We start from the raw sequence: 57,671 nt of genomic DNA, 5'->3' as shown, positions 1-57,671 counted from the left end.
TTGTCGCGCAATTACCTTAATGTTTTTGGCTGGGATAGTATATAGCATTATAATGCATGGTTATTTTCTGGAGAAAAAAAAATTCGCACTGGAGTATATTACCTATGGTGAAGAGCATATCCAAAAGAGATACAAAAGTTATAAAGCCGCCCATGAAGAAACTGACAAAGACTCCGTGTTCTATCAGCCTTTGGAAAGCTATGAAGAGTTTCGCAAGGGCTGGCTGAATACGCACGGAGGTTTGTGGAATAAATTTGATGTTCTCTTTGAACATTTTATGTTTGAAATAGTATTGTTGATTACTATCTTAATATATCTACTCAAGGTGAAACCCGTTCCGTTCCGCGTCGATAGAGCCAATAATATGCTCTATACTTGGCGTCGGGGGCAGTTGTATGCCGCGAATCTGCATTTGCTTTTTGCACGAACGCCAGCTCGCGCCAACCCCTACAGCGCCTTGCAACAGATTATCGATGGCCCTTACGAATTAGAGCTTAAAAACCGTCACGGTGAGGAAAAAACTTTCCGCATCGGCTCTTATCCCGCACAAAGACACCTGCAAAACGTCTGTATCAAGCAAATGATCGAGGCCTATGCCGCTGGTCAGTTTGACTTCCCCGAGGACTTTAAACCGACTCAGCACATTCTGGAAAAGTTCAGCCTGCGCCAGTCGGAGTTCCCCGATGATGACACGCTGAATAAAGCCATCGAAGACTGGAAGCAGAAACAGGGAAAGAACAAAGCAGATTATTGCGCTTAATCAGGTTTTTGCGCTAACTTTATCGCTTTTTTCTGACTCTCTTCGATAACGGGCGGGATAGGGCAGTCCAGGCATTCTGCGATGGCCCGTAACAGTTCAACTTCCTGATACCGGACTACACCGTCCTGCTTGATAGCTTCTTCCAGTCCGTTCAGCAATGGCTTTTTCAGCATGGGCGATAAGCGGCGCAGTTTGTTCAATGCCTGGTGAAACTTTTCTGCCTCAAACTCTTCATCCAGTAAGCCCAGCTGGTTTGCGCTAAGGCCATCGAATATCTGGCGGAAAACCTTTTCTTTAACTTCTGCCTTTTGACCGCTGGCATGGATTATCGTCGATAGCAGTATTTGCAGCTCACTTTCGACGTTCTTAAATCGCGTAATGGACTTTTGGCTCTGCTGGTCTCTGCCAATTAAGTTTTTATGAATTAAGCAGTACAATACATACTCGAAAGGACTGACGTGGCTGTCCTGGTGAATGAGCTTTCTCAGTAGTCCAAAGAATTGCTGGCGCTCGGCTTTCGATAGGCGGCGCAGGCTGGGCATTGCCAAATCGAGAATGGCCAGGCGTAATTGCCGTTGCTCTTTCGAAATATGGCTCGCAAGCTCAAGAACTCTGTCGCTGCTTTGTTTGCCATAAATTTGTTCAATTAATTGGAGTAATTCTTCCTCGACTTGGCCATGGTCGCTGAGTAACAAAGCAAATACCAGATGCATAGCGTGACTGCTGGAGTGGTGCCCATGGGCGGCGGTTTTGATGACCTCAGGTAGTGCGAGTAATAGTGCTCCCGCGGCATGCATATGCATGGTGGTGGGGTTGCCGACTGTATCAGCTAGCCCACCGATATCGAACTCACCGGCGGCTTTTTTTGCAGCATGCTGTTCCATGTCGTCAGTTGCCTGTTCCTGCTGACGTTGTTGTTCCTGTAGGAACTGGGTTTCCAAGTGCTCCCAGGCGGGCATGATCGCTTTGAGCCGATTCTCGATCGGCGGGTGTGTCGCTAGACTGCTGAACCGCAATTGGATTGGCTCAGAGATACACATATGACTGGTTTCTTCGGCATGTGAGTTGTTCAGCAAAGAACCCTGATGCTTGATTTTTATGAAAGCCCCAGCCAGACCTTCTTTGTCTCTGGAGTATTGGACTGCCGAGGCGTCTGCTAAATACTCGCGCTGACGAGAAATGGCGGCTTTGATCAGGCGGCCAAAGAAGAGACCAATGGAACCGATGGCGTAAATAGAGACGCCAATCAGGACAATGGCGATAACGACACCGCCGTTTTCTTTGCTGCTTCGAGTGTGGCCACTGTAACGGAAGGCTCGCATAATAAAGTAACCAGCTTGACCTAGAATTAATATGCCAGCCAGGATGCTGATCAGTCGGACATTAATCCGCATGTCGGCGTTAAATATATGGCTGAACTCGTGTGCGACAACGCCTTGCAACTCCTGTCTCGAGAGGTGTTCTAAAGCACCGCGAGTCACTACCATCACAGTATCGGCACTTTCAATCCCGGCAACAAAGGCATTGATACCGTCCTCCTGATCCATGACGTAAACGGTGGGTACGGTCGTCCCTGACGCAATGGACATTTCTTCCACCACGTTCAGTAAGCGTCGCTCCTGTATATCGTTGGTGTCAGGCAGGATTTCACGTCCATTAACCATGTTTGCGACAGCGGTTCCGCCTGCACTTAATGATATCCAGCGATAAAGGCTGCCGAGAATGATCAGGCCAATCGAACCGAAGGTGATATAGTAGAACCAGCTTTCACTGAACCATTGGGAAAGAGGGATGCCGCGATTTTCTGCATTGGCGGTAAAGCCACTCAGGTTAAAGAGAGCCCATAGCGCCAGATTTAACGCCACGACGATTAAAACAACGGCACACAGGAAATAAAAAACGAGCAGCTTGGTTTTACGCCGAGCTGCTTCTTGATGCTCAAAAAAATCCATATCTCAGAAAAGGTTGTACAGTGTCTATTCGAAAGAGACCTTCACCGCTTCGCGTACCTGCTCATCTTCCACTTCAAATAACTCAGCTTCTTTAAAGCCAAATGGGTTGGCAATAAAGTTATTCGGCACCTGTTCGCGATAGGTATTGTAAGCCATAACCGCATCGTTATAAGCCTGACGAGCAAAGGCAATTTTATTTTCTGTGGTACTCAGCTCTTCCATTAGCTGTTCCATGGTTTGGTTTGCTTTAAGATCAGGGTAAGATTCAGATAAAGCGAATAAACGTCCCAGGGCTCCGGTTAACTGACCTTCAGCCTGATTGAGATGTTTGATGGCGTCTGGATCATCTGGATGGGCCGCTGCTGTTTGATTTGCTGAGACCGCACTGTTTCGGGCGTTGATCACGGCTTCAAGGGTTTCTTTCTCATGTTTCATGTAACCCTTGGCAGTTTCAACCAGATTAGGAATCAGGTCATAACGACGGTTTAGCTGAACGTCGATTTGCGCGAATGCATTTTTAAAACGATTGCGAAGTGTGACTAATTTATTGTAGATGCCAATAAAAAACAGCGCTAAAGCTGCGATGACCACTAAAGTGATGATTGTACCCATAACAACTGACTCCTTAAAATTTCTCTGTCCAATCCTAGCAGTGCACAGTAATTTAAACTAGTTTTTGTTTGTAAACAACAGTAATTATCTGATTTTCAACAAGTTACGCTGTATGAGAAATATTGATCTATGAACGCTATCGACGTATTGTCATAATACCGTCTCGCAAAACATTGAGCCATTGTAGGTGCCATGAAAGATAAGGTCACAATACCATCTGATTTAGACTCGCTGGCAGATAAGCGTTGGGCTGAATGGAGTCAGGTGGTTTCAAGTGAAGAAAGTTACGACGAACAACAGGTGCTCTGGTTGTTAGTAGCGAGCGATTATATATATAACTGGGCTCTTAAGCGTCCACAATGGTTGCTTAATGCTGTGAATGAGGTCTCTATCGAGCAGGGGTTGAGTCAGTTACCTGATAAGTTTGAGCCGACCATGACAGAGTTTGATATGAAGCAGCGGCTGCGATTGGAGCGGCATTACTGGTCGGTGATTATTGCCGTACAGGACCTGCTGCGTCGAGAGAACATTAAATCGATCACTTTTTATCAATCCACTCTGGCCGATATCTTGATCCAGGCAGCTTATGACTGGGCGTCATGCCAGTTACAGCAGCAGTATGGTATACCCTGCGGTGAAGATGGCAAGGCGCAGGAACTGCTGATCTTGGCGATGGGTAAGCTGGGTGGTCGGGAGCTGAACTTTTCCTCGGATATTGATTTAATTTTCACTTTCCCTGAAAGCGGGGAGACTGATCGGGAGAGTAAGCCACTTGAGAACCAAAAGTTTTTCTCTCGGTTAGGACAAAAAATCATCAGCTTACTGTCGGATATAACTTATGATGGCTTTGTATATCGCGTGGATATGCGCTTGCGTCCTTATGGTCAAAGCGGTGCTCTGGTGGCTAACTTTAACGCCTTGCAGGATTATTATGTTGAACAGGGGCGTGAGTGGGAACGGTTCGCCATGATTAAAGCGCGTGTCCTTAATGGCTCTGCTGAGAACCGTACAGAGCTTGAAAACATTATTCGTCCCTTCAGCTATCGACGTTATATCGACTTCAGTGTGTTGGAATCAATCCGCCAGTTGAAGCAAAAAATCGCCAGTGAACTGTTACGTAAAGACGCAGAAGGGAATATTAAACTGGGTGAAGGCGGAATTCGTGAGCTCGAGTTTATTGTTCAATCGCTGCAACTCATCAGCGGCGGGCGTTACCCGGTTCTACAGACAAAAAATTGGTGGCATAGTCTGGACGTATTGCAGGTTAAGGGGCTACTTCCAGCGGAAGATGGCCGGTATTTGCAAAAGGCTTATGAATTCTTAAGAGTGCTGGAGAACGTACTGCAAATCCACAGCGAAAAGCAAACCCAGGATCTGCCTGCGGATGAACAAATACGGTATCAGGTCACAATGATGATGGGCTTTTCGAGGTGGCATGATTTACTGGAAGAGTTAACACAGCATCAAAGCAGGGTAGCAAAATTTTTTAAAGGCTTATTTCATGATCCACATGAAGAAAGCGCTGATGCTGAACATGAAAAGTTGAGTGGCTGGATTGTCTCTAGCTTACCCGATAAGGATAAGGAGCAGCTTCAGCAGCAGTTTGCAATATCCGAAGATATGGTTGAAGCACTTAAAACCTTTCGCTCCGAGTTTTCTGAACGGAAAATTGGCAGCCGCGGTTTAACCCGACTCGATCAGTTATTACCCCATTTATTGATAGAAACAGCGGCCCAGCCCGATGCTGAGATGACGTTACAACGCTGTATTGAGTTATTGCGAGGTATCGGGCGGCGTACGGCTTATTTTGAGATGCTGGCAGAAAATTTGCCAGTGCTGGAGTACTTGGTACAACTGGTTTCCCGCTCGCGATGGCTGGCACAGCAGATGTCGATTTACCCGTCTCTGTTGGATGAGCTTCTGTTCCCAAGCAACTTGGGGAAACAACTGAGTAAAGATGATCTGGCGAACCAGTTAAGACAGGCACTTATTCGAATTGAATTGGATCAAATTGAAGATCAGTTAGTAGCACTTGGCGGCTTTAAACAATCCAGTCAGTTTAAAATTGCTGCCGGAGATTTAACGGGGCGTTTTGATATCAGTGCAGTGTCACAACAGCTGACCGATTTAGCCGAGGTCATTGTTGAGTACCTATTGCAGTTCGCCTGGCGTGAAACCGTGGCAAAATACGGTGTACCGCCGGACTGTGAAGAGGGGATAGCATCGGGCTTTCTGGTGCTGGGTTACGGCAAACTGGGGGGTGATGAGCTAGGCTACGGTTCTGATCTGGATTTAGTTTTTTTGTATCAGGGGGAGCCGCAATCACAAACCTCCGGCAGGGACCACTCCGGTGAAAAAGCACTGGAGTTGCATCAGTTCTATACCCGTCTGGCGCAGCGTCTGGTGCACTACCTAGGAACTCGCACGCAGCAGGGTATCATGTATGAAGTCGATACGCGGTTACGGCCATCGGGTCGCTCAGGAATGCTGGTCAGTCATATTGATGCGTTTAAAAAATATCAGCACAACGAAGCCTGGACCTGGGAGCATCAGGCGCTGGTTCGAGCCAGACCAGTTGCAGGGGATGAGTCGCTTTGGCAGGAATACATGAACTTACGTGGCGATATTCTCGCCAAACCTGAATCGCCGCAAACGGAGCATGACGATCTGGCGGCCGATGTGGTCAATATGCGCAATAAAATGCGGCAGAACCTGGACAAGACTGACAGCAAACTGTGGGACATTAAGCAAGGGGAAGGCGGCTTGGTCGACATCGAGTTTTTAGTGCAATTTTGGGCACTAAAGCATTCGAAACAATTGATAGAGCACCATGTTACCGGTCAGCGCCTGCCGTTTAACAATGTCGACTGGTTACAATTATTGGCAAAGCATGACATTGTTTCTTCTGAAATTCGTGATCAACTGATTGGCTGCTACCGTGTCTTGCGTGAGATTAGCAACCATAACGCTCTGCAAAGTCAGCCCTCTTTAATGGCAGTATCTGAGCTTGAGCGTGAAAAGGGGCTGGTTTTGGATGTGTGGAATTCGACTTTTTCATCGGTCAATGTACAATGAAACCAAGATCATAACAGGGAGCTGATAGTGACTGACGAAACGGCTAAACAGCAAGCTGGCACTCAAGTAGACGATAACCACTCATCTCAGCCAGTAATTAAGGTGACCGCAGAGGATTTGCCGTTAAGCTGTCCCATGCCCGGAGTAACCTTATGGAGTCAGCATCCCAGAGTTTTCATCCCGATAAAAAATGGTGAGGGCCACTGTCCCTACTGTGGTAATCACTTTGTATTAAAATCATCCTAGTTGAAATAAGTAATCAGCATGTCGAATAATAATGAACGCCCGGCCTGGGTGGTGTTGAAATTTGGAGGCTCCAGTGTCTCCAGCCTCAATGACTGGAACAATATCTGTAATATCGTCGACGGTTATCTGCAGCAAAATTTTAAAGTTGCTTTAGTCCACTCCGCCTTTAAGAATGTTACCAACCAGCTGGAGTTATTAGCCCAGCAAGCAGTTGATGGGAAGCATCAAACGATACTGGATGAACTTGTCGCTTATCACGATGGTATGGCACAGCAGCTCGGCGTTAATTCGGAATTATTAGCGCCCTGGTTTGAATCGTTACAAGATTGTGTCGGTGACATTCAGCAGAACGGTGTGCTGACTTCTCGCTTGCGAGCAGAGATAGTCGCTCATGGTGAGTTACTGTCTTCAACGTTAGGCGCTGCATTTTTAAGTAAGCACTTCGACGGTGGACAGCGTTCAGAATGGATTGATGCGCGTCTGCTGTTTGTGGCAGAAGATGAAGCGAGCAGCAATGTAAATGACCAGTATCTGAATGCAGTCTGTCATCCACGTCCTGACGAGCAGCTGGCGAAAAGCTGGGCTGCCGAATACGATGTGATACTGACTCAGGGCTTTATTGCCAGTAACAAAGACGGCGAAACAATTTTACTGGGACGAGAAGGCTCAGACACCTCGGCGTCTTATTTAGCTGCTTTATTAGAGGCGGATAAGCTCGAAATCTGGACCGATGTAGCAGGAATGTTTACCACCGATCCGAATAAGCTGGCTGAAGCCAAAAAGATCCAGCAAATCAGTTACGATCAAGCATTTGAAATGGCGGAAGCCGGAGCGAAAGTGTTACACCCGCGCTGCCTAAGCACTGTCATGCCTTATAATATTCCTATCGAAATCAAAAGTACCCATAAGCCACAGGAGTCTGGCACGTTAATTAACCATGACGATGCTGACTCGAAATGGGTTAAAGCGATCGCGGTGAAGCAACAGGTGCCGGTAATGACCTTACTGTTGGGGCGTCGCGGGCAGCAGCCTGAAACTTTGCAGAAAGTCTTTGCTATCGTGCATGAGTTTGCCCTGGGATGCGAGTTATTAGCTTCGACCAAAGAGTCTCTGGTGATAGCGGTTGAAACCAGTAATAGCATTCACAGCGATGATATTTTAAATGAGTTATCAGTAAAATTAGCGGAAATTTGTCGAAGCGTTTTTGTCTCACACAGCGCGATCATTACCTTGGTTGGCTGCCAATCAAGCCAGGCTTTGTGGCACATGATGCAAATTGATGCCAAACTGCCCGAGCAATGGTTATTACTCAGTCATACATCCAGCGATAACCATTTATCCTTTTTGGTTGGGGATGATGATGCGCTCGATATTTTAAAGCTTTTACATAAACATTTAATACAATAAAAAAAGGGGCAAGGATGCTTGCTGCAAAACTAAGACAGGCAACGAAAGAAGATGCTCAAGAACTCCATGAGTTTGCCTCAGACTCTATAAAAAATATTCACACCGACTATTATGAACAGAAAATACTTTTAGAGGAGTTTTCTAAAGAGAGTATCACTAAGTGGTTTGAAGCAGAGGATACAAAAGTATTTGTTGCTACCTATATGGGTTTTATTATTGGTTGCTGTGTTTGGAGTAATAAATTCTTAACTAATGTTTTAGTATCAGAGGATTACCAGCATCAAGGGGTAGCATCGTCCTTATGGGGATTTGCTAGAGATAACGCATTAGTTTCTGGTGAAACCTCTGAATTTAGAGGGGAAGTTCTGCACCGGTATGCACAGGAGCTTATTAAAAAGGCCTCTATTTCTGAAAATGACTCGTATCAACTTTATAAGGTTTTAGAGCAACAGCCCGCTACTAGTGAAGAAGTAAAAGATGCAAAAGTGTCACTAAGAAAATGGGGGAAAAGATCAAAGTATTATTACTATGCTCATCTTTTAAACTTTTTTCTGTTATGGCTTTTTCTTAGTGGAGCTTATCGATATATTACTAACCCAAATGAAGCTCTGTTAAGACTTACATATGAAATAACCTCTGACACAAAGGTTGATTGGGGAAATGCCGCTGAACGTGAAAACTACCCTGAGTGGAAAGTTCAGTTTTTATTATGGAGAGGAGCGAAGCCTAATTACACGTTTGGTGATGATGAGTGTCATGGAGCTGCTTCTGTAGCCATGTTGTGGCTTCAGCCGAAGTTACTTAAAGATTTGACTCAGAATTTATCTCGACAAGATAAACAAGAGCTGATGGTGAAGTGCTCAGGTTTATTTCCTGATGGCCGGTATACAGAAAGAGTGCTTCAAATTAAAAAAGTGTTAGATATTCAATAAAAAAGGCGCCTAAAGCGCCTTTTTTGATAAGGATATAACTAATTTTAGTAATACGGATTCTCACCGGCAGCGTGCTCAGTAACATCCTGAACACCGTTAACTTCTGGCACGCGCTCTTTCAAGGTTTTCTCAATACCTTCTTTCAAAGTAACGTCAACCATACCGCAACCCTGGCAGCCGCCACCAAATTGTAATACTGCGATCCCGTCGTCTGTAAACTCCATCAGAGCAACCTGGCCGCCGTGGTTGGCAAGCTCTGGATTAATTTCTGATTCAAGGTAGTAACGAATACGGTCAACTGCTGGAGCATCGTCATCAACTTTACGTGCTTTGGCATTTGGCGCCTTCAAAGTAAGTTGACCACCCGTTTGTTCTTTCTGGTAGTCGATCTCGGCTTCTTCCAGATAGGGGGCGCTGTCTTCGTCAATAAATGCTGAGAAGCCGTCGAATTCGAGCTCGGTATCGTTATCTTCAACTGCATCTGGTGGGCAGTATGAAACGCCACACTCGGCATGGGCCGTTCCCGGATTGACTACAAACACGCGAATACCTGTGTCGGCATCTTCCTGTCCTGCCAACAGGCGGCGGAAGTGTTCTTGTGCTGCGTCTGAAATATTAATCATAAAAATAAACCGTTTCTGTTCAATTACTTCTATTATAACTGATGTTAGGGCTTGCAGCGAAGTTTACAAGCCTTAGAATGGAGAAAACGATGAAAAAATTTGACTTTGACAGCCGTGAATAAAAAACTACTTTCCCTAATATTATTAATTACTTGCGTAACAGTTTTCCAAACATCTGTGGCTCAAGAGCCAACATTGGATTATTATTTTAATCAGTCGATTAACTTTTCCAATGACGTAACGACGCCAGAAGAGGTCTTAGGTCATCAGGTTGGGAGCTGGCATGTGCGCCCCGATCAGTCTTTAGGCTATTTTAAAGCTCTGGCTGAGAGTTCGGATAAAGTGGCGTTAAAAGAGATTGGTCGCACTCACGAAAATCGCCCCTTAATCACCGCCTACATTTCTACTCCGGAAAATATCGAGCGTTTAGAGCAGATTAAGGCTTCTCGTCACAACATTGACAGCTATCAGGGCCCGAACCTGGTTTGGCTGGGGTATTCGGTACACGGCAATGAAGCGAGCGGCGCTAATGCTGCTTTGTTGGTCGCTTATCGCCTCGCAGCCTCGAATGAGCCATGGGTGAAGAAGCTGTTGGAAAATACTGTGGTGATGATTGATCCGATGCTAAACCCGGACGGGCTGGATCGCTTTGCAAACTGGGTTAACCGTTATAAAGGGCAGCAGCTGGTCAGTGATAGCAACTCAATTGAACATAATGAAGCATGGCCCAGCGGCCGTACCAATCACTATTGGTTTGATCTGAATCGTGACTGGCTGTTGTTGCAGCACCCTGAGAGTCAGGCTCGAATCGAGCACTTCTATCAGTGGCGTCCGCATATTGTCGGTGATTTTCACGAGATGGGAACCAACTCCACCTACTTCTTCCAGCCAGGGGTGCCAAGCCGTCAGAATCCACTGACATCACAGGAAAACTTTGATTTAACGGCTGATATCTCCGAATTTCATGCTAAAGCGCTCGATGAGCTGGGGTCGGCTTATTACAGCAAGGAAGGGTTTGACGACTTTTATTACGGTAAGGGCTCGACGTTCCCTGATATTAGCGGAGGAGTCGGTATTTTGTTTGAGCAGGCCAGTTCGCGAGGTCATTTGCAGGACTCCGTTAATGGGCCTCTGAGCTTCCCATTCGCAGTCCGCAATCAGGTAGCAACCTCTTTTTCTACCTTAAAAGCGTCTCTGGCATTAAAAGATAAGTTGCAGCAATATCAAAAAGACTTTTTCGTTCAACAGGCCGAAAAAGCGGATGATGATTCGCAAAAAGGCGTGATCTTCACTTCGACAGATAATGGTCGTCTCGAAGAGTTTTTGCGGATTTTACAAGGGCACCATATCAAGGTTGAGCAGGTACAGCGTGATATTGAATTTGATGATGTGGTATATCCAGCGGGTTCTTCTTACGTGGTCAGTTTTGAACAAACCCAGTATGGTTTATTAAAGTCCATGTTCGAAACACGCACCCAGTTTAAAGACAATACTTTCTATGACGTCTCCGCGTGGACCTTACCGCTAGCTTTTAATGTTCAGTATCAACACCTCAGCAGTGGTGAGTTGGATGATGTTGAAGCGGGGACTGTAACGGATAAGACTCAAGGCAAATGGTTTGGTAGTGACACCCCTGTGGCGATTGTTGCCTCATGGGATAATTTTAATGCCGCCAAAGGACTGACGCGATTGTTAAAGCAGGGCATTAAAGCAAAGGTTAGCACTAAGCCATTCAAAGTAACGGCTGGACAGCAAGCGGTGAGTTTTAAACGAGGAGCCGTGGTTATTCAGCTTCCGGGCTCGAACCAACAGAAAGCCGAGTTAGCCGCTCGCGTCAAACAGGCATTTCTGCCAGCCGGTGTCGATCTCTATGGTATCGATTCGGGCTTAGCACTAAAAGGCATTGATCTGGGCAGTCCCAGTATTGAATCTCTGAGTATGCCGCGGCCTTTGCTGTTGATAGGTGGTGAGGTGATGTCGTATGAAGCGGGCGAAATATGGCACTTATTGGATACCCGTCTAGAGTTACCGCTCTCGATGCAAAATGTGAACACGGTTAACTTTAACCAAATTGATGGTTATACCCACCTCATTATGGTTAACGGCATGTATGCTGATCTGGAGCCTGAAGAATATCAGGCGTTGACCGAATGGATTATGGAAGGCGGTACCCTTATCGTGACGCGTACTGCCATCGACTGGGCGGTTCGCAATCAGCTGGCGCAGTTTGAAATTGATGTGCCGGAGCTTGCCCAACCTGAGAGTTATGCATTCAAAGAGCGGGATGATGTGATCGCCGAAAGTATTATCGGAGGTGCTATTTACCAGGCTGAGTTAGATAACAGTCACCCTCTGGCTTATGGTTTAAGATTGCCACAGGTTCATTTTACTAAGTCGGGAACTCAGGTGATAAAACCGGCCAGTCAGGACTTTGTGACGGTAGCGGCCTATAGCGATAAGCCACTGGTGGCCGGATATTCGTCACAAGAAAACGTCGATCGTATAAAAAACACCCCGGCTGTCTTGGCTCAGCGCCTGGAACGTGGCAGTATCATACTGTTTAATGATAATCCTGTATTCCGGGGCTATTGGCTGGGCTCAGCGCGATTGATGGTCAATAGTTTGTTTTTTAATTCCGCTTTTTAGAATGTTAATAATCGATCATAAGTAGGGAATCGTCCATGCTACGTGTAATTCAGTCCACTGTTATCACGCTAGTCTGCTTGCTTTGTTTGAGCGCCAATGCAGCTAGCTGGTCAGAAATTCGTAACCAATCGAGCCGGGTGAACGGCTTTATGCCGTATCAGGTAAGTAAAAGCCAGGGTAAGATCTGGTTGGAGGTTGATGAATTTAAAGAACCTTTCATCATGTACACCGGCTTGCCCTATGGCATTGGTTCGAATGATATCGGGCTGGATCGTGGCCAGTTAGGGGAGAGCCGGCTGGTCCAGTTTGAAAAGTATGGCGACAAGATTTTACTGAAACAGCTGAACACGCGTTATCGTGCGAATAGCGATAATATGGCTGAGAAATCTTCCGTGGAGCAAGCCTTTGCCAGCTCGGTATTGTATGGCTTTAAGGTGGAAGCGCGTTCTGGTAAGCGTCACCTGATCGACATGACCCCATTTTTAACTCAGGACTTGCACGGTGTAAGCGATAGACTGGCGGCGACTGAGCAAGGCGCTTTCAGTGTTGACGGTTCGCGCTCGGCTTTGGTCACGGAGCACTCCAGGAACTTCCCGAAGAACACGGTATTTGAAGCTTTATTGACTTTTAAAGGTAGTAAACCGGGTCAGTATGTACAGCAGGTGGTGCCGTCGCCTCAGGCCATAACGGTGCAACAGCAGGTGCAGTTTGTAGCTTTGCCTGACGATGGGTATCAGCCTCGCCAGTTCCATCCCAAAAGTGGCTTCTTTGCGCTGACTTATGCGGATTATGCGGCGGCTTTAACTGAGAACATCGAGGAAAAATTGATTTATCGTCACCGCATTACGCGGGATGAAGAGGGGAATATTGAGCCCATTGTGTACTATCTTGATCCGGGAGCTCCGGAGCCTGTGAAGTCGGCATTACTGGAAGGTGCCAGTTGGTGGGCTCAAGCATTTGATGCGGTGGGTTTACAGGGGGCTTACGAAGTTAAGGTGTTGCCGGAAGATGTTGACCCGCTGGATGTGCGCTATAACGTTATTCAGTGGGTGCATCGTGCTACCCGCGGCTGGTCCTATGGCATGGCCATGGCCGATCCTCGTACGGGTGAAATTATAAAAGGACATGTTACCCTTGGCTCGCTGCGAGTTCGTCAGGATTTGTTGATTGCCAACGCACTAACGGGTTCGGCGACCGACGATGAGAAGCAACAGAAAGCATTAAACATGGCTTTAGCGCGCATTCGGCAGTTATCGGCACATGAGGTTGGGCATACGCTAGGATTGGCTCACAACTTTGCTGCGAGCGTTAACAACCGCGCCTCAGTGATGGATTATCCGCATCCCCTGGTCACTCTGAATGATGGTCAGATCTCGTTGGAAAATGCCTATGCCGAAGGGATTGGTCGCTGGGATATCGAAGCCGTTCGTTACGGCTATGCGGAGTTTGAATCTGATAAAGAAGACGAGGCTTTACGCGATATCGTGCGTAATACAACCTCGAAGGGCTTATTCTTTATTTCCGATCCAGATGCTCGTCCGCAGGGTGGCTCTCAGCACGAAGGGCATTTGTGGGATAATGGCGTCAACCCAGCGCAAGAATTGACTCGAGTTTTAGCGGTGAGACAACATGCGTTGCAGAACTTCGGTCAAGCTAATCTGAGAGACGCTCAGCCATACTCTGAGCTGGCAGAAACATTGGTACCACTGTATTTATTTCATCGCTATCAAGTGGAAGCTGCTGTTAAGTGGTTAGGTGGCGTGCATTTCGAGTATAGCGTTAAAGGCGACAGTTATTACCCGGTACGCAGTGTCGAAAAAGAACAGCAACTTGAGGCGTTACAGGTGCTATTGTCGACTTTATCTGTGGAAGAGCTGTTATTGCCCGACCATATCCTGAAAATGATTCCGCCTAAAGCTTACGGCTATTCACGTAACCGTGAGAGTTTCCCCAGCCAGACCGGCTCAAGCCTGGATCCTATTGCGATGGCCGATGTTGCCGCTCAACATACCTTGAAGTTGATGTTGCATCCTGAGCGGTTAGCTCGCTTGATGCAACAGAAAGCGCAAAATTCAGAGCAGCTGGGTTTAGAGGATATGTTAACGGAATTATTGGGGGCGACTTTACGTGCTACTGAGGGTGAAGGTTTGGGCGCATTGATTCAGCAACGTGTCGATTACCTGACGGTTAAGCACATTTTGATCGCGGCCTCGAATCCTGAGGCTTCGGCTGAAGTGCGTGCTCATTTGCACAGTGAAATCGGAAAGTTAGGCGGCTGGTTGACGACTCAGGCCAAGCGTAACCCAGTACGTTTCTTGTGGTTAAAAGGGTTGATCGACAAGTACCAGGCCGGTGAATTCAAGGTGGACTATGTGAAGCCATTAACGATCCCGCCGGGTTCACCGATTGGTGGTTAATTACAGCAAAAAAGAAGCCGCGTTAAGCGGCTTTTTAATGGGGCTATCAGGAGGGAGAAAAAGCTGATCTTAAGAGTTGGGGGATCGGACTATAAGGGAGTCTAAGGGGTAGTAGAACTAGCCGAACCTCTTAAGATCAGAAACTGTTGTTTATTGGTTACCAGCCAAGGACTGTGCCGAGGATAATGCCGACAGCTAATGGCTCCCAATAACGGTGATGGCAATATCTTGTATGCACATGGTACCTAGGGTATGGGTGGTAATAGCCACCGTAGTAGTACCAGTCCTGTCCTAAGTAGTACACCGTCGTTGGATAGGTTCTTGGGTGATAATGCTTATAGTAACGATGCTTATACCGTGGACGGTGATGATTACGATAACGATCGCGGTAATGGTGGCGATCACGGTCGCGGTAACGGTCATTTGAGCTATGGTGTCTGCGGTTTCTATCACGGTCACGATAGCGGTGCTTATTACGCTCACCACGGTGTGAATCTGCTCTCCGATTAAAGCCACGTTTATCACCACGATCACGAGCACTGTGCGAGTTGTAGCTCGCGCCTCGATCGGCCCCGGGACCCTTATGCTCTTTGGCATCAACCACTGGCGTTAGGCCCAGTACCAGAGTCGCAGCTATGGCAGAAATTACAATTTTATTCATGGCTAACTCCTCGAAAAACACTATAATACGGTGACGAGTGAGGTACTTGGTTGTTACTATTAGCCCTTACTCATTCGTTACCAGTTACTATACAGTGAGTAAACTGAATTCTTACTGAATACATTCTCAAGACCGGTTAAGGACATAGCATTGGATATTCGAGCCTGTACGATTGATGATTTAGAGCGTTTAGTACCAGCTTTTGATAAGTACCGCCAGTTTTACCGACAGGAATCACAGCCCGAGAAGATTCGGGAATTCCTTAAGTCTTTGATAGAACAGGAAAAGTCGAAGATCTTCTTGTCTTATGAAGACGGTGAACTGACAGGGTTTGTACAATTGTACCCATCTTATTCCAGCATTGGTTTAGCTCCTATCTGGATTTTAAATGACTTCTTCATTTTTGGCGGCTCAGAGCGAAGAGAGACAGCCAGAGGACTGCTGGATGCAGCAAAAATGCTGTGTGAAGCCAGTAAAGCCATACGCCTTGAGGTAACGACGCGCAAAGAGAATCACCGTTTGCATTCTATTTATCGCGACTATGGTTTTGAAAAGGATTATAAGTATGACTATTACTTTTTACGCTTGTCCAAAGATGTTCCGGCATCGAATATGTTGAAGTAGACCTCTAAACTGCTAAATATTGAATTTGTCGGGCGACTCGGCTATAGTTGCCCTTTGCGCTGATTTGTTCCGCTTGCGGGCGCATTATAAGTACTGCTAAAGAGAGCTTTCCAAGAAAGTGTTTTCTGTCCGCAAGCCTAATGAGAAAAGGTTATGATATGACAGAAAAAACCATCACTTCTGATGATAAGACTGCGGCTAACCCGGCCATTCGAGACAGTCAAATTAGCCTCAATAGCACTGGAGCCAGGCCGAGCTTTGTTCCGCTCTTTCCACTGATCGTATTTTTTGTTCTATTTTTGGGTACGGGTATTTACTACAGTTTGCAGGGCATTGATATGGCGTTTTACCAACTGCCTGCTCCTATTGCGGTTTTACCCGCCATTGCTTTATCCATTCTACTGGCAAAGGATTCGATCGAAAAAAGTATTGGTTATTTGTTAGCAGGGATGGGCGACAGCAATATTATTGCCATGTGTTTAATTTATCTGCTTGCCGGGGCATTCGGTGCTTTAACCACTCAAATCGGCGCGGTGGCAGCCGTGGTGAACCTGTGCCTGGATATTATTCCAGCATCATTTATCTTGCCGGGGCTATTCCTTATCGCGGCTCTGGTGTCCTTTTCCATGGGCACCTCGATGGGAACGCTGGCTGCGCTGGCACCGATTGGTGTCGGTTTAACCGAGAGTTTACAGATCTCGCCAGCACTGGTGGCAGGTATTTTGCTCAGTGGCGCCATGTTTGGTGACAACCTGTCGGTGATTTCAGATACTTCGATTGCAGCGATTCGAACTCAAGGGACGACTGCAACGGAAAAGCTAAAGCAGAATGCGCGTTGGGCGTTACCGGCGGCAGCGATTACACTGATCTTGTACAGCATTTTTGCAGGACAGGGGGAAGCCGTTACCATTCAACCATACGAATGGTATAACCTGGTTCCTTATGCTTTCATTCTAGGATTAGCATTACTCGGCTGGAACGTCTTTGTCATTTTGAGCATTGGTATTCTCAGTGCTATTGCTATTGGTCTGCTGGGACAGGGTTTTTCTGTTGAAGCTGGTGTAGCGAGCACCATGTATAAAGGTTTCAGCGACATGCAGGAGATCTTTTTGCTCTCCATGCTGATCGGTGGTTTGGGCGGTCTGATCAAAGCACAGGGCGGTCTCGACTGGTTGGTACATCACATCAGCGATTTATTCAGTGTGGCTCGGTCAAAGCTGCGGGCCAAGTTGGCTATCCTGAGCACAACGGCCATTACCAATTTAGCTGTCGCCAACAATACGGTGAGCATTATTCTAACTGGTGACGTGACGCATGAATTAGCCGGTAAGAATCAAGTAAAACCGAAGCAAAGCGCCAGTCTGGTCGATATTGGTGCCTGCAGTATCCAAGGGGTGTTGCCCTACGGTGCTCAATGCTTGTTATTAGGCACTAGCTTCTCGATTTCACCACTGGAGCCGGGGCTTTATGCCTGGTATTTACCGATACTGCTGATTATCGCCCTGATCGGAACCATTAAAATGTCGGACAAGCCGGAAGCCAAGGCTTAATCAAAGAGGATGCGACTCCACCCGCGCCTTTGCCATAACCAGACAAAGGCGCCGGTTTGCAGGACACGGTAAACGGCGTACGCAATCCAGATAATGGTCAGACTCTTACCCAGGTAAGGACCGAGGTACCAGGCGACGGGTAAAAACAGAACCCATTGCGAAATGATGGAGACGTACAGAGTCGACTGGGTTGAGCCTGCACCGTTTAGAGCGTTAAGGAAGATCAGCCCAACGGCATCAATCACGATAATGGCCGCCGACATTTTAAAAGGCCAGTGAGCAGCCTGTAGCGCTTCGGGCTCTTTGAGGAATATGCCCATAATGTCATCGGTGAAAATATAAAACAGAGTGCCTAGAGCCAGTGCAAAAATAATCCCCATTTTGACCACATCCCAGCCCCAACGATACGCATTGTGTGGATCTTGCTGCCCTAAAGACTGCCCGACCAGAGTTGCTGCGCCAATCCCCAGTGCAATACAGGGCAAAATAGCGACCAGCATGACATTGGTGATGGCGTTGGCTGCAGCCAGTTGGTGAGTCCCCACCTGACCTATAATCCAGAACAGAGCAGTAAAGCCACCGGCGAAAAACAACTGTTGTAGCGCTGATGGAATAGAGATTTTTAAAATTGATCGCACGGTAGGCCAGCTGGCAATATGTGATAAATAGCCAAACTGTTTAGTGTGTTTGGTTGCTAGCAAGTGATAATAGATGGTGCCTAATGCCACAGAAATAGTGGTTCCAATTCCAGCGCCAGCAGTACCCAGTTCTGGCATCCCAAAGTGGCCGAATATCAGGGTGTAATTCAAGAAGATATTAATGGTATGCATGATCAGCAGGGTGCGTAAGTAATATTGAGTCTGGCTGATTGCACTCCAATAACTGCGGTAGCTAAAGTTAAGGCCTATGGCGAGGATACCGGCAAAGCGAGCCTGCAGGTAAGGAATGCCTTCTTGCAGTAATGCCGGATCGTCGTTTAACAAGTGGAGAATTTTCGGCGCAAGGAAAAAGAGAATGATACTGGTGGGCAGGGCGAGCAGGGTGATGATCGCTAAGGCTGCATTCATCGGGTAAGCAGCCTCGGAGCTGCGTCCTTCACCGATACGACGCGATACCATCGCCTGGACGCCAGCAGCAAAGCCCGTAAAGAAAGCAACCGCCATAAAGTTAATAAAGCCAGAAATACCGATAGCGGCTATTGCGGCACTGCCTTGTGTCCCGACCATGGCAGCATCAACCAGATTAAGAATGTTCTGGGAAATCATGCCGCCGACAATAGGCAAAGAGATTTCAAGGACCTGACGAGAGCGATCTTTATTCAGCAAACTGAGCGCCTGAAATGTGTTGCAAGAATTGCCCGCATTGTATCAGTTATTGTGTGCTGATGTAGGGTTTTAAATAATATTTACGGAGCGTTTGAATTTTCAGGTCGTCATCGGCAAGCGCCAATCAATTGGCGTCTGGTTTTGTGCTTTGAGAAAACCGTTAGCTTGAACAAAGTGATTACAGCCAAGGAAACCACGGTGTGCGGAAAGCGGCGATGGATGTGGTGCTGTCAGTACATGGTGGCGCTTGCGGTCGATGGCTCGTCCTTTTTTCTTGGCGTGGCTGCCCCATAACAAGAAGACCAGGCCTTCGCGCTCCCGGTTTAGGGCTTCGATCACCTTATCGGTAAATTGCTCCCAGCCAATATTGGCATGAGAATGGGCTTTGCCTTGTTCTACCGTCAACACCGTATTCAGTAATAGTACGCCCTGTTCGGCCCAGGGCTGCAGGTAGCCATGCTGAGGGATGTCAAAGCCATCCACGGAGTTAGCCAGCTCTTTATACATATTGACCAGCGATGGTGGTGGTTTAATGCCCGGCTGTACGGAAAAGCACAGACCATGCGCCTGATTAGGACCATGGTAGGGATCCTGACCCAGAATAACGACTTTGACTTTATCGAATTCGGTGGCCTTAAAGGCGTTAAAAACCTGATCCTTAGGTGGATAAATAACTTTACCGTTAGCTCGCTCCTGAGCCACAAAATACATAATACTTTGGAAATAAGGTTGTGCTTTTTCTTGTCCGAGGACGTCGCTCCAAGTGGCCACAAGGACTCCTTAAAATATTCTTGAGTTCTACACAAAGCCTGTATGCTCAGGCCATTAGCGCTTTGGTGGGTCAGTCTAGCACCGATCGGTTAGTAGGTTAATAGCATAGCTAATGCCCAACGAGTAATTGACCAGTTAATCCCAGCAGAAAGCCTGCGACGGCTCCCAGAGGCGGGCCCCAATGCTTTTCCAGCTTGGCCTGAGGGGCAATATCCTGAAACGTTAAATACAGAATCCCGCCAGCGGCGAAAATCATAATGGCTCCTACCGCGGTAGGATAGGCTGAGAGCCAGAAATAACCGATTAAGCCAGAGACAGGGCCTAATAGCGCCATCAGGAAAAAGGCGAGGATAATGGTGATGGCTTTAAAATGGGTGCTATCTTTTAGCTCTCTGAAAGAGTTAAAGCCTTCGGGCAGGTTCTGTAGGGCAATCAGGCCAGCCAACAGAATACCTGCGGTGCCACCTTCGGCAAATGCCGCACCGAGGGCGAGAGCTTCTGGAATAAAGTCTGAAAGCATGGCAGCTAACTGACTCGCCGGACTTTGCAAATAGTCCAGCAAGCGATCGAGCGCCATAAAGGCAACGCCGCCGAGGGCAAAATACAGAACGGTTTCGACGTGAGTGAGCTTGGCACTGCCTTCGGGAACCAGAACCAGGGCAATGGCAGAGAAAAGTGCGCCACCGCCAAAAGCGATAACACTATGGCGCAACTCCTGCTCCAGCCACCTGGGACGGATACTTTCGATGTTAGCGCAAAAGGCACCGACAGGCATCGATAGTCCGGCCACCAGTGTTAACAAAACTATTAGTAACCACTCACTCATCATCGACAGGCTTAGTTATTCAGGCGCCATTGTTCGTCGATCTTACTAAAGACCAATGGTTGTCTGGCTTTGGGAACGGTAATAGTTGCCTCGGTATTGTTATCTGAAAACTCTATATCAAGTTCCAGTGCTGCTTGAAGGTAGTCTTTGAGCTTGGCCGCTTTTTTATCGGAGAAGTCGTTTGCAGTGATATTCTTGCCCGGAGGAATTACGGCGTACTGTTCGATCAACTCAAGCTTTTTGCCATCATCAATTAACCCTATCATTTCTGACATGGCTTGTTTTAGCTGTTCTTCAGGCGTTGGTTCGCTACATGCTGCCAGTAATATCACTGTAAGGCAGAAGACTAGTAAGTGTTTGATTATCTTGGGCATTGGTATTCCTTTATCCCTGTTTTATTAAATGTATGTCTATAGTAGAGGAATTGTCTAAGGCATTAAAGTTATGAGATGTAATTTTGTTTAAGTCTTAGCTAAACACCAGACGTCCACCCTGTCTACTCCGTTTTTTAAGCATAACTTGGCTGCTTCGCTGACGGTAGAACCTGTGGTGACCACATCATCCACCAAAGCCACCTTTTTCGGAAGAGGTTGCTGAAGTTCAAAGGCGTTGTTGAGGTTTTTGCGCCGCTGCTTTTCGCTCAGCCCGATCTGATGAGGTGTGTCTTTAACACGAGCGAGTGCTTTAAAACGTGGTATGGCTAGTGATTTTTCCAAATGTTGCGCAATGAGCTCCGACTGATTAAAGCCTCGCGTGCTAAGTCTTTTGGGATGTAATGGAATAGCAACTAGAGCTTCGGGCCTCGATGCTTCGTCGTAAGCTGCTTGAATTTTCTTTTGCAGCAAGTGGCTGAGGCTGCGCGCATAGTGCAGCTGATTGTTAAACTTTAGGTCGCTCAATGCCTTATCAACGGGGAAGTGGTAGCGAGAAGCCGTAATGACCTGCTGGTACGGTGGTGGTCTTTTGATACAGACACCACAGTAGGACGATGTTTCCTGCGCTACGTCGGACGTGACGGGGCTGGCACAACGAGAGCAGCTTGGCTCATTGAGCTCTATGTCGACTTCGCATGAGTGACAGAGACCTGTCGTGGTGTGACCTAAACCACAGAAGGAGCAATGACTGAATTCCAGAGCAGTTTCCAGCGGTTTTTTGAGGTGGTGAAAGAAGCTCATTGTAAACCTGAATTTCCTTTTCTTGGTTGACAGTGTATTCTCAGAAAGTAAACTGCACGCTATTCCTGCTTAGCGTGCAAGACAGTTACTATAAGGGTTAAAGAGACAATGAGCAATCTAGATCAGTTAAATAGTGGAAAAGTTCGCAATGATTGGACCATTGCGGAAATTGAGGCCGTTTATAACCAACCGTTTAATGACCTGCTATTTGCCGCACAATCGGTTCACCGCCAGCACTTTAACCCGAATGAAGTTCAGACCAGTACCCTGCTAAGCATTAAAACAGGTGCCTGCCCTGAAGACTGTGCTTATTGTCCACAATCGGGTCACTACAACACAGGGCTATCAAAGGAAAAGTTAATGGCCGTGCAGGAAGTGGTGGAGAAAGCCAAACAGGCTAAGAATACAGGGGCGACGCGTTTCTGTATGGGGGCTGCCTGGCGCTCGCCACGTGATAAAGATCTCGATGTCGTGCTGGAAATGGTGCGTCAGGTTAAAGACTTGGGTTTGGAGACCTGTGTGACTTTGGGGATGTTAACCGATGAGCAGGCTGGAAAATTGGCGGAAGCGGGCCTCGACTACTATAACCACAACCTGGATACCTCTCCTGAATATTATGAACAGATTATTACGACCCGTAGCTATGATAACCGTCTGGATACGCTACAGAATGTTCGTGATGCGGGTATCAATGTCTGTAGCGGCGGTATCATTGGTATGGGTGAAAATACCAAGGATCGTTACGGTTTACTGAAAGAGCTGGCCAATATGCCAGAGCACCCGCAGAGTGTACCGATTAATATGCTGGTTGCTGTGCCGGGTACACCGCTGGGAGAAGTCGAGAAACTGGAAGAATTTGACTTTATTCGCATGATCGCGACCGCTCGTATCATCATGCCGCAGTCGTATGTACGGTTATCCGCTGGCCGTGAAGATATGAATGAGCAGACTCAGGCTTTATGTTTTCTGGCTGGTGCTAACTCGATTTTCTACGGTGAGAAATTATTGACGACGGCTAACCCGGAAGCCGAAGCGGATGCGATCCTGTTTGAGCGTTTGGGGATTCGCCCTGAAAAACGTCATCATTCGGAAGAAGATGTTGCTGCAGAAGCAGCCGATTTTGTGGCGCAGACAGCAGAGCAGGCAACCTCCGACACCAAGCCGCTGTTTTATGATGCGACCGAAGGGAGTGCCCGTGGTGCGACTGAAAGGAATGCCCGTGGTGCGACTGAAAGGAATGCCCGTGGTGCGACTGAAAGGAATCCCCAGGGGGGAGTCCCTGCCCGTGGTGCGACCGAAGTGAACTAGTTTCTGACTCGTTACTCCAAACCTCACCAAACAATAGCCACTGAGTTTTAACTATGTGGGATAAATTAGAAAGCCGCTTAAAGCAGAGGCAGGCGCAGGACTTAATGCGCCAGCGTCTAACGCTGGAGAGCGGGCAGGATACTGAAGTCAGCATTGACTCCAGTCATTTCATTAACTTCAGCAGCAATGACTATCTGGGGCTGGCAAACCATCCTAAATTGATAGAATCCATGGTTGCTGCAAGCAAACAATACGGCGTGGGTAGCGGTGCCTCTCATTTAGTGGTTGGTCATAGTAAAGAGCATCATTTACTGGAAGAGGAGTTGGCAGAGTTCCTCGGTACTGAGCGTGCGCTGTTATTTTCCTCAGGCTTTATGGCCAACTATGGCGTGCTAACCAGTTTGTTCGATAAGAAGGATTTATTGATACAGGATAAACTGAACCATGCCTCGCTAATCGACGGTGGCCGTGCCAGCGAAGCGAAAATGCTGCGTTACGGGCATAATGATCTGGACTCGTTGCGGCGTCAGTTAAAACACAAGGTTGAAAGCAAGATTGTTGTGACAGACGGTGTTTTCAGCATGGACGGTGACTTGGCGCCATTGCCAGAAATTGTTGAGCTGGCTAAAGAAAGTCAGTCGCAACTGATGGTCGATGACGCCCATGGCTTTGGCGTACTGGGGGAGTCAGGAAGAGGTTCTCTTGAACATTTTGGGTTAGCTCAGTCACAGGCCGATATTTACATGGCGACGCTGGGTAAGTCGATGGGGGGGTATGGGGCTTTTGTGGCCGGAAATAATTCATTGATCGAGAGTCTGATACAGTTTGCCCGAAGTTATATTTACACCACGGCAATACCGCCCGCAGTAGCCGCAGTCAATCGTGCCAGCTTGAAACTGCTTCAGGATGACCCTGAGTTACGTTTAAAATTACAGCACAACATTCGGTATTTTAAACAGTTAGCAGCGGACGCTGACTTACCGTTGATGCCGTCGGATACCGCCATTCAGCCTTTACTGGTTGGGAAGAATGATACGGCCGTACAACTCAGCCAAGGATTGCGCCAGCGGGGCATATTAGTGGTTGCTATCCGCCCGCCGACGGTACCGGAAAACAGTGCACGGCTTCGTATTACATTAACTGCGAGTCATACCAAAAGTCATATCGAGCAATTGATCGAAGCAATACAAGCAGAAATTCAGGTGACACAGTGAGTAAATTGAAACCATACGTTGAAACTTTGGGGCAGGGGCCGGATCTGGTGCTTCTTCATGGCTGGGGGCTACATTCGGGTATCTGGGAGCTGGTATCCGATCGACTAGCACAGGATTTTACACTGCACCTTGTGGATCTCCCGGGATTTGGTCGCTCGCCACTGCCGGGCGGTCATTACGATTTAGATTTATTGACCGAGCAGGTTATGAAAGTCACTCCTGAGAAAGCGCATTATCTTGGATGGTCGTTAGGTGGTCTGGTTTCGACTCAGATTGCATTGCAGCAACCTCAGCGAGTGGAATCTTTGGTCACGGTTTCCAGCTCACCACGTTTTGTGCAGGCGGATGACTGGATGCACGCCATGAAGCCAAACATTATGGATAGCTTTTGTCGTTATCTGGAAGAAGATTATCAAGGCACCATTATTCGCTTTTTAGCGATTCAGGCCATCGGCAGTGAAACTCAAAAGGAAGACATCAAGCGTTTGCGTGATACGGTGTTTATTCATGGCGTCCCAGCGTCAAAGGCGTTGCGTGAAGGTTTGTCGCTATTAAATGATGTCGATCTGCGCGACGACTTGAAAAAGATTGAGGTACCTTTTTTACGGTTGTATGGTCGTCTCGACTCTTTGGTTCCAGCTAAAGCGGCTGATGCTATTCAGCAGTTAGCCCCGAACAGCGAGCAGCATGTCTTTCCGAAAGCCAGCCATGCGCCGTTTTTGTCACACACTGAGATGTTCATTGATAAAGTTAGCGAGTTTTTAAAAGCATGAACCAGATCAGCTCTGCCGATGTCGCGCGTTCATTTAGTCAGGCCGCGAAAACGTATGATGAAGCCGCCTTTTTTCAACGTATTGCTGGTGAGCGCTTATTCGAGCGATTGGACTACTTTAAATTGCAGCCCGAAACCATTGTCGATTTAGGTTGTGGGACGGGTGTGTTTACACGTGAGTTATCACAACGTTTTACCCAATCGAGCGTTACCGGGGTGGATATTGCTGAAGGGATGGTCCAATGGTGCCGTCAGCGCTCCGCCAGTGAAGAGTATATTTGCGCCAATGCCATGGCGTTACCTTTTGAAGATAACTCGGTGGACCTGATTTTTTCCAACCTGGCCATTCAATGGTTGGAAGATTTACCGGGGCTGTTCAAGGAGCTTAATCGAGTATTACGCCCAGAAGGATTATTGTTATTTACCACGCTGGGGCCGGATACGCTCAAGGAGCTAAAACATAGCTTCGCCCAGGTTGACCATTATCAACACGTCAACGATTTTATTGATATGCACAATGTTGGTGATGCCATGTTATCGGCGCAGCTGATCGATCCTGTAGTCGATGCGGAGCCCGTGGTTATCAGTTATGACAAGGCCATGGAGCTGATGCGGGACTTAAAAGATATTGGAGCGCACAATATTGACCACCGACGTAGCAATGGCCTGATGGGCCCAAAGAAGTTGAAAGCCGTTGAAAAGGCTTATCGTCAGTTTGCAATGGATGATGGGCAGTTACCTGCCACTTATGAGCTGATTTATGGTCACGCCTTTGGCAGCGAAATGACTAAGACAACCAGTTACCATGAGTATATTGTAGAGCTTGCTGAAGGTAAGCGTGAGCCTTAGGAATAGATCCTGCACTCACTACTTTTTGTTCTCAAACTTGACCACTTTTTCTTCCAGCTCTTTTTCTTTTGCCCTAAGGATTTCTTTAGCATTTTTCATTTGAGCATCGTGCAAAAAGTCGCGTAGCGTTTCGAACTCGGTCCGATAAAAGTCTCGCTCATCGCGTAAATTATCCGTATTTTTACTCAGTGTCTGGTTAGCTGTGATTAAGCGCTTATGGCTCTTTTTGATGTGATCATAGTCTGACAAATAGTTAGACTTGAAGTGCTCGATTTCATCTTTAGCTTCCTGACGAACATTTTTTATTGTTTCTCGATGCTCTTCTTTAAGCTCTTCTATTTCGGCTTCATATTCCTGCTTAATGTCGGTGATCGACTGAAGGGAGTCCATATAGCTTTTATGAGCTTCTTCATAGCTACTGACGGTTTCCTGATATTTGGAATTTAATTGGCGGTGCTCCTGAACCAGAGTTGTATTGCGTTCTGATAGGCTGGTAAGTGAGTCCTGTAACTTCTTATAGTCAGCCTCCATTTCTTCGATTTTATGCTTTTTCTTGGCAATGTTTTGCGTGTTCTCTTTGATAACCTGTTTCAGTTCAGCATTTTTTGATTCGAGTTGACGAACAAGTGCATGTTTCAGTGTCGCCATGATTACGGCACCGAGGAGCATGACCAGCGCTAGGATGCCCAAGATTAATATGATAGTGTTGTCGTTCGTCAAATTATCCATAAAAAAGTCTTTGGTTAACGGATTGAATTGCTCTTGCTCAGCCATAGTATATAGTAATCATCAGACTTGATTTGTGCGAGGTATAACAGATTGAATAAAGGCCAACGAAAAATTTTTGTGACTGGAACGGATACCGAAATTGGTAAAACTTTTATCTCTGCAGCATTGCTTCGAGCCTTGGCAGAAAAAGGGTGTAAGGTTGCTGGTTTGAAGCCTATTGCGTCCGATGCTCAGCCAGTGCAGGGCGTCATGCAAAATGATGATGCTTTGCAGCTACAGAAGGCCGCAAACCTTGAATTAACCTATGACGATGTGAACCCTTTTTGTTTCGAGCCCGCCATTGCGCCCCATATAGCAGCGGATTTGGCTGGTGTTGCTTTAAGTGTCGAGCGCTTACAACAGAGTGTTGTCTTTCCTGAGCAGGCTGAGCTGGTATTGACTGAAGGAGCCGGTGGCTGGCTGACTCCTTTAAATCATAAGGAAACCTATGCCGATTGGGTAGAGCAGAGTGGGCATGAAGTTCTTCTGGTTGTTGGTATGAAGCTTGGCTGTTTAAACCATGCGATGTTAACGGTAAGGGACATTGAACGCCGAGGCCTGAAACTCGTTGGCTGGGTTGCCAATTTTGCTCAAGGTAAAATGAATATGGCTGAAGATAACATTCAATGGCTTAAAAGCAATATCGGCGCGCCTTGTCTCGGCATTGTGCCGCAGCAGAATGCTTCACAAGACGCGGATGCTGTCAGCCAGTTACTGGATGTGAGTGCTTTGCTCTGATGCCATACACTGGTTACGAACGCAGCTGACTCGAGGTTTGGGAGTTACAACGCAGGTTCCCATAATCTGGTTTTCCAGGTTGTACTGCTCCCTCATGTCCCGGTAACGCTCTCCGAGTTCTTTGAGTTTCGCCACATCGCTACTGGTTTTAGAGTAAGGCTGGTAGCTTTCAGGTCCACCACATGGCTTCTTACCCACAGGCAGCAGTGCGCAGTCATCATGAGTCATGCAACCTTGAACTTGGGCTTCTCGTTGTATTTCGGCATATAAATCTTGCGCACTGGTGGGTTGCACATCGCTGTTTGCTTTAGTGCAGGATTGTAGCAGGCAGGTGATAACAATGGCTAAAACAGTGTAGCTTAGTCGTGTTGTGCTCATAGGCGTTCCTTCTGTAAGAGTTATCGTTGAGTCTATAATTCTGTAATCGCATTCGCGTCCAATTAGCTCACAGTTTCAGTCGAGTGAGTTAGAGAAACCTTATCATAAAATCAACAGCTTGTAGCATTCATCATGGAAGGCTAATGTGACAAAATAAATTGCTGAGCCTTTTGTGCAGCTAAATACCAAGTGGCTTCAGTAGACACCTCAGAGCGTTTCAGAGTCTCGAAACTATGATTTCCATCGTCGAGCCAATCTACCTGAATGGCTTCGCTGAGAGCGTACTGTTCCACTTCGTGGGGTTTGCCGAAGGGATCTCGTGTTCCCTGTAAAATTAAAGCGGGTGTTGTTAATGTCTGCAGGTGCGCGGTTCGAGTCTTTTCCGGTTTCCCCGGTGGATGGAAAGGGTAACCCATACAGATTACACCACCGGCACCAACGTCGTCGGCGATCATACTGGCTACTCGGCCGCCCATGGATTTGCCGCCAATAAAAAGATTTCCACTGCTTGCCTTGTCGATTTGTTGTTTAAAACTTTCAATCAATTTTGGCATCCTGTCCGGAGGTGATTTTTTACCAGTTTGCTGGCGACGTTCCATGTAAGGAAAGTCAAATGTCATAACGTCAATCTGCTGACAAGCGATGTGCTTGACCATAAATTGCATGAAGTCTGACTGAGAGTCAGCGCCGGCACCGTGTGCTAATATCAGGGTCGCTTTCTGTTCTTTCATGTAATACCTTCAATAAATTCGCAATTTCGTGTTATTCGGGATCGGTTTTGATACACTAAAGCCTGTTTATCCACGTCGAGTCTTTTGATTTCATTTTAATTTATGTCGATCATACAGCCCATGAAGTATCAACGACCTTTCCTTAAATGGGCTGGTGGCAAGTTTAGACTATTACCTAAAATTCTGCATCATCTGCCGCAGGGGGAAAAGCTTATTGAGCCTTTTGTTGGCTCCGGCGTGGTATTTTTAAACGCCGACTATGAGCGTTTTGTTCTGGCAGATATCAACCCGGATTTAATTAACCTGTTTCGGGACTTAAAGCGGGGCAAGGGGCGTTTCATTAACTATTGCGCGACTTTTTTCTCTGAAACCAATAATACGGAAAAGCGTTTTTACGAGTTGCGTCAGCATTTTAACCAGCTCGATGCAGGGGAAGAGCGCTCGGCATTATTCCTGTACTTTAACCGGCATGGCTATAATGGTTTGTGTCGCTATAACCGCTCGGGTGGTTTTAACGTACCTTTTGGACGATATAAGCGCCCGTACTTTCCAGGAAAAGAACTGGAGGTGTTTGCTAAAAGAGCACAGCGAGCAGAGTTTCGTTGCCAGAGCTTCCGAACTAGCTTTAATGGCGCTCGTCGTGGCGACGTGATTTATTGCGATCCGCCTTATTTACCACGGAGTTTAACTGCGAATTTTACCGACTATACCAAGCAGGGCTTTAGTTACGATCAGCAAGCTGAATTAGGCTTTCTGGCAGAGCGAGCGCAGCAAAAGGGAGTGACCACCGCAATCTCAAATCATGACACAGTCGTCGCTCGAGATATTTATAAAAAAGCTACGGCTATGGCCCACTTTGATGTGCAGCGATTCATTTCGTGTGACGGCAACAATCGCTCAAAAGCAAAAGAGCTGCTTGCGATTTATCGTTGACCCGGCTATGCACCAGCGTTTTCTAATGCTGAGTTTACGAAATACAGAATCGTAAGAATAAAGACGACAACAAAGATAATGCCGCCAACGATAAATTGAACGGCGCTGCCTTTTTCAAAATCTTTTTCACGCTGCTCCTCGGACTGTACTCCGAACATGGCGCCGAGCACGCTTTGAACGGTTGACCAGAAACCGGTCCCTTTGCTTTTCTCTTGATCTTTGGGCTCAGGGGGATTGTCCAATGAGGCTTCATTGGTTTTAGATTCGTCTTGAGTCATTGTTAAATGTGTAATACAGCTTGTTTTAGAAGGGGTTAATATAACCCAGGTAGATGAAAAAATTAAGACTTTTCAAACAATTCTAGAAACTGAATAAAGTGCAAGCTTGGCATATTGTGAGATTCGGTTAACCAGGAGTACCAGTTGGTTGCTTTTTTATCCGAATCGTTGTGAGCAAGACGAGTGGAAGCTGGTTCTAATAATTCAGGTTCCAGTGATGTAATAATGTGTAATTCATCACTGCTGGAGTCCACACGATAACTGTCAGCACAAATTTGTGCCTTAGCAAAAGCATTGGAACCACCGACGATGCTTAAAGCGACGCCACTAGCTAATAATACTTGTCTCAAACAGTTTTTGGGTAACATGGTTCACTCCTTACCATATTTCACCTGTACCAATGCCCCCAGTATCGAGGGTATCCCCCGAATATACGCCAATAGGAGCTTTTAGATCAAGGATTTATTTATGGTTTTTGCTGTTTATCAGCTGCCTTCTGCTCTTGTTTGAGGTTTAAACTATCAATTAATTCAAAGGCTTGACTTAAGTTTAAACGTGGATCGACAAGGCTGGTGTAGGCTTTACCTAATTCCTGATGTTTGACGCCATAAGTGCTACCGACACACTCCATGACCGCTTCGCCAGTCATTTCCAGGTGTAAAGCACCGAGATGAGAGTCATGGGCGTTATGAATATCAAAGGCCTGCTGTAACTCGGACTGAATATGCTGGTAGTCTCGGGTCTTATAATCGCCCGTGCTAACCTGAGTGTTGCCGTGCATGGGATCACAGCTCCAAAGAACTTTTATGTCAGCATCTTGAATGGCTGTAATCAAAGCGGGAAGCTTCTCTGTAATCTTAGTATGCCCAAAGCGTTGGATCAAAGTAAGTCGCCCAGCTTCATTTTGCGGGTTAAGCCAGCGGCATAATTGAACCAGCTCATGAGGTTGAACAGTGGGTCCGACTTTGATTGCTATCGGGTTAGCGATGCCTCGTAAGTATTCGAGATGGGCGCTTTCGCTCTGTACGGTGCGCATACCGACCCAGGGAAAGTGAGTCGATAAGTTATACCAGTGCCCGTTGTTGGCCTGACGGGTTAAGGCCTGTTCGTAATGAAGGTGTAATGCCTCATGACTGGTATAAAACTCGGTTAAGTTTTTATGTGCCGTTTGTCTGCCATTAAATTGATGGAACAGCTGCAGTGCTTCGGTGAAATTGCGAAGGCTTTGATGCAGTTGCTTATGCGAGGCCAGCTCCTGCAGCGAAGTCATTTCTGGTTCGAGATTAAACAGTTCTTCCAATTCGCCTTCTAAGAGTGAGCGAATATAGTTAATGGTTAAGGAAGCGTAGCTGTAGCCTTCCAACATACGCGCTGGATCGGGCGTACGAGCCGATTCGCTGAAGTGGATATGATTGACCAGGTCGCCGCGATAGCTGGCTAACGTGATATCCCCCTGGGTTTCTGTTAATACCGAGCGGGGTTTGGCGTATTGTCCGGCGATACGGCCAATACGAGTCACGGGCATTTGTGTTTTCTGACTGACCAGCAGACTTAAACTCAGCAGGCTACGGACTTTCTGTGAAATAGCATCAGCGTTGCAATCTTTGAAGGATTCGGCACAATCGCCCCCTTGTAAAATAAAACGCTCGCCACGCTGAGCTTCAGCGATGCGTTGTTTCAGGGTATCAACTTCTGATGATGAGACCAGGGGAGGGAGTTGGCATAACTTTTCAACCACCTGCGCTAACGCCTGCGGATCACCGTATTTGATTTGCTGACTGACAGGTTTTGACTTCCAGCTATCGGGAGTCCAGTTGTCAGCGTTTGAGTCAACCATTCGAATTTACAAATTTACTTCAATAAAGCCATTCTATCCCATAAGATAGACACGGGCAAAAAAGACTGTAAGTAAGAAAGCAAGTTAAGTTTGCCGGAAGAATAAGTTTGAAAATAGGTAGAAACGTTGAGAGGGTGGGATCGAGTGGTCTCTGTTCAGCTTAGTGCAGTTAACTATCAGGAAATGTAAGAAAACGGTTTGAGCAAAGTGTGACGAGGCAAAGCTTTTCGAAGGGATTTGAGTTTATTAAGGGATAAATGATAAGCGCTGAGAAAAGTTTTAACAAAGTCACACTGATGAACAAGCTGTTTGGTATTTTTAATTATGGCGAAAGTAAAAACAATCTACGTCTGCCAGGAGTGCGGTTCTGAAACTCCTCAGTGGGCAGGGCAGTGCGGTCAGTGTAAAGCATGGAACTCATTAGTGGAGCAGGCCAACGTTAAGCAAAGTAAGGCGGACAAGAGTTCGCGCTTTACAGGTTATGCTGGTGAGCAGAGTAAAGTCGTCAAAATGGACAAGGTCGATTTATCAGAAGTTCCACGCATGGATTCGGGGCTGTCCGAGCTGGATCGCGTGCTGGGCGGTGGCCTGGTACCGGGCTCTGTGGTTCTGATGGGGGGTGATCCGGGAATTGGTAAATCAACGATTTTGCTGCAAAGCTTATGCAAGATCAGTCAGGACATGCCGGTACTGTATGTGACCGGTGAAGAGTCGATGCAGCAGGTGACGATGCGCGCTCAGCGTCTTGGACTCAACACAGGTGACTTTTCGCTGCTGACAGAAACCCAGGTTGAGCAGATTACGACACAGGCTTTGATGCAGAAACCTAAAGTCATGGTGGTGGACTCGATCCAGACTATTTACACCGAAATGTTACAGTCTGCTCCCGGTGGTGTGGCGCAGGTACGGGAAAGTGCGGCGCAGTTAGTACGGTTTGCGAAACAAACGGGAACGACCTTGCTGGTGGTGGGCCATGTGACTAAAGATGGTGCCTTGGCGGGACCTCGTGTTTTAGAACATATGGTCGATGCCGTACTGTATTTTGAAGGTGAACGTGACGGTAGGCTTCGTTTATTGCGAGCGGTAAAAAACCGCTTTGGTGCGGTCAATGAACTCGGCGTATTTGCCATGACCGACGAAGGGTTAAAGCAGGTGAAAAATCCATCGGCGATTTTCCTGTCGAAGTATACTGATCCGGTGGCAGGCAGTGCTATTGTCTCCACCTGGGAAGGTACGCGTCCGATGCTGGTAGAAATTCAGGCATTGGTGGATACGTCTCACGCGCCGCAGCCTAAGCGGGTGGCGGTTGGTCTGGATCATCAGCGTATCGCCATGTTGTTGGCGGTACTGAATCGTCACGGCGGCGTAGCCACCTTTGATCAGGACGTGTTTGCCAATGTCGTGGGCGGTGTTCGCGTGATGGAAACCAGTTCGGATCTGGCGCTTATCGCTGCGATTATTTCCAGCCTGCGAAATCGACCACTGGAAGAGCACTTGGTGGTGTTTGGCGAAGTTGGTTTGGCGGGTGAAGTACGGCCTGTGCCGAACGGGCAGGAGCGACTGAAAGAGGCCGTTAAGCATGGCTTTAAGAAGGCAATCATTCCCAAAGGAAATATGCCTTCGAAACCAGTGGATGGCCTAACGGTGCATGGTGTCAGTCGCTTACAGGAAATGATTGATCTCTTATAGCCATATTTTCACCATATTCTGTCTAAAGAAAAACAGTTTTATTTTTTAGAGTGCTCTTTATCACTTATTCTTAGCGTGCGGATATGAAAACCTCTATACTTTTTATTTTGACATTGTTTATCACAGCCTGTGCAACAAATGCAATAGATGATGATACTAAACACCCCATAGAAAGTACTTGGGGAGTTAGTCCATTAGAGCAAGAGTATAAATATAAAATTCATAATATGGATGACTATCAAAAGTTTTATATTGATACAGTAAGACCGTTAGACAGTGACACAAAGGATGATGCTATATACGAAGCATTAAATCACGGGCTGTACAATAGCTTAGAAGGTTCAGATGTTTATGTTCACACTTTGTCAAGACTAATAGCACTAGAGTCTGATATTGATGAAAGAATTAAATACAGAAAATTATTTTTAGACAAATATATAGACTATACCTATATTCGGCCGCAGTGTAGGTGGCTCTGTGCCCATAGAGAACTCGTAGCTGGTGCAGTATTTGGTTTATCAAAGGACATGGTAAGTATTGGTCATAGGAGAGAGGCCGCGGACTTGATTTTAAACTTTCTTGATTCATACCATTCTGGTATAAAACTGTGGCTTCAATTAAGCTTATTAGAGCACTATCAGCAATGGACTTTGGAAATTGATATTACTGATAATGATAAAAAGTTTTCACAGTCTTATATAGATAGGATTAAGACTTTATCGGATGTAAAGCATGTTAAAAGTTTAAAAGGGCGCTACTCCGAAGCAATAAGACTAAACCGATTAATACAGGCGAGATAGTTGTGAGAGAATTTAAGCCTAGAAAACTGTTTAAACCTCGAGATTTTATTAGCCCACAAATAATGTCATGCCAGTACCTGGAGATTGGTGCAGGGAAGGGAATGCATGCCATGCAGTTCGCGCAGGCCAATCCGCAAAAACATTTGATCGCCGTTGAACGGACACGCAATAAATTTGAGGTTTTTGCTGAACGCGCCACAGCTTTAGAGTTGGAAAATTTAACCCCTGTCCATGCCGATGCAATTCCTTATGTGGTTCATGCCTTCCCGCCGAACAGTTTGAACGGGGTCTTTCTATTATACCCCAACCCAGAACCTAAAAGTACGGCACAGCGTTGGTTGAATATGCCATTTTTTGAGTTCTTATTATCACGAATGAAAGATGGCGCAGAGGTGGTGTTGGCCTCCAATATTGAGAGTTATATTGACGAAGCGGAACAACAGACGAAAGAGTTATGGCAGCTACCTGTCGAACGAAAAATCATTCCCAGGAATAGCTCACGAACTCACTTTGAAGTGAAGTATCTGGAACGAGGGGAGTTGTGTCAGGAGTTAGTTATGACAAAGCCCCGAGGCTATCAGACACGTTTCGATGATTAGTTAAGAGTTTTGCAGGGGATATCAAAGTCGACATGGTAGTGCTCGTCATGCCGCACCCAGGAGCGCCTTTGGGTAAATTGAATATTATCTTTTAAATAGTCTTTGTAAGATGTCTGAAAAAGCGGTGTCTGTAGTTTCGGGTCAAAAATAACTCGCCATAAATCATAACCGCGCTTTTTAGCACTTTGGTGTAAAGCAACGATATGCGCTGCCATGGCTTCATAATCTATCTTTAATTTGCCGTATCGACCCTGCTTATTAAATTCTATATCGTAGCCATAACGGTTTAAAGCATGGGTTGGCAGGTGTATGGATTGTCCTTTGGCATTGGTTACTGGAACCATAAAGTCTACCGATAGGCCATTTTGATGAGTTTTATGTGGTGAAAAGAGACCACCATTTTTGTTCCCTGTTTCGGCATACTTGAATACCTTACTGGGATGGGTTCTCGCTAAGTTTTGATATGCACCTACGACAATGTCACGAACGCCGGTGTGTACGTAGGTTCTACCTAATGTTGCAGCCAGGTTGCTGTAACTCTTATAGTTTTTGCCGGATGTTGGAAGTTGAACAGCATGGGCAATTCGACCATTAGAAGTGCTACCGAAACATTGGCTTGGCTTTGATGAAGTCTGAGCTAGGACTGTCGTAGTTAATAGGGGAAATATTAAGCCACTAAGAGTGAGGTGCTTTAGCATTTATTAATCAGCTTTCTTCTGTCTTTTTTCCCATAAGGCTTGTGACTCTCGATGGATTGTCTCGGGATCATTGTTGTATAAGGTCAAGGTTGAACGTAGTTGAAGCATACTGTCGATATCAATTTCCTGACATTCTATACCATAGTCTTCGCCATCACTATAAACTACCGCCGCTACCATATTAATTGGCGGTGTCAGCTCATCGAAAATAATCTGTAATTTAATCGGCTCTTCCTTATTCAGCTCAGCAGCTGTTTGCAAATGAGCTCCGTTGAGTGAAATATCGATCACTTTGGCTGTATGTTTTTGTGTGCCTTGCTCAATAAGTGCTTTAGCTGAAACAGGAATACGAGTAAATCGTCTACGCTCGGTATTTATAGTATCGACCCTTAATGCTATCCCCCATATGTTGAGGTTAGCAAAGAGGAATTCGATTGTCGAAAATAATTGCAGATTTGACTCACTGGCCCGCGTTCTTGACGTGAACCAGTGAGCACTTTTTAGGACTTGGAAATTTTGCGGTATTTAATACGGTGAGGCTGATCAGCGTCAGCACCAAGGCGACGTTTACGGTCGGCTTCGTACTCTTGATAGTTACCTTCGAACCAGACCGTTTCACTGTCTCCTTCGAAAGCTAAGATGTGTGTCGCGATACGATCGAGGAACCAACGGTCGTGCGAGATAACTACGGCGCAACCTGGGAAGGCTAACAATGCATCTTCCAGTGCACGTAAGGTTTCTACGTCCAAGTCGTTCGTCGGCTCATCCAGCAGCAATACGTTGCCACCACTCTTAAGCAGCTTGGCTAAGTGCACGCGGTTTCGTTCACCGCCTGATAGGTCGCCGATACGTTTCTGTTGATCCGAGCCTTTGAAATTAAAACGACCGACGTAAGCACGCGATGGCGTTTCGTAATTACCGACGGTAATTACATCCAAACCATCAGAGATTTCTTCCCATACGGTCTTATTATCATCCAGCGAATCACGGCTCTGGTCGACGTAGGCTAAATCAACCGTTTCACCGATTTGAAGCTCACCGGAGTCCGGTTGCTCCTGCCCCGTGATCATTCTAAACATGGTTGATTTACCGGCGCCGTTCGGACCAATCACACCGACGATACCACCCTGCGGCAGGTTAAAGTTTAAATCGTTATACAACAATTTATCACCGAAGGTTTTAGTCAAGCCTTTCGCCGTAATGACCTGTGTACCCAGGCGTGGACCCGGTGGGATGTACAACTCACGGGTTTCGTTACGTTGCTGGAACTCTTTGCTCGATAATTCTTCAAAACGAGACATACGCGCTTTCGATTTGGCCTGGCGGCCTTTTGAGTTGGCTCGAACCCACTCCAGCTCTTCTTTCATCGTTTTCTGGCGAGAGGCTTCCTGCTTCTCTTCGATTTCTAAACGTTTGGCTTTCTGCTCTAGCCACGAAGAGTAGTTACCTTCCCAAGGGATACCTTCACCACGATCCAGCTCCAGAATCCAGCCAGCAGCATTGTCCAGGAAGTAACGGTCGTGGGTAATGGCAACCACCGTGCCGTTGTAATCCACCAGGAAGCGTTCTAACCATGCCACTGATTCGGCATCCAGGTGGTTGGTTGGCTCATCCAGCAGTAACATATCTGGGTGTTCAAGCAATAAGCGGCAAATGGCCACTCGGCGACGTTCACCACCAGACAGGTTCTCCACCTTGGCATCCCATGCTGGCAGGCGAAGTGCGTCGGCAGCACGTTCTAGTGTATTTTCAAGGTTGTGACCGTCGGTCGCCTGAATAATGGCTTCCAGTTCGCCCTGACGCTTTGATAGAGCATCAAAATCTGCGTTTTCATCGGCATAAGCGGCATAAACCTGATCCAGTTCAGCCAATGCTTCTTTGACATGAGTTACCGATTCTTCAACGATTTCACGAACGGTTTTACTTTCGTCTAATTGTGGTTCCTGCGGTAGGTAACCGATTTTCGTGCCCGGTTGTGGACGCGCTTCACCATCATGATCCTGATCAACGCCAGCCATAATACGTAATAGCGTCGATTTACCCGCACCATTTAGGCCGAGCACACCAATTTTGGCACCAGGGAAGAAGGATAGGGAAATATCTTTTAAGATAGTTTTATTCGGGGGAACCACTTTGCTCACCCGATTCATGGTATAAATATATTGAGCCATTAAAAGAATACTTAATTAATAACAATGTTGCCGGCATTTTACATTGCTTGCACTGTTGAAGCTACAGGAGAGAGCATGAAACACTTGAGTTTATGGGGATTAGGACTGGTTCTAAGTTTTCTGGGGAGTGCCGCTATGGCATGCGTGACCCCACAAGAGTTATATCTTGCTTCCGATCAACGGGATGCTGAGCATGAGAACTTCAACAAAGCATTCAGCTGCCAGGCTTTGACAAACGACACCCTGGAGGTTGCGTTAATCGCGCTCGGGCGGGTTGGTGGTGAAAAGGCTGCTAACCGAGTGCTTCCCTATTTGAGCCATGACAGTGCCAAGGTGCGTGAAGCTGCGGTGTTTGCACTCGGTATTGCCGGAGTTCCCAGTATGGGCGAGCATCTGACTAGTGCGCTGAAACAAGAGAAAGCCCCTACGGTTAAATACCAGATGGCACTTGCTATCGGCAATATGGGCTACTCACAGGCACAGCAAATATTGACCGAAATTATTAACCAGTCTGAAGATTCGCAGGAGATCCGTGGCGCTTTGCAGGGATTGATCAATTTGTCTTCGTTCCATAGTTCTAGATTAGGGTCGTTTGAAAACCTGAGTTCCAGCCAGTTATACAAAGCCCTATGGCAGCAGGAAACACAGCTCGAAGCGAGTTATCTGATGGCACGTCGTAACCTGATGGAAATGACGCAGGTAAACAGTGCGCTTAAAGAGCTGGATAAATTACCCCCAATGGTACAGGCGAAAATGGTACGGGCGCTGGGAAATACACAGCTGAATAAAGTGCTGCCAATGCTACTGACTCATATTCAGAAAGAACATATTGGTATTAGGGTAAATGCTATTCGAGGCCTGGCTGACTTTCCAGATAATCCAGCAGCGATGGCGGGCGTTTTAATTGCCTTGAAGCAAAACGATACTGTAAGCCAGGTGACCGCGCTACAAACATTACATAACGATTGGCTGGACAATGATGATGTCTATCAGGCGGTAACTAAAAAGTTGTCCAGTAACAATAGTTGGGTTCAGTCAGAAGCTTTAATGGTGTTAATCAGAGCGAATAAAGCGGATGGAGATACTACACAAAAGTGGGTGAATAGTACGGACCCTAATTTACAGCGAGCGGCTATTGCTTACTTCAGCAAATTGCAGGATGAAGACCAGCTTCAGCAATTAGTAAAAAGCGATAAAGCGATTATTGCGCGAGGCGCCCAGCAGGCACTGCAGCCGGAGAGAGAAACCTCAGGTGAGCCAAGTAATACACCAGAAGAGTTACCTGATGTGGATTCCATTGTTTTACTAAATACCACACAAGGTCCAATAACGATCCAACTGTATGCAGATACACCTTACACCTCGGCTAACTTCATCCGACTGGTTAATGACGGCTATTATGACAACAGTTACTTTCATCGAGTGATCCCGGACTTCGTGGCTCAGGGGGGGAGTAATATTGGTGACGGCTCAGGCTCAGTAGACTATAGCATCCGAGAAGAGCTATCCTATCGGTCGCACCTACCGGGCACGGTAGGCATGGCAACGCTGGGTAAGGATACCGGAGGAGGTCAGTTCTTCATCAATACTGCTCCAAATCTACATCTGGATAGTAACTACACGATTTTCGGTAAAGTCGTCGAAGGCATGGATAACGCAATGCAGCTAGAGCAGAACGATAAAGTGATTTCAGCGAAAATCGTTGCTGACTAGTTTACAAGAGAGCTTGAGTTGTGCATTGCATTACTGGTAGCAAGCACGGAGTATTCTCCTTATATTGAGCTGAGTTATTCCCAAAATATAGTAACCAAAATTTGTGACCAATGGAAATCCTTTTAAGGGGATGATTTTGGTAAGAGTTTTTAGCACAAGGAAGTGCTATAAACTCTGGTACGTTAAGTATTTTGGGAATGACACAGGTAGCCATTCTTTGAATGGCCTCAATATCGGAGTGAGTTTCTCTTTGGATACTTTCTCTTGCTCATCCAAGAGAAAGTATCTCGACGAAGGTCGAAAACCATGATTATAGCTTTAAACACCAACTATTTTTTATAATCCCTGAGACAGTTATAAAACTATAAAAACATCTCCATCACTATATCGCACCGGTCATAATCAACTCGAGACTCATGATTGGTGAACTCTTTAAAACCGAGTTGCTGGTACAGTTTCATCGCGGGCTTGAGCTTGCGATTAGACTCCAGGAATAAGCGTTTACAACCTAGTTTTCTAGCTTCTTCGATTACGGCTTTGGCGAGGAGCTTGCCGACGCCTGAGCCTTGATATCCTTCGAGCACCCCCATCTTCGAGAGCTCATACTCATCTTCTGCCCACTTCTTTAACGCACAGGCTGCGATAATCTCGCTAGTAGCATTATTTCGGGCAAAAAGTATTTCACCGCCAGTATCAATGATATATTTTTGTGGGTCGTTGAGTACGCGCTGATCTTCTTCTTCGATAACAAAATACTTCTCTATCCATGCCTGGTTGATGGTTTTGAAATCGTTAGCTAACTCAGGCTTGAAGTGCTCTATGGTAATTTTACTTTTGTTCATTGCTCAAGAACTCGAAATGTCAAAATGCTGTGCTAGAATGAGCTCAGTTTAACCAATAACTATAGAGAACAACAGATGGAACTATTCACATTAGAAAACTTATTTACCCTCGGAATGCTAATCGTTTTACAGGCCGTTTTAGGTTTCGATAACCTGTTATACATTTCGTTGGAATCAAAACGAGCGCCACTGGAAAAGCAGAAGAAAGTACGTTGGCTAGGTATTGGTCTGGCGGTTGTACTAAGAATTATCTTATTGTTCCTTTTAGTGAAACTGATCGGCTACGTTAAGGACACCCTGTTTACTATTCATTGGGAAGGCGTCATTACCGGAACCTTTAATTTAGAAAGTATTATCGTTCTTTTTGGTGGCATTTTTATCATGTATACCGCGGTCAAAGAAATCTGGCATATGATGGCTTTGGAAGTGGGTGATGGTAAAGATCGTAAACCTCAGTCAGCAGGTAAAATTATTTTCCTTATTGTCTTAATGAACCTGGTTTTCTCTTTCGATTCGATTTTGAGCGCCATGGCGTTAACCGATAATTTCTGGATTATGGCTATCGCCATTATCATCAGTGGTATTGCCATGATTTGGTTGGCTGATACGGTTTCAGCCTTCCTGCAAAAGAACCGCATGTTTGAGGTGTTGGGTTTGTTTATTCTGTTAGTGGTGGGCATCATGCTATTGGCCGATGGCGGACATAAGTCTGAGTTACATTTCTTTGGTTACCCAATTGAGCCAATGAACAAAGTGACTTTCTATTTTGTCATTACGGTAATGGTACTGAGTGATATCGTACAATCGAAATATCGGAAGAATCTGATGAAAAAGCAAGAAGCTGCGGCTCGAGCTCAACTGGAGCAGGAAGCTCAGGAAGAGATACTTTAACCTTTAATACTTTGAAAGCCCGCCTTTTGGCGGGCTTTTTGTTTGTCACTTTAATGAAGAATGTTATCAGCCTGTAGTTTTACTAAGTGAGTCTCAAAACGTTGCTGCGTCATGTCGCTGTAATCTAATTGACTTTTGCCTGACACAGTCACTTTCAATAATACCTTTTTTCACTCAAACGAATGGAAGGGGTTATGTCATACTTCATGAAATCTAAACCACTGGCAAGTTTGCTGGCGGTGGCATTAGGGACACTGAGTATTTCTCAGGCAAATGCAGATTTAATTATTTCTGAATACGTTGAAGGGAGTAGCTATAACAAGGCTATCGAACTTTACAACGATTCTAACAGTTCAATCGACTTAAGCGATTACCAACTAAAGTTTTATTTTAATGGTAATACAACTCCAGCAACCAGCATTAATCTTTCTGGCACCATCAATGGTCAGCAAACGTTTGTCATCGCACAAAGTCAGGCTGATGCTGCTATTTTAAGCGTAGCCGATCAAATTAATGGTTCCAGCTGGTTTAATGGTGACGACGCTATTGAATTAGTTAACGCTTCTGGCCTTATTGATAGCATTGGTCAAGTCGGTACGGACCCAGGCAGCTACTGGGGGGACAGCTCAGCAAAAACGCAGAACATGACGTTATTGCGTAAAACCACATCCAGCGCTGATACCAATAGTTCTGATAACTATGATGTTGTCAGTCATTGGGATGCTTTAGTCCAGGATGACTTTTCAGACTTGGGGCAATATCAGGGTGGTGGCAGCACCAATCCCGGTGATATCGGTGCCTGTGGTGATGCCAAAACCTTTATTCATGATATTCAGGGTAATGGTTTAGTCAGCCCATTGGATGGACAGGATGTCATCATTGAAGCGGTTGTTACCGCGGATTTTACGGCATCAGGTCAACTGAATAGCTACTTCGTGCAAGAGACCATCGCGGAAGAAGATAATGACTCGTCAACATCTGAAGGCTTGATGGTATGGTTAGGTTCCAACGCTTATAACTTGTCGGTGGGTGAGCGCGTCCGTATCGCGGGTACTGTGGATGAGTATTATGGCAAGACCCAGCTGACAAATATCACTGACTTGATTAACTGCGGCACGTCACCGGTACCGGCACCAACCCTGATTCAACTGCCGTTGACTTCTAAAAATGACTTGGAAGCGCAGGAAGGCATGTTAGTCGAGTTTCAGCAGTCTTTAAAAGTGACCGAAAACTACAATCTTGGTCGATATGGTGAACTGGTTTTAGCAACGGATCGTTTATTCCAGCCAACGCAGCTTTATCGTCCAGGGGCTGATGCACAGCAAGTGGCTGATACTAACGAGTTAAGTACCATTATTCTGGATGATTACCGTACTGGCCAGAATCCTGAAACCATCATTTACCCGACGGGTGACCTGTCGTTCTACAATACGGTTCGTGCTGGTGATACCGTCGATGGCGTTGTGGGCGTGATGGATTACAGCTTTAGTGCTTATCGTGTCCAGCCAACACAAATGCCAACCTTTACGTCAACGAATCCAAGAACCTCTGCTCCTCAGTTACCGGGAACCGGTAATATTCGCGTCGCCAGTTTCAACGTTTTGAATTACTTTAACGGTGATGGTCAGGGCGGCGGCTTCCCAACTGCACGCGGTGCGGATACGTTTGACGAGTTCCAACGTCAACGCGATAAAATCATCAACGCGATTCTAGCGATGGATGCGGACATTATCGGCATCATGGAAATTGAAAATGACGGCTTTGGCAGTAACAGTGCGATTCAAGACTTAGTCGATGGCCTTAATGCTCTGGCTCCAGCAAACGAGCAATATGCTTATGCCCAACCTGCAGAGTCACAAGTGGGCACTGATGCTATCGCGGTAGGTATTTTGTATCGCAACAGTTCAGTATCGGAAGAGGGCACAGCGGTAACAACGGATGCCTATCCTTTTGATGATAAAAACCGTCAACCACTGGTGCAAACTTTTAGGCATGACAGTACTGGTGAATTGATTACAGTAGCGGTAAACCACTTTAAATCGAAAGGCAGCTGTCCGAGCGATGGTAGCGCTAACGAAGATCAGGGTGATTTCCAGGGATGTTGGAACGAACGTCGTACCGAAGCCTCATCGTACCTCGCGAATTGGTTAGCGACAGATCCAACGGGGGCCGCAACGTCGAACATTATGATTCTGGGTGATCTGAATGCTTACGCTAAAGAAGATCCTGTTCATGAGCTAGAGCAAAACGGTTACGTTAACCTGACACAGACCACTGATCACAGTTATGTATTCAAAGGTTGGTCAGGTAGCTTGGACCATGCTTTAGCTACCAGCGAATTGGCGAGCAAATTAGTCGGCGTTACTGAGTGGCATATCAACGCTGATGAACCACGAGTTTTAGACTATAACGTCGAGTATAAAACCCAGGCACAAATTCAGGACTACTACTCGACTGATGCGTATCGTTCTTCCGATCACGACCCAGTGATTGCCGAGTATGACTTTCAGCGCGTGAAGAAGAAAAGTAAATTACTGAGCAAGCAAAGCTTATGGTCAATACCCGGTGTATGGCGTACTTATGCAGTTGAAGTGCCAGCCGAGGTAGAGAGCTTGAGTGTCACATTGGACGGCGGTCAGGGTAATGGCGATCTTTATGTGCGCCATGCAAAAAAGCCAAACCCAGCCAAGTTTAACTGTCGTTCGAACAATAAAAATAATACAGAAAGCTGCCAAGTTTCAACACCACAAACTGGCACCTGGTACATCATGGTACCACCTCGTTGGTTTTATTTTGGCGCTAATTTAGAGGTTGAAGTAACAGAGTAAGAAAAGTCATAGTTAGGAAAAAGCCCGCTATTAAGCGGGCTTTTTTGTAACGAATTAAAATTTAAAGCATTGGCTTCAAGTATTTCCCAGTATAACTATATTTTTCTTTAGCAACGTCTTCCGGAGTTCCTGTGGCGATAATCTGTCCACCTTTGCTACCACCCTCAGGGCCGAGATCGACAATCCAGTCGGCAGTTTTAATGACGTCGAGATTGTGTTCGATAACCACTACCGTATTACCGTGATCACGTAGGCGATGCAGGACTTTCAGAAGCTGGTTTACGTCATGGAAATGTAGGCCGGTTGTCGGTTCATCGAGAATATACAACGTTTGTCCAGTATCTCGCTTCGACAATTCGCGTGAGAGTTTAACGCGCTGTGCTTCACCGCCCGACAAGGTTGTTGCTGCCTGGCCGAGTTTAATGTAGGACAGTCCAACATCCATCAGCGTTTGCAATTTACGAGCGACCGCAGGAATCGGGTCAAAGAATTCGCGCGCGTCTTCAACCGTTAGCTCTAATACGTTATGAATGTTTTTGCCTTTGTATAAGACTTCTAAAGTTTCACGATTGTAGCGTTTGCCTTTACACACATCACACGCAACATAGACGTCGGGCAGGAAGTGCATTTCAACTTTGATCACGCCATCACCCTGACAAGCTTCGCAGCGTCCGCCTTTGACGTTGAAGCTGAATCGCCCGGGTTTATAACCACGAGCTCGCGACTCTTGTGTGCCTGCAAAAAGCTCACGGATTGGGGTGAAAATTCCAGTGTAAGTCGCAGGGTTTGAACGAGGCGTTCTACCGATGGGGCTTTGGTCGATATCAACCACTTTATCAATATGATCTAAACCATCAATGGATTCGTAAGCTTTTGGCTGAAGACTCGACTTATTGATCTTGCGCGCCACGATAGGGTACAGCGTATCGTTGATCAGCGTCGATTTACCGGAACCTGACACACCAGTGATACAGGTTAATAATCCAACCGGTAAATCTAAATTCACATCTTTAAGGTTATTACCTGTCGCACCTTTGACCGAGATAAACTTTTTTTTATCGGCTTTAGTGCGCTCGGCTGGGACTTCAATTTTTAACTCGCCAGTTAAGTATTTAGCGGTGAGTGAATCTTTCTTTTTAAGAATATCGTCGAGTTCGCCTGCAGCAACCACTTCGCCGCCGTGAACACCTGCCCCGGGGCCAATATCCACGACGTAATCGGCTGCACGAATCGCATCTTCGTCATGCTCAACCACGATCACGGTATTACCCAGATCACGAAGATGTTCCAATGTTTTCAATAATCGATCGTTGTCGCGTTGGTGTAAGCCAATCGACGGCTCATCAAGAATGTACATGACACCGACCAGACCAGCACCAATCTGGCTGGCGAGACGAATACGCTGGGCTTCACCGCCGGATAATGTATCGGCGCTTCGCTCCAGGGTCAGGTAGTCGAGTCCGACATTAACCAGGAAGCCTAAACGTTCACAAATTTCTTTTAAGACCTTGGAAGCAATTTCACCACGCTGGCCGGGGAGGTCCAGGGTATTGAAATAGTTATGACTATCTTCAATCGACCAGCGCGTGATTTCAGGTAGCGCAGTACCCTCGATGAAGACATTTCGCGAGTTTTCATTAAGACGCGTGCCATCACAGCTGGAACAGCTTTGCGTGGTCATGTATTTTTGCAGTTCTTCACGAACCGCACTGGATTCGGTTTCATGGTAGCGTCGCTGCATATTCGGAATGATACCTTCGAAGCGATGTTTACGATGGTAGCTATCCCCACGATCATTGCTGTATTCGAAGTTAATCTGGGTAGAACCACTACCGTGTAAAATCACATTTTGGATTTTCTTAGGCAGGCTGCTCCAAGGTGCTTCGATATCAAAATCATAGTGCTTGGCTAGCGACTGTAGCATGTGGAAGTAGTAAACATTGCGCCGATCCCAGCCACGAATAGCCCCACCGGCCAGGGAGATGTCTTCGTTAGTAATAATTTTATCCGGGTCGAAGAACTGATCAACACCTAAACCATCACAGGTTGGGCAGGCGCCCGCTGGGTTGTTGAAGGAGAAAATGCGCGGCTCCAGTTCCTGAATCGAGTGACCACAGGTTGGGCAGGCGTATTTCGCTGAAAAGACCATCTCTTTCGCTTTGGGGTCATCCATCGCGGCCACGCGGGCGATTCCGTCAGCAATGTCTAATGCTGTTTCAAAGGATTCCGCCAAGCGCTGCTGAAGATCGGGCTTAACCTTAAACCGATCAACAATAACCTCAATGGTATGTTTTTTGCGTAATTCCAGTTCTGGCGGATTGGCTAACTCATGAACCTCGCCATTAATCCGGGCGCGCACAAAGCCTTTGGCCTGCAGCTCCTGCATCAGCTGAATATGCTCACCCTTACGGTTTTGTACCACGGGTGCCAATAACATCAGTTTTTCACCGGCTTCTCGCTCCAGTACGGCGTCTACCATCTGACTAACGGTCTGTGCTTTAAGCGGTAACTGGTGCTCCGGGCAATGTGGCGTACCTACACGGGCAAATAACAAGCGCAGATAGTCATATATTTCGGTAATGGTACCTACGGTCGAGCGAGGGTTATGTGAGGTCGATTTCTGCTCAATCGAAATGGCTGGTGATAAGCCTTCAATGTGCTCTACATCGGGCTTTTCCATTAACGATAAGAATTGACGAGCATAAGCTGATAAAGACTCAACATAACGACGTTGGCCTTCGGCATATAAGGTATCGAAGGCAAGTGAGGACTTACCTGAGCCGGATAAACCGGTAATCACGATGAGCTTATCTCGAGGTAAAACCAAGTCGATATTCTTTAGGTTGTGGGTCTTAGCACCGCGGATGTCTATATTATCCATCTAGTTCCTGCTGCTTAAATCTGGTTGTTGTCGCTTCGCGTATCATCACACTGTGTGTGTGAATATGAAGTCGGCACCGGTTTGTGCCGATGGTATGAAAATAAATTTGGTCTTTACGCGATAAAATGCGAGAATCACAAACCGTTAACTATAGCGTGAAATGAGGCCTTGCGAAAAGCCTTTTACTGATTATTAGCGTATTCATTTATGAAGTCCTCTTCTTTGACTAGTACAGAACGTCGTTCCGCGGTTTCTCTCGCCAGTATTTTTGCCTTGCGTATGCTTGGGCTCTTTATGCTATTGCCCGTTATTCGTATTCTAGGGGCCGATCTGGAAGGTGCCACGCTGCCTTTACTTGGCCTGGCTTTGGGCATTTACGGTTTATCGCAGGCCATACTGCAGCTGCCGCTCGGTGTTTTATCTGATAAAATTGGCCGTAAGCCTGTGATTTATGGTGGTTTACTGGTGTTTATTGCCGGTAGCTTAGTGGCAGGCTTTTCTGAGTCGATTTGGGGCTTGATTGCCGGACGTGCTTTGCAAGGCGCTGGGGCTATAGCCAGTGCGGTGATGGCTTTGGCGGCGGATTTAAGTCGACCACAGCAACGTTCAAAGATAATGGCCATGATTGGTGCCAGTATTGGGCTGGCTTTTGCCATCTCTTTGATTCTAGGACCTTTATTGGCTAACTGGCTGTCATTGCAGGGGTTGTTTTTTGTCATTGCTGCTTTAGCGACAGTGGCCTTAGTGGTTGCTGCAACTCTGGTGCCGAAAGGCGGTCAGGCCAGCAGTGTGCATTTGAATTTAAGTTTTGCTGAGCGTTGGCGTTATGTTACTGCCAAAGGGCGTATTTTTGTGCTGGCGCTGGCGGTGTTTGTGATTCACTGGTCTTTAGTGGCTGTATTCATGATTGTGCCAGAGAAGCTGGAGACTAGCGGTTTTGAGCTTAGTCAGCACTCATGGATTTATTTAATCGTCTTAGTTTTATCCATTGCACTGATGGTACCAATGATGCTGAGAGCCGAGCGCAAGAAAAAGCATCGACAAATCATGCAATTGGCCTTTTTTGTCATTGTTCTCGCGCTTGCCAGTTTATTTTCCGGCTTTACCCACATTGCCTTCTGGTTAGTCGTACTGACATTATTCTTCGCTGGCTTTAACTTGCTGGAAGCCAAGCTACCATCTACCGTTTCAAACCTGTTTGGTTCCCAGTATCGAGGTACGGCTCTGGGTATCTTTAGCACCAGCCAATTCCTGGGGGCTTTCCTTGGTGGTAGTTTGACCGGATATCTATTGCCTAAGTTAGGCGTTGACGGAATTCTATATATGAATATAGCGCTGGCAGCGGCAGCTGGACTGGCGTTGGCTTTTCTGGGAAAACTGCCTGAAGTGCAGAAAGTTGTGATACAACTCAGCGACAAAAACGAAGAATCAGGCAAAAAAGCACAGATTTCTGCATTAAAAATGCCTGGAGTGATGGAAGCGGTTGCTAGTGGCACAGAGGGCAAGGTATATTTACAGGTTGATAAATCACGTATTAGTCAAAAGGACTTGATGACTCTAGGTCAAATTGAAAGCTAGACACAAATTTATAACGAATAGGAGTATTACATGGCCAGTCGTGGCGTAAATAAAGTAATTTTAGTTGGTAATCTTGGTAAAGACCCTGAGATCCGCTATACAGCGGACGGTCGTGCTATTGCGAATATCACCGTGGCGACCTCTGAATCATGGAGAGACAAGAATTCAGGTCAGCAGCAAGAGAAGACCGAATGGCATCGTGTGGTTATTTTCGGTAAGTTAGCCGAGATTGCTGGCGAGTACCTGCGTAAAGGTTCACAAGTGTATTTTGAAGGTAAATTGCAGACTCGTAAATGGCAGGATCAGTCAGGTGCTGACCGTTATACTACAGAAGTTGTGATCGACATTAACGGTCAAATGCAGATGCTTGGCGGCCGCGGAGGAGGTGGTGATACTTCTTTTGGTAATAATAATTCACAGCCACAACAACAAAAGCAACAGTCGCCGCAGCCAGCTCCGGCAATGGATGACGATTTTGATGATGACATTCCGTTCTAAAGAGAAACGGCTAGTTTAAATCGTAATTTAACAAACCCTTGTTCCGACAAGGGTTTTGTTTATGTGATGGAAGGTATTCGTTATAGGAAAGCCTTTGACACGCCTAAGAACTCATAGCCTTAACTAGCGATTCTGTCCGAATGCTGTCCGCAATATTAAATAAGGCATCCATCATGATGTTCATCACTTCAGTGGTTTCTTTGTTAGAATGTTTGACGATACCAAAATCAGCTTCAATCGTAGGCCAGTCTACAGGATTAAGGGCTTTGAGCTGATCGTTCAAGGATTGCGTCATGGCTATGTGTGGTGCAATGGCAATAGTATTAGAGTTAAATAATGTGTGACGTACGGTCAGCAGACTATCATAATAGATTTCAGCAGCGCACTGATCATTTATTAGAGGGCGATTGAGTAATCGAGATAATTCATAGTTAACATATTGGGGTAGATTACTTGGCAGAGCCAGAGGATATTGGTTCACGTCAACCGTTGAATAATTTTGCTGCTGGATAAGAGGGTGTGCCAGGCGACAGCACATCTTTGCCGGTGATTTTATTAACTCTTCACATTCTAAATTTGTATTGTTACCCAGGCCAGAAATATCAAAAACACCAAGATCATACTCGGTCTTTTCTATCGCTGATTGATTCCAGAAGTTGGTTAGTAGTTGTACACGTGTATCTGGACAGTGCGTCATAAACTCGGCAATAGCAGGGCCCACGAGATAGGTTGCAGGAATGGGACTTGCCAATATTGTAATGTTGTTTCCTGAGGCTTTAGTAGAATGGGGTTGAGTCGTTTTAGTCTTCATTAATGCTCCATCGTACAATAAACTGAGCGCCATTAAGTTGAGGTGAGTTGGTTAAATCGAGTTGACCGTGGTGCCAATGACAAATGGTTTCTACAATCGCTAGCCCTAGCCCATAGTTTTCGCCACTTGACGTTGATTCATGACGCACAAATGGTTTTGATAAGTTGTTTAACTGTTCTAATACGAAGCCTGGACCATCATCCTCAACAATTAAGCAATGTTGTTCTTTGCCCCTCTTATAACGAATATTGATTCGATCATTGGCAAAACGTAGTGAGTTGTTAAGCAAATTGTCCAGTATCCGTTTAAATAGTGTTGGGTCGATTTTTACATTAACATCTGGCAGCACGTCACTCGTTATATTCAACCCACTCATGTGAGAATATTTTTCTGTTAACGGCTGAATCATATGGTAAAGGTTGACATGGGCCAGTTTTAGTTTTGGTCTTTCATGCTCAAACTGTGAATAGTTAAGTAACTCCGAAATCAAGTTTTCTATTTCGTGTATTTCTTCCTTTATGGAGTCCCGAGTATCGTTATCATCGATGGATTCTATAGCAAACTTGATGCGAGCTAGAGGGGTTCGAATATCATGAGATACATAAGTAGATATGTCCTTTTGAAGATTCATTAGTTGTTGAATTTTCAGCGACATCTGGTTTAAAGCCGAAGCAACGGGCTTAAGCGCTGATGTCTTAGAAAGAGTGTTGTTGATGACTCGTTTATGGTGGGCAAACTCGAGTGCTTGTTGTTTTAATCTGTAAACATCTTTTAGCATTGGTCTAAACCACAGATATAAAGCTAAAGCGATCGCTAGGTAAAATAATAAAGCCCACAGCCGGTGAGCCCCAACCTGTGGTTGCAATGAAATGGGAATAACGTAAACGCGATTGGTTTCTGCATGATAGCCGTGGAATACGGCCTTCTGTTGTTCATCGTAAAGGATAAGGTATTGCTGCTGCTTGAGTTGATCGATGTGTTCTTGAGGCCAGGCGAGATCATTAAGTGTTAACCACTGCCCCTGAGTATCTGGTGCTTTTTCTAGCTGTTGGCTCAAATGCTTCCAGTATGTTTCCGGAGAAATGCCTGGCGCTACCGGGCGCTGTAAAATTGAGTAAAGTAGATCGATAATGAAGATAATGGCAAAAACGAAAAGGACTAAGGCCAGATAAGCTCGAGTTGGACGATATTTCATTCGGTTACCCAGTCTTCGCCAGTAAATAGATAGCCTTTGGCTCGAATAGACTTGATATAAATCGGGTTATGCTGATCATCACCCAGTTTCTTACGTAACCGACTAATGCGACCATCAATGGTACGGTCACTACCGTTATAAGGGCGGCCGACAATTTTTCGGAATAACTCATCGCGACTAATGATATTCCCTGCATTTATAACCAGCTCCTTGAGTAGCGAAAACTCACCGTCAGTCAGATGTATTGGTTCTTCGTTCATGGTGACTTTGCGGCTACGTAGGTTGATGGTTAATGCCCCAAAAATTAACTCCTGAGAAACCTGGTCTGGTGAGTTTGAAATTGCCTGATAACGCTTTAAATGATTTTTAATACGCGCCAATAATACGAGAGGCTCGACTGGCTTATAAATATAGTCATCAGCACCACAATCAAGTCCTCTGATTTGATCAAGGTCGTTGCTGCGAGCTGTTAACATGATAATTGGGATATGATAAGTCTCTCGGATGTCACGGCAGATATCAAATCCGCTTTTCCCGGGTAGCATGATATCCAAAATCATCAGCTCGATAGGTTCAGACTGCAATATCTTTCGACACCGCTTTTCATTCATTGCCCAGTGAACGATATACCCATGGTTATTCAGAAATGCTCGCGTTGCCTCGGCCAGCTTTTGGTCATCTTCAACAAGTAATAAGTGAGTCGCCATCATTAAAATATACTCCATGGATGGCGATATCGCGAGTGACGATTAGTTTCTGGCTCAGTTACTACCATGAGCTGTGCTTTTGCCAGTACTTCTTTAGTCAATGAGTGAATAAGTTCAAACTGCGTACTCGAAGTTACTTTGAATGCAAAGTCTCTCCTACTTTTTGAGTCAGCACTCTGACAGAACAAAACTTCTTTTAACTTAGTTCTGACACAGACAGGGGTATTGTCGGGGGTTTGCCAGAAAAAAGAGATTTTTTCAGTGCACGGATGCTGAGGATCCTTAATGAGACAGCTTTTGGGTTTAACGCTAAATTCGACTAGCATTTCGTTTGGCTGCCCAACACAACTCGGACCGAATAGTAGAAGTGCCATCCAAATGGCAGAGGTTCCTGCCATAAGTCCTTTACTAAAACGCATATCCCCATCCTATAAAGGTAAAAATGGCATAGTCGGTATCAACGAGAGGACTTTCAGTAATGGTGTTATCTAAAAACTCGACTTTCAATGATGTTAGAAAGGTCCAGTCGTCTGAAACAGGTGTATTGAAATTGAATGCCAGGTATGGGGTGAACGAGTCCTTGGCCGTATAAGTTAGATTTTCGCGGAAAATATTGGGCATGGCTTGACCCGTGGGAAGCTCATCCGGGGTTTCCTCAAAGCTAATACCATAATAATAGTTATTAACCTCTTTGGATTTCCATGTGACGCCAATGCGTTGTTCAAAATACCAGTCCTGCAAGGAATTAATGTATTGAAACTCAACCGTGGCCTGTGCTCCATAATGAATACGTGAAACATCCTTGCGAGCATCAAACTTCATTGAAACGGTATCATTCAGCTTCCAGGTCAGTTCCGGCCCTACCAGATAAGACGCCTTACGATCACGAAGCTGGTAGTCTCCAAAGTTAAGTAATGGGTCTAATCCATCTGTGCGTCGTATCCCCGTCACCTCAGAAAATAAGGCAAAAGCCTTGGTTGTGTTACTGGCACCTTCAAAATAATAAAAGTCAGAGTTGAGTTTGCCTGTCAGATCAAGTTTAAAGTCGGCTGTATCGAAAGTTGTGTAACCAAGCGTTAGATTATCGATAAAGAAGTTATCACTGTAATAACTGATCTTTGGTACTACAGGAAAGTAAACATCTCCTTCTATAGATGTTGGGTTTGTAATGAGTCCAGCGCCTAGTGCCAACCCGAGGTGCCATTGACCATTGTCCGAACAGCTTTGGCAATCAACCTGCTCTGTTACGCTCTCATTTGCTGAACAAAGAGCGCTGCCTGCTAGTATAAATACTGCTGTCACTAAATGGCTAAACTTCATTAAGGATACTTTTTTACATAATTGCTTGCTAAGAATATAGCATTGACTATTGAGTCGTCGCCAGCCCTCCACTGTGATTGATACAAAAGTCGACAAAAGTCCTCACTTTTGCGACAGAGTTTGTATGGGCTCTTCTATATGCTGTGTGAGGTGATGGTTTTTTAACCACACAATGAAAACGATAATGATACGCTAATCACACGGGAGAGAGAAAGTGAAGACGAAGTTTCTCATAAAAACCATGGCGATTGCTCTATATTCTGCTGGCGTAGCTAATGCTACAGCGCCGAAGGATTTCGTGAGTATTGAACCATTAGATATCAATTCAGATCTGGTTATTGAGCGCTCTAAGCGTCAAGCCAACCAGAATCAAACGAGTCATCTATTAGAAGGTTTTGGGCAAAATGTTCATTTGCAACCGAAAACCAAGTTTATACCTGAAGAAGGTTTAACAGGTTCGCATCGGTATATCATTCAACTGAAAGATGCACCAGCAGCACTTTATAGTGGTGATGCATCAGGACAAGGGGGGACTAAACAACTGTTTAAGAACCAGTCTAAAGGCCCGCGCAGTATTAACTTAAAGAATAATAGTGCTGTTGTTGACTACACTTACCAGCTAAAAAATAAGCAAAACCAATTTGTGAATAAAGCAGCCCAAACGGGTGTGTATTTAAAAGTCGAGCAAGACTTTCAGATTGCTCTTAATGCGATTACAGCGAAGTTGACCCAGCAGGATGCTGAAAGGCTTGCAAAATTGCCGGAAGTCTCCTTTATTTCACGCGATAAGCACAATGAACTTTTGATGGATGTTGCGCCAGAAAGCACTAATGTGCCTGCTGTTTGGAATGATTCCAGCTTCAGTCAGGCACCATCCGGTCTAAAGGGCGAGGGCATGCTGGTTGGTATCATTGATACTGGGGTCAATAGTGATCACCCGTCATTTGCAGTGACTGGTGATGATGGCTATATCATACAGAAGCCCGACAATATCAGTGGCTATCTGCACGATTGCCAGGATGAGCCATCTATGTGTAACGACAAGCTCATTGGGGTCTGGTCTACGGATGTAATTACTCAAACTTTCAGTGACCCAGAGTACGCTGAGTCACGCCCAGCATACGGCGAAGATTATCAGGGGCATGGCTCTCACACAGCGAGTATTGCAGCAGGAAACGTATTGTATGATGTTCCTTATAAGCTACCCGCATTAGCGTCTACTGATCCTGGAATCGAAACCCCTTTGGTCTTGCCTCAAATGTCCGGGGTTGCGCCGCATGCCAATGTCATTTCATATCAGGTTTGTTATCAAGGTAATGGTGGTGAAGACCCTTGGGTTGGTTGCCCGGAAAGTGCGACGGTCGCTGCTATTGAACAGGCTATCCTCGATGGGGTTGACGTTATCAATTACTCTATTTCAGGCGGCCATGACGCGCATAACGACCCTGTGGAACAGGCCTTCTTGGCTGCTCATGAAGCGGGGGTTAATGTGGCAGCATCGGCTGGTAATGCTGGCGTCTATCAGTCGGTAAACCATGTCTCACCGTGGGTGATGTCAGTCGGTTCCATGCAGACCGGACGTGAGTTTAACGTCAGTAACTATGTCACTATGGACCTTTCAGGGGGCAATCCAGATTTTGCTGGATACAATAATTTGCCTGGCAGCAGCTATATGCGTGCCTATGGCATTAATCTGGAAGAAATCTCCGGGCCTATGGTTCTGTCGAGTAATTATGGTAATGAGTTCTGTGATACTCCTTTTCCTGCTGGCACTTTTACTAACAATGAAATTGTTTTCTGTGCGCGTGGCGACATTCCGCTAATTGAGAAGTCCGCTAACGCCGCAGCGGGTGGGGCGCAAGCAGTTGTTATTTATAACACGCCAGAATCAGGTACCGACTTGTATGTGACTATTCCTTATGATGTCCCGACTTTCCAAGTTGCTACTTCTGAGTCGACCTCTTCTTACAGTCAGGATATGGTTGACTGGTTGCAGGATGGTAGTGGTCATATGGGAACCTTACCTGTTACAGAAACGTCAACCGGCACCTCATGGGCTGCCAATCGTATGTCTTCGTTTAGCTCAGGGGGGCACGCTTACTTGCCGGAATACCGTGAAGCAACTGCTCCGGGCATTGTCGCCCCTGGTACGGATATATATTCGGCATTTTCGGATGATCAACCATTTACTCTGTACCCGTCTCCGACTGAGTTTAATATGATTAGTGGCACCTCGATGTCATCACCTCATATCGCGGGTGTATTAACGCTGATTAAACAAGCACATCCCGACTGGACGCCTTCAGAAGTGATGTCTGCACTACAGTTAACGGCATACGATGATTTCAGCCCGGTTGCGACCAATCCATGGCAACGAGGCTCAGGACTTGCTCAGGCCGATAAAGCCATCCATTCCGGGTTGGTAATGGACGTGCCTGTTGAACATTATTCGGTTGCCAACCCTCATGCCGGCGGTAACCTGGGAGCGCTTAATACGCCTAATATGGTCGATGATTCCTGCTTCCAGTCATGCACTTGGATTCGTGAAGTAACAGCGACAGTTGATGGTACCTGGACTGCCGAGGGGGTTACTGGTGAGTACAGTGTTAATATTGAAGCATCGCCCAGTACCTTTACTTTAAAAGCAGGAGAAACGCAGCGGCTGATTATCAAAGGATCATGGGTTGACTCTCGTAATGCCTATGAGTCACCACGTGGCTTGACAGTATTTGGGCAGTTGCAGTTAAAGCATGAGAACCCTGACGTACCTCTGGCGCAGATGAATGTGGAGATGGTGCTGAACAGCGGTAAATTACCAGAAGTCGTGGAGTATACTACTCATAGCGATCATTCTTCCTATACATTGAATAACTTGTTCCTGGGTAATGCGCCTGCTCTACAGGCTACAGCCTATAAGCCTGTTGCAGCTAACGTTGAAGATATTGAATTATTGGAGCGTGAGAGCGGGAATGGCAGTAATTTATTTGAGTCGGACAATGATATCAGTGATGCGCATGTTACGTGGGTTGAGGTACCCGAAGGAGCCAAGCGCTTGGTTGCTGAGGTTTTAGAAAGTGGACCTGCACTCGATCCTCATGAGAGAACAGCACCTTACGGAAACGCGGGTGTTTATGTGGGGTATGATGTTGATAACGATGGTGTGCCAAACTTTGAAACGGAGGCTATCTGTAAATCAACCATTAACTCAACGGACTTGAAGGACTGGTGTAATATTCCGAACCCTGACGCTGGTACCTATTGGGTTGTATTTGAAGAGCATAACTTTAATTCGGGAGCATACCAGGGGCTACCACAAGCGACGTTCCCTCATAAAGTTGCCACGGCAGTTGTAACCGGTGAGATTGCTAACAATATCAGTGTTGAAGCTCCAGCCTCAACGACCCCAGAGGAGTCAGTTAGTGTCACCTTAGATACAACTATGCCTGAGTTAACATCAGGTGATCGAGTGTACTCAGCTGTTGAGTTCGGTACTGACTCTGAAAACCTTGATAATATCGGCATTATCTCAACCAATATTCAGCGCGGTATTGACGAAGTCTCTTTACAGGCTGCGAAAAATGGCGGCATTGTGAATGAGGTGATTGACTATAAAATTTCAGTTTTAGCCAATCAAACGGGTATTGATCGCAGTTACTCTTTCTCGGCAGAAATACCGGAAGATCTGGAGTTGGTTGCCGACAGTGTTCAGGTGAGTGAAAACAACTACCTGAGCGAGGCAAACGTGGTGCAAGATGGCAACACTTTTGTTGTATCAGGCACTCAGGCTGATAGTCGCGACTTGGAGCGTAAATACAACATTACTAACTCATTGAGCGATGCAACCTGTAAAACGCCTGTTGGTGATGGTAGCTACGTTGATTTATATTCCTATGGAGTGGAACCCATTGAAGGTGCTCCAAGTGTCAACTACGCACCTCCTATGGAGCTAAGCTTCTCTGAAATTTATCAGGATCAACGCTCAACTAAAGAAGAGTATGCTCTGTTTAACTATTATGACAGCATGAACTCGACTACAAACAGTCTTAAAATCCACAGTAATGGCTTTGTCAGCGTTACCGGTTTCTGGCATACAGCGTTTGGTTCTATAAACTATTCGTTTGGCAATGAGTATCCACACTTCTTCCCATCATCGCTGGGTATCTTCTGGACTGGTGCCGCAGGCTTTGGCTCGCAAGGTATGCAGTCGGGGGCTCCTTACTCGCTAGATGATAATGGAAAAGGACCTTCTGGTATCAGCTTCGTCCGCCTTGTGGATGAAAGTAATACAGGAACTCACGTGATAGTAGAGTGGGATAACCTTCAGCATGTGGATGTTATTTATGACCCTAGTGATCGCAGCTTCTCAGGCGTAACCAATCAGGATTCTGACACTCGAGTAGATGCACAGTTGATTCTCGCCCGTGACTATGACTCAGCTCCTGGCGCTTATGAGATGGTATATGCGTACGATAACCTGAACTTTACCTACTATATAGGTAACGGGTATGCGCTTCATGAAGCACTTTCTTTTGAAAATAACGGTACAGCTGGTGTTAATGGCTTCGCCAGCCCTTGGGCAGGTGCTCCGTTAGAAGGTTATATTCAACAGTCGATCAGCCCTGACTATACTGGCTGGGGCGGCCTGCATAACTTCCTGAAAGACGATATGAAGGTATGTTTCGATTACCAAGGTCCAGAAGTGACTGCTTTTGATGTTTCCTTCAAGGTAAAAGTTAAGCCAGAAGCTATCGGGCAGGAGTTCAATATTAATGTTGATAGTAGTGTTGATGGCATTGACAGTAAGGTTCTTAGCGAAAGCCTGACGTTGCAATCTAACCTGACAATTTGGGATATTGAAGACCAGGAAACTGAAGAAAATGAATCGATTGAGGACATTGAAATTGCCTATATGGATAATAACAATGTATCCAATATCATTTCGGTTACCGGCGAAGGTTTTACAGCAGATGTTCACGGTAACGAGCCAGGTGACACTTTCGATATTATCCCGGATGAAAACTGGCATGGCACTACAGAGGTGA

The 57,671-nt window shown here is 46.1% G+C and carries 49 protein-coding genes (2 of these 49 cut by a window edge); 24 read left to right on the top strand and 25 right to left on the bottom strand.

Translation table 11 applies throughout. From position 1 onward, the window contains the following. Window positions 1-760, top strand: partial view of a hypothetical protein gene (locus H7708_RS01245; RefSeq protein WP_223668645.1) — the 3' portion only. It extends 137 nt beyond the left edge of the window; 760 of the gene's 897 nt are visible here — the last part of the coding sequence; the start codon falls outside the window, past its left edge; the stop codon is at window positions 758-760. On the opposite strand, the gene H7708_RS01240 is transcribed toward H7708_RS01245, so the two are convergent. Next, window positions 757-2,712 carry a M48 family metallopeptidase gene (locus H7708_RS01240; protein WP_223668644.1) on the bottom strand — a complete coding sequence of 652 codons (1,956 nt, stop codon included), beginning with the start codon at window positions 2,710-2,712 and terminating at the stop codon, window positions 757-759. The genes H7708_RS01245 and H7708_RS01240 overlap by 4 nt on opposite strands. A gap of 24 nt (window positions 2,713-2,736) precedes the next feature. Further along, entirely contained in the window at window positions 2,737-3,324 is a 588-nt protein-coding gene (locus H7708_RS01235; protein WP_223668643.1) for a LemA family protein, read from the bottom strand. A gap of 192 nt (window positions 3,325-3,516) precedes the next feature. Between H7708_RS01235 and glnE the strand changes: the two genes are divergently transcribed. Genes glnE through H7708_RS01215 form a run of 4 tightly spaced genes read left to right on the top strand, consistent with a single transcriptional unit; the run spans window position 3,517 to window position 8,984 of the window. Beyond that, entirely contained in the window at window positions 3,517-6,399 is a 2,883-nt protein-coding gene (gene glnE, locus H7708_RS01230) for a bifunctional [glutamate--ammonia ligase]-adenylyl-L-tyrosine phosphorylase/[glutamate--ammonia-ligase] adenylyltransferase (protein WP_223668642.1), read from the top strand. 27 nt (window positions 6,400-6,426) lie between these two features. Then, a complete protein-coding gene (locus H7708_RS13455) occupies window positions 6,427-6,645 on the top strand; it encodes a zinc-finger domain-containing protein (RefSeq protein ID WP_223668641.1) in 219 nt (72 codons plus the stop codon). 18 nt (window positions 6,646-6,663) lie between these two features. Further along, window positions 6,664-8,052: an aspartate kinase gene (locus H7708_RS01220; RefSeq protein ID WP_223668640.1), complete on the top strand. Its 1,389-nt coding sequence runs from the start codon at window positions 6,664-6,666 to the stop codon at window positions 8,050-8,052. Window positions 8,053-8,066: 14 nt separating this feature from the next. Then, window positions 8,067-8,984: a GNAT family N-acetyltransferase gene (locus H7708_RS01215; protein ID WP_223668639.1), complete on the top strand. Its 918-nt coding sequence runs from the start codon at window positions 8,067-8,069 to the stop codon at window positions 8,982-8,984. Window positions 8,985-9,028: 44 nt separating this feature from the next. Here the strand turns inward: H7708_RS01215 and nfuA are convergent, their stop codons facing one another. Continuing rightward, the gene (gene nfuA, locus H7708_RS01210) at window positions 9,029-9,607 is read right to left on the bottom strand and encodes a Fe-S biogenesis protein NfuA (RefSeq protein WP_223668638.1); all 579 of its coding nucleotides are present in this window, start codon (window positions 9,605-9,607) and stop codon (window positions 9,029-9,031) included. Window positions 9,608-9,802: 195 nt separating this feature from the next. Here nfuA and H7708_RS01205 point away from each other — a divergent pair, with 195 nt between their 5' ends. Both H7708_RS01205 and H7708_RS01200 read left to right on the top strand, forming a co-directional pair. Beyond that, window positions 9,803-12,253, top strand: coding sequence for a M14 metallopeptidase family protein (locus H7708_RS01205; protein WP_223668637.1), 2,451 nt, complete (start codon window positions 9,803-9,805; stop codon window positions 12,251-12,253). A gap of 35 nt (window positions 12,254-12,288) precedes the next feature. Further along, window positions 12,289-14,670: a zinc-dependent metalloprotease gene (locus tag H7708_RS01200; protein ID WP_223668636.1), complete on the top strand. Its 2,382-nt coding sequence runs from the start codon at window positions 12,289-12,291 to the stop codon at window positions 14,668-14,670. A 157-nt stretch (window positions 14,671-14,827) separates the two neighbouring features. Here H7708_RS01200 and H7708_RS01195 read toward each other — a convergent pair whose 3' ends face one another. Further along, on the bottom strand, window positions 14,828-15,331 hold the full coding sequence (locus tag H7708_RS01195; protein WP_223668635.1) for a hypothetical protein: 504 nt from the start codon (window positions 15,329-15,331) through the stop codon (window positions 14,828-14,830). Window positions 15,332-15,481: 150 nt separating this feature from the next. Here H7708_RS01195 and H7708_RS01190 point away from each other — a divergent pair, with 150 nt between their 5' ends. Both H7708_RS01190 and H7708_RS01185 read left to right on the top strand, forming a co-directional pair. Beyond that, complete coding sequence (locus tag H7708_RS01190; RefSeq protein WP_223668634.1) at window positions 15,482-15,955, top strand: GNAT family N-acetyltransferase; 474 nt, start codon at window positions 15,482-15,484, stop codon at window positions 15,953-15,955. A 158-nt stretch (window positions 15,956-16,113) separates the two neighbouring features. Next, a complete protein-coding gene (locus H7708_RS01185; protein WP_223668633.1) occupies window positions 16,114-17,505 on the top strand; it encodes a Na+/H+ antiporter NhaC family protein in 1,392 nt (463 codons plus the stop codon). Here the strand turns inward: H7708_RS01185 and H7708_RS01180 are convergent. The 5 genes from H7708_RS01180 to H7708_RS01160 form a co-directional block, all read right to left on the bottom strand. Next, window positions 17,502-18,830, bottom strand: a complete 1,329-nt coding sequence (locus H7708_RS01180) for an MATE family efflux transporter (RefSeq protein WP_223668632.1) — start codon at window positions 18,828-18,830, stop codon at window positions 17,502-17,504. The genes H7708_RS01185 and H7708_RS01180 overlap by 4 nt on opposite strands. A 99-nt stretch (window positions 18,831-18,929) precedes the next feature. Further along, a complete protein-coding gene (gene ung, locus H7708_RS01175) occupies window positions 18,930-19,601 on the bottom strand; it encodes a uracil-DNA glycosylase (RefSeq protein ID WP_223668631.1) in 672 nt (223 codons plus the stop codon). A 109-nt stretch (window positions 19,602-19,710) separates the two neighbouring features. Further along, complete coding sequence (locus H7708_RS01170) at window positions 19,711-20,427, bottom strand: ZIP family metal transporter (RefSeq protein WP_223668630.1); 717 nt, start codon at window positions 20,425-20,427, stop codon at window positions 19,711-19,713. Between the two features lie 11 nt (window positions 20,428-20,438). Continuing rightward, window positions 20,439-20,801, bottom strand: a complete 363-nt coding sequence (locus H7708_RS01165; protein ID WP_223668629.1) for a hypothetical protein — start codon at window positions 20,799-20,801, stop codon at window positions 20,439-20,441. Window positions 20,802-20,888: 87 nt separating this feature from the next. Continuing rightward, window positions 20,889-21,602, bottom strand: a complete 714-nt coding sequence (locus tag H7708_RS01160; protein ID WP_223668628.1) for a ComF family protein — start codon at window positions 21,600-21,602, stop codon at window positions 20,889-20,891. Between the two features lie 108 nt (window positions 21,603-21,710). Between H7708_RS01160 and bioB the strand changes: the two genes are divergently transcribed. The 4 genes from bioB to bioC are packed head-to-tail and all read left to right on the top strand — an operon-like array spanning window position 21,711 to window position 25,745. Then, complete coding sequence (gene bioB, locus H7708_RS01155; protein ID WP_223668627.1) at window positions 21,711-22,910, top strand: biotin synthase BioB; 1,200 nt, start codon at window positions 21,711-21,713, stop codon at window positions 22,908-22,910. Between the two features lie 53 nt (window positions 22,911-22,963). Continuing rightward, window positions 22,964-24,124, top strand: a complete 1,161-nt coding sequence (bioF, locus tag H7708_RS01150) for an 8-amino-7-oxononanoate synthase (protein ID WP_223668626.1) — start codon at window positions 22,964-22,966, stop codon at window positions 24,122-24,124. Continuing rightward, window positions 24,121-24,897 (top strand): pimeloyl-ACP methyl ester esterase BioH, encoded by a 777-nt coding sequence (bioH, locus tag H7708_RS01145; protein WP_223668625.1) that lies wholly within the window; start codon window positions 24,121-24,123, stop codon window positions 24,895-24,897. Before bioF ends, bioH begins: the two co-directional genes overlap by 4 nt. Then, window positions 24,894-25,745, top strand: a complete 852-nt coding sequence (bioC, locus tag H7708_RS01140) for a malonyl-ACP O-methyltransferase BioC (RefSeq protein WP_223668624.1) — start codon at window positions 24,894-24,896, stop codon at window positions 25,743-25,745. Before bioH ends, bioC begins: the two co-directional genes overlap by 4 nt. Window positions 25,746-25,763: 18 nt before the next feature. On the opposite strand, the gene H7708_RS01135 is transcribed toward bioC, so the two are convergent. Next, window positions 25,764-26,474: a hypothetical protein gene (locus H7708_RS01135; protein ID WP_223668623.1), complete on the bottom strand. Its 711-nt coding sequence runs from the start codon at window positions 26,472-26,474 to the stop codon at window positions 25,764-25,766. Between the two features lie 90 nt (window positions 26,475-26,564). Between H7708_RS01135 and bioD the strand changes: the two genes are divergently transcribed. Continuing rightward, window positions 26,565-27,251, top strand: a complete 687-nt coding sequence (bioD, locus tag H7708_RS01130) for a dethiobiotin synthase (RefSeq protein WP_223668622.1) — start codon at window positions 26,565-26,567, stop codon at window positions 27,249-27,251. Here bioD and H7708_RS01125 read toward each other — a convergent pair. Both H7708_RS01125 and H7708_RS01120 read right to left on the bottom strand, forming a co-directional pair. Then, window positions 27,225-27,629: a hypothetical protein gene (locus H7708_RS01125; RefSeq protein WP_223668621.1), complete on the bottom strand. Its 405-nt coding sequence runs from the start codon at window positions 27,627-27,629 to the stop codon at window positions 27,225-27,227. The two genes, bioD and H7708_RS01125, sit on opposite strands and share 27 nt — an antisense overlap. Before the next feature lie 140 nt (window positions 27,630-27,769). Further along, window positions 27,770-28,360, bottom strand: a complete 591-nt coding sequence (locus H7708_RS01120) for an alpha/beta family hydrolase (RefSeq protein ID WP_223668620.1) — start codon at window positions 28,358-28,360, stop codon at window positions 27,770-27,772. 120 nt (window positions 28,361-28,480) lie between these two features. Between H7708_RS01120 and H7708_RS01115 the strand changes: the two genes are divergently transcribed. Beyond that, entirely contained in the window at window positions 28,481-29,293 is an 813-nt protein-coding gene (locus H7708_RS01115) for a Dam family site-specific DNA-(adenine-N6)-methyltransferase (protein ID WP_223668619.1), read from the top strand. Window positions 29,294-29,298: 5 nt separating this feature from the next. Here H7708_RS01115 and H7708_RS01110 read toward each other — a convergent pair whose 3' ends face one another. The 3 genes from H7708_RS01110 to H7708_RS01100 all read right to left on the bottom strand — a co-directional run bounded on the left by H7708_RS01110 (window position 29,299) and on the right by H7708_RS01100 (window position 31,408). Beyond that, window positions 29,299-29,571: a DUF2970 domain-containing protein gene (locus H7708_RS01110; protein WP_223668618.1), complete on the bottom strand. Its 273-nt coding sequence runs from the start codon at window positions 29,569-29,571 to the stop codon at window positions 29,299-29,301. A 62-nt stretch (window positions 29,572-29,633) separates the two neighbouring features. After that, entirely contained in the window at window positions 29,634-29,939 is a 306-nt protein-coding gene (locus H7708_RS01105; protein ID WP_223668617.1) for a hypothetical protein, read from the bottom strand. Between the two features lie 98 nt (window positions 29,940-30,037). Continuing rightward, window positions 30,038-31,408: a 3-deoxy-7-phosphoheptulonate synthase gene (locus H7708_RS01100; protein WP_223668616.1), complete on the bottom strand. Its 1,371-nt coding sequence runs from the start codon at window positions 31,406-31,408 to the stop codon at window positions 30,038-30,040. A gap of 324 nt (window positions 31,409-31,732) precedes the next feature. Here H7708_RS01100 and radA point away from each other — a divergent pair, with 324 nt between their 5' ends. The 3 genes from radA to H7708_RS01085 all read left to right on the top strand — a co-directional run bounded on the left by radA (window position 31,733) and on the right by H7708_RS01085 (window position 34,496). Continuing rightward, entirely contained in the window at window positions 31,733-33,097 is a 1,365-nt protein-coding gene (gene radA, locus H7708_RS01095) for a DNA repair protein RadA (RefSeq protein ID WP_223668615.1), read from the top strand. Between the two features lie 83 nt (window positions 33,098-33,180). After that, on the top strand, window positions 33,181-33,897 hold the full coding sequence (locus H7708_RS01090; protein ID WP_223668614.1) for a hypothetical protein: 717 nt from the start codon (window positions 33,181-33,183) through the stop codon (window positions 33,895-33,897). A 62-nt stretch (window positions 33,898-33,959) separates the two neighbouring features. Next, on the top strand, window positions 33,960-34,496 hold the full coding sequence (locus H7708_RS01085; RefSeq protein WP_235727465.1) for a class I SAM-dependent methyltransferase: 537 nt from the start codon (window positions 33,960-33,962) through the stop codon (window positions 34,494-34,496). Here H7708_RS01085 and H7708_RS01080 read toward each other — a convergent pair. The 3 genes from H7708_RS01080 to ettA form a co-directional block, all read right to left on the bottom strand. Then, a complete protein-coding gene (locus H7708_RS01080) occupies window positions 34,493-35,194 on the bottom strand; it encodes a penicillin-insensitive murein endopeptidase (protein ID WP_223668612.1) in 702 nt (233 codons plus the stop codon). The two genes, H7708_RS01085 and H7708_RS01080, sit on opposite strands and share 4 nt — an antisense overlap. A 3-nt stretch (window positions 35,195-35,197) precedes the next feature. Continuing rightward, window positions 35,198-35,572 carry a PilZ domain-containing protein gene (locus tag H7708_RS01075; RefSeq protein WP_223668784.1) on the bottom strand — a complete coding sequence of 125 codons (375 nt, stop codon included), beginning with the start codon at window positions 35,570-35,572 and terminating at the stop codon, window positions 35,198-35,200. A gap of 122 nt (window positions 35,573-35,694) precedes the next feature. After that, window positions 35,695-37,365 carry an energy-dependent translational throttle protein EttA gene (ettA, locus tag H7708_RS01070; RefSeq protein ID WP_223668611.1) on the bottom strand — a complete coding sequence of 557 codons (1,671 nt, stop codon included), beginning with the start codon at window positions 37,363-37,365 and terminating at the stop codon, window positions 35,695-35,697. A gap of 75 nt (window positions 37,366-37,440) precedes the next feature. On the opposite strand from ettA, the gene H7708_RS01065 reads away from it, so the two are divergent. After that, window positions 37,441-39,078, top strand: coding sequence for a peptidylprolyl isomerase (locus tag H7708_RS01065; protein WP_223668610.1), 1,638 nt, complete (start codon window positions 37,441-37,443; stop codon window positions 39,076-39,078). A 362-nt stretch (window positions 39,079-39,440) separates the two neighbouring features. Here H7708_RS01065 and H7708_RS01060 read toward each other — a convergent pair whose 3' ends face one another. Next, window positions 39,441-39,920, bottom strand: coding sequence for a GNAT family N-acetyltransferase (locus tag H7708_RS01060; protein ID WP_223668609.1), 480 nt, complete (start codon window positions 39,918-39,920; stop codon window positions 39,441-39,443). A 75-nt stretch (window positions 39,921-39,995) separates the two neighbouring features. Between H7708_RS01060 and H7708_RS01055 the strand changes: the two genes are divergently transcribed. Both H7708_RS01055 and H7708_RS01050 read left to right on the top strand, forming a co-directional pair. Next, complete coding sequence (locus H7708_RS01055; RefSeq protein WP_223668608.1) at window positions 39,996-40,811, top strand: TerC family protein; 816 nt, start codon at window positions 39,996-39,998, stop codon at window positions 40,809-40,811. Between the two features lie 206 nt (window positions 40,812-41,017). Next, complete coding sequence (locus tag H7708_RS01050) at window positions 41,018-43,639, top strand: ExeM/NucH family extracellular endonuclease (RefSeq protein ID WP_223668607.1); 2,622 nt, start codon at window positions 41,018-41,020, stop codon at window positions 43,637-43,639. Between the two features lie 61 nt (window positions 43,640-43,700). Here H7708_RS01050 and uvrA read toward each other — a convergent pair whose 3' ends face one another. Further along, window positions 43,701-46,520: an excinuclease ABC subunit UvrA gene (uvrA, locus tag H7708_RS01045; protein WP_223668606.1), complete on the bottom strand. Its 2,820-nt coding sequence runs from the start codon at window positions 46,518-46,520 to the stop codon at window positions 43,701-43,703. A gap of 222 nt (window positions 46,521-46,742) precedes the next feature. Here uvrA and H7708_RS01040 point away from each other — a divergent pair, with 222 nt between their 5' ends. Both H7708_RS01040 and ssb read left to right on the top strand, forming a co-directional pair. Next, complete coding sequence (locus H7708_RS01040) at window positions 46,743-48,098, top strand: MFS transporter (protein ID WP_223668605.1); 1,356 nt, start codon at window positions 46,743-46,745, stop codon at window positions 48,096-48,098. A 30-nt stretch (window positions 48,099-48,128) separates the two neighbouring features. Beyond that, on the top strand, window positions 48,129-48,596 hold the full coding sequence (gene ssb / locus H7708_RS01035; RefSeq protein WP_223668604.1) for a single-stranded DNA-binding protein: 468 nt from the start codon (window positions 48,129-48,131) through the stop codon (window positions 48,594-48,596). Window positions 48,597-48,699: 103 nt separating this feature from the next. Here the strand turns inward: ssb and H7708_RS01030 are convergent, their stop codons facing one another. The 5 genes from H7708_RS01030 to H7708_RS01010 form a co-directional block, all read right to left on the bottom strand. Next, window positions 48,700-49,407, bottom strand: coding sequence for a substrate-binding domain-containing protein (locus H7708_RS01030; RefSeq protein ID WP_223668603.1), 708 nt, complete (start codon window positions 49,405-49,407; stop codon window positions 48,700-48,702). Next, window positions 49,397-50,602: an ATP-binding protein gene (locus tag H7708_RS01025; RefSeq protein WP_223668602.1), complete on the bottom strand. Its 1,206-nt coding sequence runs from the start codon at window positions 50,600-50,602 to the stop codon at window positions 49,397-49,399. Before H7708_RS01025 ends, H7708_RS01030 begins: the two co-directional genes overlap by 11 nt. Then, on the bottom strand, window positions 50,599-51,312 hold the full coding sequence (locus H7708_RS01020) for a response regulator transcription factor (protein ID WP_223668601.1): 714 nt from the start codon (window positions 51,310-51,312) through the stop codon (window positions 50,599-50,601). Before H7708_RS01020 ends, H7708_RS01025 begins: the two co-directional genes overlap by 4 nt. Continuing rightward, on the bottom strand, window positions 51,312-51,635 hold the full coding sequence (locus H7708_RS13505) for a DUF3019 domain-containing protein (RefSeq protein ID WP_223668783.1): 324 nt from the start codon (window positions 51,633-51,635) through the stop codon (window positions 51,312-51,314). The genes H7708_RS01020 and H7708_RS13505 overlap by 1 nt, the downstream gene beginning before the upstream one ends. An 82-nt stretch (window positions 51,636-51,717) precedes the next feature. Continuing rightward, window positions 51,718-52,629, bottom strand: coding sequence for a MipA/OmpV family protein (locus H7708_RS01010; protein ID WP_223668600.1), 912 nt, complete (start codon window positions 52,627-52,629; stop codon window positions 51,718-51,720). A 214-nt stretch (window positions 52,630-52,843) separates the two neighbouring features. Between H7708_RS01010 and H7708_RS01005 the strand changes: the two genes are divergently transcribed. Next, window positions 52,844-57,671, top strand: the 5' portion of a protein-coding gene (locus H7708_RS01005; protein ID WP_223668599.1) for a S8 family serine peptidase. The gene runs 359 nt beyond the window's last position; the window shows 4,828 of its 5,187 coding nt (coding positions 1-4,828); its start codon is at window positions 52,844-52,846; its stop codon lies off the right edge, out of view.

Source organism: Kangiella shandongensis (assembly GCF_020005365.1).
In the GTDB taxonomy this organism is placed as follows: domain Bacteria; phylum Pseudomonadota; class Gammaproteobacteria; order Enterobacterales; family Kangiellaceae; genus Kangiella; species Kangiella shandongensis.
This window is presented reverse-complemented; position numbering and strand designations above follow the sequence as displayed.

What these genes read in the sequence shown, in the direction of transcription:
- H7708_RS01115 (WP_223668619.1), top strand. Translation starts at nt 28,481, where the DNA reads ATGAAGTATCAACGACCTTTCCTTAAATGGGCTGGTGGCAAGTTTAGA.
- bioF (WP_223668626.1), top strand. Translation starts at nt 22,964, where the DNA reads ATGTGGGATAAATTAGAAAGCCGCTTAAAGCAGAGGCAGGCGCAGGAC.
- H7708_RS01080 (WP_223668612.1), bottom strand. Translation starts at nt 35,194, where the DNA reads ATGCTAAAGCACCTCACTCTTAGTGGCTTAATATTTCCCCTATTAACT.
- H7708_RS01055 (WP_223668608.1), top strand. Translation starts at nt 39,996, where the DNA reads ATGGAACTATTCACATTAGAAAACTTATTTACCCTCGGAATGCTAATC.
- H7708_RS01085 (WP_235727465.1), top strand. Translation starts at nt 33,960, where the DNA reads ATGTCATGCCAGTACCTGGAGATTGGTGCAGGGAAGGGAATGCATGCC.
- H7708_RS01065 (WP_223668610.1), top strand. Translation starts at nt 37,441, where the DNA reads ATGAAACACTTGAGTTTATGGGGATTAGGACTGGTTCTAAGTTTTCTG.
- H7708_RS01030 (WP_223668603.1), bottom strand. Translation starts at nt 49,407, where the DNA reads ATGAAGACTAAAACGACTCAACCCCATTCTACTAAAGCCTCAGGAAAC.
- H7708_RS01135 (WP_223668623.1), bottom strand. Translation starts at nt 26,474, where the DNA reads ATGGATAATTTGACGAACGACAACACTATCATATTAATCTTGGGCATC.
- H7708_RS01220 (WP_223668640.1), top strand. Translation starts at nt 6,664, where the DNA reads ATGTCGAATAATAATGAACGCCCGGCCTGGGTGGTGTTGAAATTTGGA.
- H7708_RS13505 (WP_223668783.1), bottom strand. Translation starts at nt 51,635, where the DNA reads ATGCTAGTCGAATTTAGCGTTAAACCCAAAAGCTGTCTCATTAAGGAT.
- H7708_RS01100 (WP_223668616.1), bottom strand. Translation starts at nt 31,408, where the DNA reads ATGGTTGACTCAAACGCTGACAACTGGACTCCCGATAGCTGGAAGTCA.
- uvrA (WP_223668606.1), bottom strand. Translation starts at nt 46,520, where the DNA reads ATGGATAATATAGACATCCGCGGTGCTAAGACCCACAACCTAAAGAAT.
- H7708_RS01010 (WP_223668600.1), bottom strand. Translation starts at nt 52,629, where the DNA reads ATGAAGTTTAGCCATTTAGTGACAGCAGTATTTATACTAGCAGGCAGC.
- glnE (WP_223668642.1), top strand. Translation starts at nt 3,517, where the DNA reads ATGAAAGATAAGGTCACAATACCATCTGATTTAGACTCGCTGGCAGAT.
- H7708_RS01050 (WP_223668607.1), top strand. Translation starts at nt 41,018, where the DNA reads ATGAAATCTAAACCACTGGCAAGTTTGCTGGCGGTGGCATTAGGGACA.
- nfuA (WP_223668638.1), bottom strand. Translation starts at nt 9,607, where the DNA reads ATGATTAATATTTCAGACGCAGCACAAGAACACTTCCGCCGCCTGTTG.
- H7708_RS01160 (WP_223668628.1), bottom strand. Translation starts at nt 21,602, where the DNA reads ATGAGCTTCTTTCACCACCTCAAAAAACCGCTGGAAACTGCTCTGGAA.
- H7708_RS01105 (WP_223668617.1), bottom strand. Translation starts at nt 29,939, where the DNA reads ATGTTACCCAAAAACTGTTTGAGACAAGTATTATTAGCTAGTGGCGTC.
- H7708_RS01170 (WP_223668630.1), bottom strand. Translation starts at nt 20,427, where the DNA reads ATGAGTGAGTGGTTACTAATAGTTTTGTTAACACTGGTGGCCGGACTA.
- H7708_RS01110 (WP_223668618.1), bottom strand. Translation starts at nt 29,571, where the DNA reads ATGACTCAAGACGAATCTAAAACCAATGAAGCCTCATTGGACAATCCC.
- H7708_RS01020 (WP_223668601.1), bottom strand. Translation starts at nt 51,312, where the DNA reads ATGATGGCGACTCACTTATTACTTGTTGAAGATGACCAAAAGCTGGCC.
- H7708_RS01120 (WP_223668620.1), bottom strand. Translation starts at nt 28,360, where the DNA reads ATGAAAGAACAGAAAGCGACCCTGATATTAGCACACGGTGCCGGCGCT.
- H7708_RS01185 (WP_223668633.1), top strand. Translation starts at nt 16,114, where the DNA reads ATGACAGAAAAAACCATCACTTCTGATGATAAGACTGCGGCTAACCCG.
- H7708_RS01090 (WP_223668614.1), top strand. Translation starts at nt 33,181, where the DNA reads ATGAAAACCTCTATACTTTTTATTTTGACATTGTTTATCACAGCCTGT.
- H7708_RS01060 (WP_223668609.1), bottom strand. Translation starts at nt 39,920, where the DNA reads ATGAACAAAAGTAAAATTACCATAGAGCACTTCAAGCCTGAGTTAGCT.
- ettA (WP_223668611.1), bottom strand. Translation starts at nt 37,365, where the DNA reads ATGGCTCAATATATTTATACCATGAATCGGGTGAGCAAAGTGGTTCCC.
- H7708_RS01195 (WP_223668635.1), bottom strand. Translation starts at nt 15,331, where the DNA reads ATGAATAAAATTGTAATTTCTGCCATAGCTGCGACTCTGGTACTGGGC.
- radA (WP_223668615.1), top strand. Translation starts at nt 31,733, where the DNA reads ATGGCGAAAGTAAAAACAATCTACGTCTGCCAGGAGTGCGGTTCTGAA.
- H7708_RS01240 (WP_223668644.1), bottom strand. Translation starts at nt 2,712, where the DNA reads ATGGATTTTTTTGAGCATCAAGAAGCAGCTCGGCGTAAAACCAAGCTG.
- H7708_RS01125 (WP_223668621.1), bottom strand. Translation starts at nt 27,629, where the DNA reads ATGAGCACAACACGACTAAGCTACACTGTTTTAGCCATTGTTATCACC.
- H7708_RS01235 (WP_223668643.1), bottom strand. Translation starts at nt 3,324, where the DNA reads ATGGGTACAATCATCACTTTAGTGGTCATCGCAGCTTTAGCGCTGTTT.
- bioB (WP_223668627.1), top strand. Translation starts at nt 21,711, where the DNA reads ATGAGCAATCTAGATCAGTTAAATAGTGGAAAAGTTCGCAATGATTGG.
- bioC (WP_223668624.1), top strand. Translation starts at nt 24,894, where the DNA reads ATGAACCAGATCAGCTCTGCCGATGTCGCGCGTTCATTTAGTCAGGCC.
- H7708_RS01165 (WP_223668629.1), bottom strand. Translation starts at nt 20,801, where the DNA reads ATGCCCAAGATAATCAAACACTTACTAGTCTTCTGCCTTACAGTGATA.
- H7708_RS01025 (WP_223668602.1), bottom strand. Translation starts at nt 50,602, where the DNA reads ATGAAATATCGTCCAACTCGAGCTTATCTGGCCTTAGTCCTTTTCGTT.
- ssb (WP_223668604.1), top strand. Translation starts at nt 48,129, where the DNA reads ATGGCCAGTCGTGGCGTAAATAAAGTAATTTTAGTTGGTAATCTTGGT.
- H7708_RS01215 (WP_223668639.1), top strand. Translation starts at nt 8,067, where the DNA reads ATGCTTGCTGCAAAACTAAGACAGGCAACGAAAGAAGATGCTCAAGAA.
- H7708_RS01200 (WP_223668636.1), top strand. Translation starts at nt 12,289, where the DNA reads ATGCTACGTGTAATTCAGTCCACTGTTATCACGCTAGTCTGCTTGCTT.